The sequence below is a fragment of the Streptomyces fulvoviolaceus genome, assembly GCF_000718165.1.
Taxonomy (GTDB): Bacteria; Actinomycetota; Actinomycetes; order Streptomycetales; family Streptomycetaceae; genus Streptomyces; species Streptomyces fulvoviolaceus.
Genome location: NZ_JOEY01000068.1, coordinates 1 through 41,233 on the forward strand (window position 1 = coordinate 1; position 41,233 = coordinate 41,233).

At 69.8% G+C, this 41,233-nt stretch carries 34 protein-coding genes and 2 pseudogenes; 16 read left to right on the plus strand and 20 right to left on the minus strand.

Features of this window, described 5'->3' with window-relative positions:
• Positions 1-105 precede the first annotated feature (105 nt).
• Complete coding sequence (locus tag IG08_RS0146615) at positions 106-738, minus strand: TetR/AcrR family transcriptional regulator (protein ID WP_030618678.1); 633 nt, start codon at positions 736-738, stop codon at positions 106-108.
• Positions 739-941: 203 nt separating this feature from the next.
• On the opposite strand from IG08_RS0146615, the gene IG08_RS0146620 reads away from it, so the two are divergent.
• The 4 genes from IG08_RS0146620 (at position 942) to IG08_RS0146635 (ending at position 5,187) form a co-directional block, all read left to right on the plus strand.
• Complete coding sequence (locus IG08_RS0146620) at positions 942-1,922, plus strand: tetratricopeptide repeat protein (protein ID WP_030618682.1); 981 nt, start codon at positions 942-944, stop codon at positions 1,920-1,922.
• A 663-nt stretch (positions 1,923-2,585) separates the two neighbouring features.
• The gene (locus IG08_RS0146625; RefSeq protein ID WP_030618684.1) at positions 2,586-3,218 is read left to right on the plus strand and encodes a DUF6230 family protein; all 633 of its coding nucleotides are present in this window, start codon (positions 2,586-2,588) and stop codon (positions 3,216-3,218) included.
• Positions 3,219-3,335: 117 nt separating this feature from the next.
• Positions 3,336-3,893 carry a DUF6114 domain-containing protein gene (locus IG08_RS0146630; RefSeq protein WP_030618687.1) on the plus strand — a complete coding sequence of 186 codons (558 nt, stop codon included), beginning with the start codon at positions 3,336-3,338 and terminating at the stop codon, positions 3,891-3,893.
• Positions 3,883-5,187: a hypothetical protein gene (locus IG08_RS0146635; RefSeq protein ID WP_030618690.1), complete on the plus strand. Its 1,305-nt coding sequence runs from the start codon at positions 3,883-3,885 to the stop codon at positions 5,185-5,187. The genes IG08_RS0146630 and IG08_RS0146635 overlap by 11 nt, the downstream gene beginning before the upstream one ends.
• A 120-nt stretch (positions 5,188-5,307) precedes the next feature.
• Here IG08_RS0146635 and pyk read toward each other — a convergent pair whose 3' ends face one another.
• The 3 genes from pyk to pta all read right to left on the minus strand — a co-directional run bounded on the left by pyk (position 5,308) and on the right by pta (position 10,136).
• The gene (gene pyk / locus IG08_RS0146640; protein WP_030618695.1) at positions 5,308-6,741 is read right to left on the minus strand and encodes a pyruvate kinase; all 1,434 of its coding nucleotides are present in this window, start codon (positions 6,739-6,741) and stop codon (positions 5,308-5,310) included.
• A 90-nt stretch (positions 6,742-6,831) separates the two neighbouring features.
• A complete protein-coding gene (locus IG08_RS0146645; RefSeq protein ID WP_030618698.1) occupies positions 6,832-8,049 on the minus strand; it encodes an acetate kinase in 1,218 nt (405 codons plus the stop codon).
• On the minus strand, positions 8,046-10,136 hold the full coding sequence (pta, locus tag IG08_RS0146650; protein WP_030618701.1) for a phosphate acetyltransferase: 2,091 nt from the start codon (positions 10,134-10,136) through the stop codon (positions 8,046-8,048). Before pta ends, IG08_RS0146645 begins: the two co-directional genes overlap by 4 nt.
• A 212-nt stretch (positions 10,137-10,348) precedes the next feature.
• Between pta and IG08_RS0146655 the strand changes: the two genes are divergently transcribed.
• Positions 10,349-11,374 carry an ATP-dependent 6-phosphofructokinase gene (locus IG08_RS0146655; RefSeq protein WP_030618706.1) on the plus strand — a complete coding sequence of 342 codons (1,026 nt, stop codon included), beginning with the start codon at positions 10,349-10,351 and terminating at the stop codon, positions 11,372-11,374.
• Between the two features lie 52 nt (positions 11,375-11,426).
• Here the strand turns inward: IG08_RS0146655 and IG08_RS0146660 are convergent, their stop codons facing one another.
• The gene (locus IG08_RS0146660; protein ID WP_030618709.1) at positions 11,427-12,146 is read right to left on the minus strand and encodes a hypothetical protein; all 720 of its coding nucleotides are present in this window, start codon (positions 12,144-12,146) and stop codon (positions 11,427-11,429) included.
• 187 nt (positions 12,147-12,333) lie between these two features.
• Here IG08_RS0146660 and IG08_RS0146665 point away from each other — a divergent pair, with 187 nt between their 5' ends.
• Complete coding sequence (locus tag IG08_RS0146665; RefSeq protein ID WP_199821074.1) at positions 12,334-12,783, plus strand: PPOX class F420-dependent oxidoreductase; 450 nt, start codon at positions 12,334-12,336, stop codon at positions 12,781-12,783.
• Positions 12,784-12,786: 3 nt separating this feature from the next.
• On the opposite strand, the gene IG08_RS0146670 is transcribed toward IG08_RS0146665, so the two are convergent.
• The 5 genes from IG08_RS0146670 to IG08_RS0146690 all read right to left on the minus strand — a co-directional run bounded on the left by IG08_RS0146670 (position 12,787) and on the right by IG08_RS0146690 (position 18,859).
• A complete protein-coding gene (locus tag IG08_RS0146670) occupies positions 12,787-13,617 on the minus strand; it encodes a carbohydrate ABC transporter permease (RefSeq protein WP_030618714.1) in 831 nt (276 codons plus the stop codon).
• An 8-nt stretch (positions 13,618-13,625) separates the two neighbouring features.
• The gene (locus tag IG08_RS0146675; protein ID WP_052425193.1) at positions 13,626-14,510 is read right to left on the minus strand and encodes a carbohydrate ABC transporter permease; all 885 of its coding nucleotides are present in this window, start codon (positions 14,508-14,510) and stop codon (positions 13,626-13,628) included.
• The gene (locus IG08_RS0146680) at positions 14,507-15,880 is read right to left on the minus strand and encodes an extracellular solute-binding protein (RefSeq protein ID WP_030618720.1); all 1,374 of its coding nucleotides are present in this window, start codon (positions 15,878-15,880) and stop codon (positions 14,507-14,509) included. The genes IG08_RS0146675 and IG08_RS0146680 overlap by 4 nt, the downstream gene beginning before the upstream one ends.
• 68 nt (positions 15,881-15,948) lie before the next feature.
• Positions 15,949-17,871 carry a tetratricopeptide repeat protein gene (locus tag IG08_RS0146685; RefSeq protein ID WP_078656020.1) on the minus strand — a complete coding sequence of 641 codons (1,923 nt, stop codon included), beginning with the start codon at positions 17,869-17,871 and terminating at the stop codon, positions 15,949-15,951.
• 115 nt (positions 17,872-17,986) lie between these two features.
• A complete protein-coding gene (locus tag IG08_RS0146690; RefSeq protein ID WP_043456941.1) occupies positions 17,987-18,859 on the minus strand; it encodes a 5'-methylthioadenosine/S-adenosylhomocysteine nucleosidase in 873 nt (290 codons plus the stop codon).
• A gap of 79 nt (positions 18,860-18,938) precedes the next feature.
• On the opposite strand from IG08_RS0146690, the gene IG08_RS0146695 reads away from it, so the two are divergent.
• Positions 18,939-19,493, plus strand: coding sequence for a hypothetical protein (locus tag IG08_RS0146695; protein ID WP_030618731.1), 555 nt, complete (start codon positions 18,939-18,941; stop codon positions 19,491-19,493).
• Here the strand turns inward: IG08_RS0146695 and IG08_RS0146700 are convergent.
• Together IG08_RS0146700 and IG08_RS0146705 are read right to left on the minus strand one after the other, a co-directional pair.
• The gene (locus tag IG08_RS0146700) at positions 19,480-20,166 is read right to left on the minus strand and encodes a response regulator (protein ID WP_030618734.1); all 687 of its coding nucleotides are present in this window, start codon (positions 20,164-20,166) and stop codon (positions 19,480-19,482) included. The genes IG08_RS0146695 and IG08_RS0146700 overlap by 14 nt on opposite strands.
• The gene (locus IG08_RS0146705; protein ID WP_030618737.1) at positions 20,163-21,821 is read right to left on the minus strand and encodes a sensor histidine kinase; all 1,659 of its coding nucleotides are present in this window, start codon (positions 21,819-21,821) and stop codon (positions 20,163-20,165) included. The genes IG08_RS0146700 and IG08_RS0146705 overlap by 4 nt, the downstream gene beginning before the upstream one ends.
• 150 nt (positions 21,822-21,971) lie before the next feature.
• Between IG08_RS0146705 and IG08_RS0146715 the strand changes: the two genes are divergently transcribed.
• Positions 21,972-23,354, plus strand: a complete 1,383-nt coding sequence (locus IG08_RS0146715; protein ID WP_030618740.1) for a cation:dicarboxylate symporter family transporter — start codon at positions 21,972-21,974, stop codon at positions 23,352-23,354.
• Between the two features lie 101 nt (positions 23,355-23,455).
• On the opposite strand, the gene IG08_RS0146720 is transcribed toward IG08_RS0146715, so the two are convergent.
• Positions 23,456-24,073 (minus strand): TetR/AcrR family transcriptional regulator, encoded by a 618-nt coding sequence (locus IG08_RS0146720; RefSeq protein WP_063757843.1) that lies wholly within the window; start codon positions 24,071-24,073, stop codon positions 23,456-23,458.
• Between the two features lie 109 nt (positions 24,074-24,182).
• Here IG08_RS0146720 and IG08_RS0146725 point away from each other — a divergent pair, with 109 nt between their 5' ends.
• A complete protein-coding gene (locus IG08_RS0146725) occupies positions 24,183-25,859 on the plus strand; it encodes an MFS transporter (RefSeq protein ID WP_030618746.1) in 1,677 nt (558 codons plus the stop codon).
• An 81-nt stretch (positions 25,860-25,940) separates the two neighbouring features.
• A complete protein-coding gene (locus IG08_RS0146730; RefSeq protein ID WP_043456944.1) occupies positions 25,941-26,750 on the plus strand; it encodes a DUF2127 domain-containing protein in 810 nt (269 codons plus the stop codon).
• Between the two features lie 181 nt (positions 26,751-26,931).
• Here the strand turns inward: IG08_RS0146730 and IG08_RS0146735 are convergent, their stop codons facing one another.
• Positions 26,932-27,822: an aldo/keto reductase gene (locus tag IG08_RS0146735; RefSeq protein WP_030618749.1), complete on the minus strand. Its 891-nt coding sequence runs from the start codon at positions 27,820-27,822 to the stop codon at positions 26,932-26,934.
• Between the two features lies 1 nt (position 27,823).
• The gene (locus IG08_RS0146740; protein ID WP_030618751.1) at positions 27,824-28,744 is read right to left on the minus strand and encodes an NAD-dependent epimerase/dehydratase family protein; all 921 of its coding nucleotides are present in this window, start codon (positions 28,742-28,744) and stop codon (positions 27,824-27,826) included.
• Positions 28,745-28,789: 45 nt separating this feature from the next.
• Between IG08_RS0146740 and IG08_RS0146745 the strand changes: the two genes are divergently transcribed.
• The 5 genes from IG08_RS0146745 to IG08_RS0146765 all read left to right on the plus strand — a co-directional run bounded on the left by IG08_RS0146745 (position 28,790) and on the right by IG08_RS0146765 (position 33,948).
• Positions 28,790-29,299 carry an Lrp/AsnC family transcriptional regulator gene (locus IG08_RS0146745; RefSeq protein ID WP_030618754.1) on the plus strand — a complete coding sequence of 170 codons (510 nt, stop codon included), beginning with the start codon at positions 28,790-28,792 and terminating at the stop codon, positions 29,297-29,299.
• A gap of 29 nt (positions 29,300-29,328) precedes the next feature.
• Positions 29,329-29,766 (plus strand): MerR family transcriptional regulator, encoded by a 438-nt coding sequence (locus IG08_RS0146750; RefSeq protein WP_030618757.1) that lies wholly within the window; start codon positions 29,329-29,331, stop codon positions 29,764-29,766.
• A gap of 14 nt (positions 29,767-29,780) precedes the next feature.
• Complete coding sequence (locus IG08_RS0146755; protein WP_043456954.1) at positions 29,781-30,095, plus strand: thioredoxin family protein; 315 nt, start codon at positions 29,781-29,783, stop codon at positions 30,093-30,095.
• Between the two features lie 156 nt (positions 30,096-30,251).
• Positions 30,252-32,474, plus strand: a complete 2,223-nt coding sequence (locus IG08_RS0146760; protein WP_043456956.1) for a HelD family protein — start codon at positions 30,252-30,254, stop codon at positions 32,472-32,474.
• 76 nt (positions 32,475-32,550) lie between these two features.
• Positions 32,551-33,948 carry a cytochrome P450 family protein gene (locus IG08_RS0146765; RefSeq protein WP_030618768.1) on the plus strand — a complete coding sequence of 466 codons (1,398 nt, stop codon included), beginning with the start codon at positions 32,551-32,553 and terminating at the stop codon, positions 33,946-33,948.
• 137 nt (positions 33,949-34,085) lie between these two features.
• On the opposite strand, the gene IG08_RS0146770 is transcribed toward IG08_RS0146765, so the two are convergent.
• Positions 34,086-34,682 (minus strand): NADPH-dependent FMN reductase, encoded by a 597-nt coding sequence (locus IG08_RS0146770; protein WP_030618771.1) that lies wholly within the window; start codon positions 34,680-34,682, stop codon positions 34,086-34,088.
• 112 nt (positions 34,683-34,794) lie between these two features.
• Between IG08_RS0146770 and IG08_RS0146775 the strand changes: the two genes are divergently transcribed.
• The gene (locus IG08_RS0146775; protein ID WP_030618775.1) at positions 34,795-35,631 is read left to right on the plus strand and encodes a helix-turn-helix domain-containing protein; all 837 of its coding nucleotides are present in this window, start codon (positions 34,795-34,797) and stop codon (positions 35,629-35,631) included.
• A 17-nt stretch (positions 35,632-35,648) separates the two neighbouring features.
• Here IG08_RS0146775 and glgB read toward each other — a convergent pair whose 3' ends face one another.
• The 4 genes and pseudogenes from glgB to IG08_RS0146795 all read right to left on the minus strand — a co-directional run.
• The gene (gene glgB, locus IG08_RS0146780; protein WP_078656019.1) at positions 35,649-38,069 is read right to left on the minus strand and encodes a 1,4-alpha-glucan branching enzyme; all 2,421 of its coding nucleotides are present in this window, start codon (positions 38,067-38,069) and stop codon (positions 35,649-35,651) included.
• Positions 38,066-39,457, minus strand: coding sequence for a maltokinase N-terminal cap-like domain-containing protein (locus tag IG08_RS0146785; protein ID WP_030618781.1), 1,392 nt, complete (start codon positions 39,455-39,457; stop codon positions 38,066-38,068). The genes glgB and IG08_RS0146785 overlap by 4 nt, the downstream gene beginning before the upstream one ends.
• A gap of 97 nt (positions 39,458-39,554) precedes the next feature.
• Positions 39,555-40,840 (minus strand): annotated as a pseudogene (locus tag IG08_RS61915) (alpha-amylase family glycosyl hydrolase); the annotation flags it as partial.
• Positions 40,792-41,233, minus strand: a pseudogene (locus IG08_RS0146795) (alpha-1,4-glucan--maltose-1-phosphate maltosyltransferase); the annotation flags it as partial. The pseudogenes IG08_RS0146795 and IG08_RS61915, both read right to left, overlap by 49 nt.

Here is a 41,233-nt window from a genome sequence, read left to right on the forward strand (position 1 = left end):
CGCCGGACGGGCTGAAAAAACTCAGCCCCTCCGGCGTTTGAGGAGCGGGGTCTGGGGCGGAGCCCCAGAAGGATGGGACGGGTAGGGGCGGCGGGGGCGCAAACGTCACGTGCCTGGGCCGGCTGACGAGGTCAGGCCCAGGAGTAGCACCCTTGTGAAGCTGCGTACCCATTCCGCGTCCGCCGGTTCCGCGCTTACCAGGGTGCGGTGGACCACCGCACCCGCTACCACGTCGAAGATCAGGTCCACCGTGCGGGCTGCCTCGGTGGGGTCCGGCTCCGGGGGGAGTTCGCCGCGGGTCTGGGCGCGCTCGCGGCCCTCCAGGACCAGGCGCTTCTGGCGTTCCACGATGGAGGCACGGATGCGTTCGCGCAGGGCGTCGTCGCGCGTCGCCTCCGCGACCACCGCCATCAGGCCGTTCCGCGCCGCCGGGCGGGCCAGGATCGCCGCGAACTGGAGGACCACGCCCTCGATGTCGGCGGCGAGGGTGCCGCGGTCGGGGAGTTCGAGTTCGTCGAAGAGTTCGGCGACCGCGTCGACCACCAGCTCGTTCTTGCCGGCCCAGCGGCGGTAGAGGGTCGTCTTCGCCACCCCCGCCCTGGCGGCCACGTCTCCCAGCGTGAGCTTCGACCAGCCCAGCTCCACCAGCGCCTCCCGCGTGGCCGCCAGGATCGCGGCGTCCGCGGCGGCGCTCCGAGGGCGCCCTGTGGCACGTGGGGCGGGAGTGCGGCTCTGCATCCCACGACCATAACCGGCGGTTCCCGTGAGGCCGTGAGGGAGATCACCGGGGAGTGGTGGCAGGGAGGCACTCGGTGCCATTACGCTACGACCCGTAGCGAAACCACTGGTGCAGGGTGGGGACCCGGCGCCGAACGCATGAGAGCACGACCGGCTTTCACAACGCTTTTCGCAGACGTGGGCGGACGGGGGAGGATAGACGCATGCAGCCACGGAACATGTCCATGAGCGGAGTCGTCGACCTCGCCGCGGTGAAGGCGGCCCAGGAGGCCAAGGCGAAGGCGGAGCAGGCGCGCGCCGACGCGGCCCGGCAGGGCGGCGGCACGGGCGCCGTCTCCCCGGCCGATCTCGTCATCGACGTCGACGAGGCCGGGTTCGAACGCGATGTCCTGCAGCGCTCCACCGAGGTCCCGGTCGTCATCGACTTCTGGGCCGAGTGGTGCGAGCCCTGCAAGCAGTTGAGCCCGGTGCTGGAGCAGCTCGCCGTCGAGTACAACGGACGCTTCCTCCTCGCCAAGATCGACGTCGACGCCAACCAGATGTTGATGCAGCAGTTCGGGGTGCAGGGCATCCCGGCCGTGTTCGCCGTCGTCGCCGGGCAGGCCCTGCCGCTCTTCCAGGGTGCCGCCGGTCTGGAGCAGATCCGGCAGACCCTGGACCAGTTGGTGCAGGTGGCCGAGCAGCGCTTCGGGCTGACCGGTCTGACCGTCGACCCCGACGCCGAGCCGGGTGCCGCGCCGGCCGAGGCTCCCGAGATGCCGGCCGGGCCGTACGACGCGCTCCTCGAAGCCGCCGTACAGGCGTTGGACGCGGGGGACTTCGGCGGTGCCGTCCAGGCGTACAAGAACGTGCTGAGCGACGACCCGGGCAACTCGGAGGCCAAACTGGGCCTCGCCCAGGCCGAGTTGCTCCAGCGGGTGCAGGGCGCGGATCCGCAGCAGGTGCGCAGGGACGCGGCCGACCGGCCGGGCGACGCGCAGGCGCAGATCGCCGCCGCCGACCTGGATCTGGTGGGCGGACACGTGGAGGACGCGTTCGGGCGGCTCATCGACGCCGTGCGGCGTACGGCGGGCGAGGACCGGGACGCCGTACGACTGCGGCTGCTGGAGCTTTTCGAGGTGGTCGGCGCCGACGATCCGCGGGTGACGGCGGCCCGACGGGCGCTTGCCCGCGCCCTGTTCTAGGCAGGAGCCCCGACCGGGGCAGAAGCCCCGTTCTGACCAGTCGCTAAACGCAACGGCATGTGGTGCCGGAGTGAAAGATTTGCCGACGGAGTGTCACTGCGGCCGCGCTTTACCAAATCTTGGTAATCGCGGCCGCTGTTACTGCAAGTAAGTTACGGGCGTTGATCTGTCGGTTTCTGTCCATCGATCAACAGCTTTGTCCGCCCCCCTGGTGACACCCAGCGTTGCCGACCGAGACCAGTGGGTCGTTGTTCGGTTATCCGGCCGTTACTACCCAGTAACGAAGCCCCTTGTGCGGGCGGCGAGAATGCACCACGATCGGCGACGCTCGGTCCATTCCCGCACCCCGACAGCCGGTTGGGTCGCGGGATTCCCTGGGTCCCCACCGAGTAGAGCCGGCGGCAGTGGCGCCGGCTCTTGGGCAGGGGGGTCTTCGCTCATCCGGCGAAGCCTGTCCAGCAAGGTTGTGCGTGATGCGTGTCAGGCGCGACCAGTGGTTGTCGCTCGGGGGTGATCGCCGGTGATTCGGGTGCGGTTCGCGCCACCGAGTACAGGCGCTCTCCTTCCCGAGGACGTAGCACTTCTCCCATCCCTGCCCGGCTGAGCCGTCAAGTACGACAGGGCAGTCAGGGCCAGGAGATGTACGTCCGAGAAGGAGGAAATATGGAGTCCCAGGTGCGTGGCGGGACGAGATGGAAGCGGTTCGCTGTGGTGATGGTGCCCAGCGTCGCCGCCACGGCAGCGATAGGTGTCGCCCTCGCGCAGGGCGCTCTCGCCGCGTCGTTCAGTGTGTCGGGACAGTCGTTCAAGGTCTCGGCGGACAAGCTCGTCGGTACGGGCTTCTCCCAGTACGGGGCCATTGACTCGGGGTACACCCTCGACGGCAAGAAGACGGCGCACCCGGTCGCGGTCTCGGCGTTCAAGAACGCCTCGATCACGAACATGTGCCAGTCCGTGGTCACCCCGAACATCCCGCTCATCGGTTCGGTCAGCCTCATCCTGAAGGCCGGCGGTGGCGGTACGCCGGTCGAGGCCGACAACCTGTACATCGACGTCGAGGACCTCGCGGCCGACGCGACGTTCAAGAACATCGAGATCGGTGTCGCCGGCAAGGACCTCAGCAAGGGTCCCGGCATCAAGAGCGGTGACACGGCGAACCCCTACGGGTTCGCCCAGCAGGCAGACTCGGCCACGCTGACCGACGTGAAGCAGACGGCGTGGGCCACCACTGCCGGAACCTTCAAGCTCAGCGGGCTGAAGATGTCGCTGTCGACGGGTGTCAAGGAGTGCTACTAAGCACTCTCTGACGGGCGGGGGAGCCGTTGGCGCCCCCGCCCGTCCACTTGAGGCCCGGACTTTCACAAGCTGCACAACTCACCACCACAGCAAAGCCGTATCAGGGAGCTGTTTTCCATGAGCGCCGAGACCCCTGCAGTACCCGGCAAGTTCGCCCGCCGGCGGCTGCAGTTCCGTGCCTGGCGGGGCGAGAGGCCGTTCTGGGCAGGTCTGTTCATCCTGCTCGGCGGATTTCCCATCGCCTACTTCCCGTACGCGAACCTCCAGATCGGTCACCTCACGCTGGCGATGGCCACCACCGCCGGTGCCGGGTCGCTGATCATCGGTGTGCTGCTCGGCGTACTGGGTGTCAGCCTCTGGTTCCAGAAGCACGTCCGCACCTTCGCGGGCGTCGCGGCGATCCTGCTGGCGCTGGTGTCCATCCCCGTGTCCAACCTCGGCGGCTTCCTCATCGGCTTCCTGTTCGCGCTCATCGGTGGCGCGATGGCGGTGGCCTGGGCGCCGGGTGCGCCGCCGGAGCCGCAGCCGGCGCGGGAGGCCACGACGGGAACCGGTGACGCGCCCTACAGCACGGACCCGGACACCACGATCCTCAAGCCTGTGGTGGGCGAGCCGAACGATCTGTCAGGAACGAGCCCGGCGAACGGGGCGAACGGGAGGCACAGTGCCGGCTGACGAGGTGACCCACGGGACTGACGTGGACGCGTCCCGTGTGAGATCCGGGCCGCGCCACGCGGCACCCAAGAAGCCGCTGTTCACCAGGTTCCACATGCCGGCCGGCAAGGCGATGGCCCTGGCGGCGATGCCGACCGCCGTCCTCATGGGAATGGGGTTCACGTCGACGTTCGCGAGCGCCGACGAGCAGCCCACGTCGAAGAGCCTGACGGCCGACGAGTACAAGGACTGCGTCACGGCGCTGGAGGGCGACGCCTCGGCGTCGGCCAGCCCGTCGGCGTCCGCCTCGGACGACGCGTCGGAGGACTCCGCCGCGGACGAGTCGGCGACCCCGACCCCGTCGGCCTCCGCGGACGACTCGGACTCGGACTCGGGTGATTCCTCATCGTCGGATTCAGGTTCCGACGACGAGGCCACGCCCACGCCGTCCGCTTCGGCTTCGGCGAGCAAGGAGGAGTCGTCGTCCGACGACACCGCCACGGCGAGCCCCTCGGCGTCCGCGAGCGACGACGGCAACCTGCTGACGGACATCGGCGACGCGCTCACCGGCATCTTCACGGGCGGCAGTACGACCGAGAGCGCGAGCCCCTCGGCGTCCGCGTCCGCCTCGGCGAGCCCGGAGAGCGAGAGCGCGTCCGACACCGTCAAGGACACGACCGAGAAGCTCACCGACACGGTCGACGACACCGTGAAGGACACGACCGACACGGCGTCCAAGGCGGCCGAGGACACCACCAAGGCCGTCGAGGACACGACGAAGGCGGTCGAGGACGCGGCGTCGGCCGCGGCCACCCCGAGCCCGTCGGCGAGCTCCACCACGGACGCGGACGACTGCCCGGTCGCCACGGACGACGTGGGCGACGTGGACAACACGACGCTCGTGGCGGACAACGCCTGGACCCTGGAGGCCAGTTCGCTGCTCCTGAAGGGCGCCGACTACCAGGGCGTCGTCGAGGTCAAGACCGCGAGCGGCAAGACCAAGAAGGTGCTGAAGTACGTCATCTCCGACGGCACCGACATCGGTGACCTGCACCAGATCGTCACCGAGAACGGCAAGACGTACCACGTGCAGGCGGGCAAGGGCACGACGTCCACGATCCGCGACGGCAAGACGACGATGTACACGGAGAGCATCTCCGGCAACCTGCTGGGGCTGATCCCGATCACGTTCAGCCCGGAGAGCCCGCCGCCGCTGAACATCCCGCTGATCTACTTCACCAACGTGACGGTGAAGCAGGCCGCCCAGATGGGCGGAACCCTGCACGTCCCCGAGATGCACCAGTACAGCGACTAGGGCCCTGTAAAGCCCGCACAAGCCCGTTCGGGAGCCGCACACAGCCTGAGGGCGCCCCCTTCTCCAGGGGGCGCCCTCAGCGCCGTACAAGGGCCTTTACAGGCCCGTCAGTTGTTGCCCTCAGCTGTTGCCCTCGGCTCCACCCAGGTGGTGGACCCGGACCATGTTGGTGGTGCCGGGGACGCCGGGGGGCGAGCCGGCGGTGATGATGACGATCTCGCCCGGGTTGAAGCGGTTGAGCTTCGTGATCTCCTGGTCGACCAGGTCGACCATCTCGTCGGTGCTGTTCACGAACGGCACGACGTGGGACTCGACGCCCCAGCTGAGCGCCAGCTGGTTGCGGGTGCTCTCCAGGGTGGTGAAGGCGATGATCGGCTGCGAGGCGCGGTAGCGCGACAGGCGGCGGGCGGTGTCGCCGGACTGGGTGAAGGCCACCAGGCCCCGGCCGCCGAGGAAGTCGGCGATCTCGCACGCGGCACGGGCGACCGAACCACCCTGCGTACGCGGCTTCTTGCCCGGGACGAGGGGCTGCAGGCCCTTCGACATCAGCTCTTCCTCGGCCGCGGTGACGATCTTCGACATCGTCTTCACGGTCTCGATCGGATACGCGCCGACCGAGGACTCCGCCGACAGCATGACCGCGTCCGCGCCGTCCAGGATCGCGTTGGCCACGTCGGAGGCCTCGGCGCGGGTCGGGCGGGAGTTGGTGATCATCGACTCCATCATCTGGGTCGCCACGATCACCGGCTTGGCGTTGCGGCGGCACAGCTCGATGAGGCGCTTCTGCACCATGGGGACCTTCTCGAGCGGGTACTCGACGGCCAGGTCGCCACGGGCCACCATGACGGCGTCGAACGCCATCACGACGTCCTCCATGTTGTCCACCGCCTGCGGCTTCTCCACCTTGGCGATGACGGGGACCCGGCGGCCCTCCTCGTCCATCACCTTGTGGACGTCGGCCACGTCCTTGGCGTCCCGCACGAAGGACAGCGCGACCATGTCGCAGCCCATGCGCAGCGCGAAGCGCAGGTCATCGACGTCCTTCTCGGACAGCGCCGGGACGTTCACGGCCGCGCCGGGCAGGTTGATGCCCTTGTGGTCGGAGACGACACCGCCCTCGATGACGATCGTCTTGACCCGCGGACCCTCGACGTCCAGGACCTTCAGCTCGACGTTGCCGTCGTTGATGAGGATCTGGTCGCCGCGGTCGACGTCACCGGGCAGGCCCTTGTAGGTCGTTCCGCAGATGGTCTTGTCGCCGGGGACGTCCTCGATGGTGATGACGAACTCGTCACCCCGCTCCAGCTCGACCGGACCCTCGGCGAAGGTCTCCAGACGGATCTTCGGGCCCTGCAGGTCGGCGAGGACACCGATGGCCCGGCCGGTCTCCTTGGCGGCGGCCCGGAGCCGGTCGTAGCGGCCCTGGTGCTCGGCGTGGGTGCCGTGGCTGAAGTTGAAGCGGGCCACGTTCATGCCGGCTTCGATCAGGGACACGAGCATCTCGTGGGAGTCGACCGCGGGGCCGAGAGTACAGACGATTTTCGAACGGCGCATGGGGGCGATCCTATCGGTTTGTTTCGCTACGGAATATTCCGTCTGGTGGAAGATACAAATGGGCGGAGCGGTGCTCAGCTGGGTTACCGCTCAGTCGCCCTTTCTGACCAGTCCGTAGGTCTGCGTGGCGATTTCCAGTTCTTCGTCGGTCGGCACCACGGCGACCTTCACCCGCGCGTCCGAGGGCGAGATCAGCCGCGGCTCGTCACTGCGTACGGCGTTCAGGTCGCCGTCCACCGCCAGGCCCAGGGTCTCCAGGCCCGCGACGGCCGCCTCGCGCACCGGCGCCGCGTTCTCGCCGACCCCGGCGGTGAACGCGATCGCGTCCACGGTACCGAGCACGGCGTAATAGGCGCCGATGTACTTCTTCAGTCGGTGAATGTAGATCTCGAACGCGAGCTCCGCCTGCTCGTCACCCTCGTCGACGCGACGCCGTATCTCCCGCATGTCGTTGTCGCCGCACAGACCGATCAATCCACTCTTCTTGTTGAGGAGATTGTCGATTTCATCGATGGACATTCCGCCAACCCGCGCCAAATGGAAGATGACGGCCGGGTCCATGTCACCGGAGCGCGTACCCATCACGAGCCCCTCCAAGGGCGTCAGCCCCATGGAGGTGTCCACGCACTCGCCGCTGCGGACCGCCGAGGCCGAGGCCCCGTTGCCCAGATGCAGCACGATCACATTCGTTTCGGAAGGGTCCTTGCCCAGCAGCTCCGCCGTCGCCCGGGCCACATACGCGTGCGAGGTCCCGTGGAACCCGTACCGCCGGATCCGGTGCTCGTCGGCGGTGGCCACGTCGATCGCGTAGCGCGCCGCGGACTCCGGCATCGTCGTGTGGAACGCGGTGTCGAAGACGGCGACCTGGGGGAGGTCCGGGCGCAGGGCCTGGGCGGTGCGGATGCCGGTGAGGTTGGCCGGGTTGTGCAGCGGGGCGACCGGGATCAGCCGCTCGATCTCGGCGAGCACGGCGTCGTCGACGACGGTCGGCGCGGTGAAGGACTGCCCGCCGTGCACGACCCGGTGGCCGATGGCGGCCAGCTCGGGGGAGTCGAGGCCGAGACCGTCCTTCGCCAGTTCTTCCGATACGGCCTTCAGGGCGGCCTCGTGGTCGGGGATCGGGCCGGTCCACTCGCGGGTGGCGCCGCTGTCGACGTGGGTGTGCTTGAGCCGGGAGGTCTCCTCGCCGATGCGCTCGACGAGGCCCACCGCGAGCCGGCTGCTGTCGCGCATGTCGAGCAGCTGGTACTTCACGGACGAGGAGCCGGAGTTGAGGACTAGAACGCGGGTGCCGCGAGTGGCGCTCACTGCTGGGAAGCCTTCTCGTTCGGGGACTGGGCCTGGATGGCCGTGATGGCGACGGTGTTGACGATGTCCTGGACGAGGGCGCCCCGGGACAGGTCGTTGACCGGCTTGCGCAGACCCTGCAGCACCGGCCCGACGGCGATCGCGCCGGCCGACCGCTGCACGGCCTTGTAGGTGTTGTTGCCGGTGTTGAGGTCGGGGAAGATCAACACGCTTGCCTGACCGGCGACTTCGGACTCGGGCAGCTTGGTCGCGGCGACGGTCGGCTCGACCGCGGCGTCGTACTGGATCGGCCCCTCGATCTTGAGGTCCGGCCGCCGCTCCCGCACCAGCTCGGTCGCCTCGCGCACCTTGTCGACGTCGGCGCCCGAGCCGGACGTACCCGTCGAGTACGACAGCATCGCGATCCGCGGCTCCACGCCGAACTGCGAGGCGGTCGCGGCCGCCTGGACGGCGATGTCGGCGAGCTGCTCGGCGTTCGGGTCGGGGTTGACCGCGCAGTCGCCGTAGACGAGGACCTTGTCGGCGAGGCACATGAAGAAGACGGACGAGACGATGTCGGCGTCCGGCTTGGTCTTGATGATCTCGAAGGCCGGGCGGATGGTCGCGGCCGTGGAGTGCACGGAGCCGGAGACCATGCCGTCCGCCAGCCCCTCCTGGACCATCAGGGTGCCGAAGTAGTTCACGTCGGAGACGACGTCGTAGGCCAGCTCGACCGTGACGCCCTTGTGGGCGCGCAGGGCCGCGTACTTCTCGGCGAAGCCGTCGCGCAGCTCGCTGGTCGCCGGGTCGATCAGCTGGGAGTCGCCCAGGTCGATGCCGAGGTCGGCGGCCTTCTTGCGGATCTGGTCGACGGGGCCGAGGAGGGTGAGGTCGCAGACGCCGCGGCGCAGCAGCACCTCGGCGGCGTGCAGGACGCGGGCCTCCGTGCCCTCGGGGAGGACGACCCGGCGCAGGTCGGAGCGGGCCTGCTCCAGGAGCTTGTGCTCGAACATCATCGGCGTGACGCGGTCGCTGCTCGGCGCGGAGACGCGGCTGAGGAGGTCGCTGGTGTCGGCGTACCGCTCGAAGAGGCCGAGAGCGGTCTCCGCCTTGCGCGGGGTCGCCGCGTTCAACTTCCCCTCCAGGGAGAAGAGTTCGGTGGCGGTGGTGAAGCTGTTGCCGGCGACCGAGAGCACCGGGGTGCCGGGGGCGAGGCGGGCGGCGAGGGTGAGGACCTCGTCGCTCGGCACCTCGTTCAGGGTGAGCAGCACGCCGGCTATCGGGGGGGTGCCGGCGCTGTGCGCGGCCAGCGAGCCGACGACCAGGTCGGCGCGGTCGCCCGGGGTCACGACCAGGCAGCCCGGGGTCAGGGCGTTGAGGAAGTTCGGCAGCATCGCACCGCCGAAGACGAAGTCCAGCGCGTCGCGGGCCAGCCCGGAGTCGTCGCCGAGGAGGGTCCTGGCGCCGAGGGTGTGCGCGATCTGGGCGACCGTGGGCGCGGCGAGGGCGGCGTCGTCGGGGACGACGTAACAGGGCACGGGGAGCCGGTTCGCGAGTCGCTCGGCGATCTCGTCCCGGTCGTCGCGGGCCACCCGGTTGGTGACCATGGCGAGGACGTCGCAGCCCAGGCTGTCGTAGGCGCGGTAGGCGTTACGGGTCTCGGCGAGCACCGACTTGGTGGTCTGCTTGCGGCCGCCCACGACCGGGATCACGGACGCGCCGAACTCGTTGGCGAGCCGGGCGTTGAGCGAGAGCTCGTCCGGGAGCTGGGTGGCGGCGAAGTCCGTGCCGAGGACCAGGACGACGTCGTAGTCCCGGGCCACGAGGTGGAACCGGTCGACGAGCGTCGACACCAGCTCGTCCGTCCCGCGCTCGGCCTGGAGCGCGGACGCCTCCGGGTAGTCCATGCCGTAGACGGTCGCCGGGTCCTGGGAGAGGCGGTAGCGGGAGCGCAGTAGTTCGAACAGGCGGTCGGGTCGGTCGTGGACGAGGGGGCGGAAGACGCCCACCCGGTCGACCTGCCGGGTCAGGAGCTCCATGACTCCCAGCTCGACGACCTGGCGTCCGTCCCCGCGGTCGATCCCGGTCACGTACACGCTGCGCGTCACGCAAGCTCTCCGTTCGTTTCGCCGTTCGGTTCGGTCACAAGAAATCGGTTCGCGTCATAAAAATCGCCCACCGAGGTGAGCAGAACCCTCTTGACAATACCTCTGGCGGTATATAAGGCGCCCGTCAGGAGCGGAGGCGGCAGCGGCCTGGGGGACGTGAAACAATCGGACGTGGCTCACCGGTATCAACAGCGAGCAGGAGACACAGCACGATGCGCATCGGAGTTCTCACCGCAGGCGGCGACTGCCCCGGCCTGAACGCAGTGATCCGGTCGGTCGTGCACCGAGCGGTCGACAATTACGGCGACGAGGTCATCGGCTTCGAGGACGGCTACGCCGGCCTGCTCGACGGTCACTACCGCGCCCTCGACCTCAACGCGGTGAGCGGCATCCTGGCCCGCGGCGGCACGATCCTGGGCTCCTCGCGGCTGGAGCGGGACCGCCTGCGCGAGGCCTGCGAGAACGCGGCCGACATCGTCAGCGACTTCGGCATCGACGCGCTGATCCCGATCGGCGGCGAGGGCACGCTCACCGCGGCCCGCATGCTGTCCGACGCCGGCCTCCCCGTCGTGGGCGTCCCGAAGACGATCGACAACGACATCTCGTCGACGGACCGCACGTTCGGTTTCGACACGGCGGTCGGTGTCGCCACGGAGGCCATGGACCGCCTCAAGACCACTGCCGAGTCCCACCAACGGGTGATGGTCGTCGAGGTCATGGGCCGGCACGCGGGCTGGATCGCCCTCGAGTCCGGCATGGCCGCCGGCGCCCACGGCATCTGCCTGCCCGAGCGCCCCTTCGACCCCGCCGACCTGGTCAAGATGGTCGAGGAGCGCTTCGCCCGCGGCAAGAAGTTCGCGGTGATCTGTGTCGCCGAGGGCGCCCACCCCGCCGAGGGCTCGATGGACTACGGCAAGGGCGACATCGACCAGTTCGGCCACGAGCGCTTCCAGGGCATCGGCACGGCGCTGGCGTACGAACTGGAGCGCCGCCTCGGCAAGGAGGCCAAGCCGGTCATCCTCGGCCACGTCCAGCGCGGCGGCGTACCGACCGCCTACGACCGTGTCCTCGCCACCCGCTTCGGCTGGCACGCGGTGGAGGCCGCGCACCGGGGCGAGTTCGGCCGTATGACCGCGCTGCGCGGCACCGACATCGTGATGGTGCCGCTCGCGGAGGCCGTGACCGAGCTGAAGACGGTGCCGAAGGACCGGATGGACGAGGCGGAGTCGGTGTTCTAGGCGTTCCGGTCGGTGTTCTAGGTGTTCCAGTGGATGTCCTGAGGGGTTTCTTCTAGGGGCTCCGCTCCACGGTCGTCCAGAAGCGGTCGACGATCCGGTCGAGGAAGTCCTGGCCGTCGTCGCCCGCGTCGCCGCTGCCACCGCCCCAGCTCAGCGTGGCCACCATCTGCCCCTGGTACGCCTGGTGCAGCTCCTGGAGGGTGCCCTCCAGGAGTCGCCGGTCCAGGGGCACGATCTTCGACACCGGCTTCACATAGGCCTGCCAACGGGTCGTCACCGCACTGCGCAGCAGCTCCGCGAGCTTCTCGGCGCGTCCCGTGACGGTGACGAAGTCCGGGAGCGAGAGTTCGAGCAGGTCGGCGAGGGCGGACGACTGGCGGTCGGTGCCGTGCCACTCGTCGTGCTCCTCCATGCTGAGGTAGGCGAGGAGTTCCAGCCCGACGGTACGGGCGATGTCCTCCGCCGCGAGACCGCGCGCGATGCGGTGCTCCCGCAAGGTCCGCGGTCTGCCGATCAGTTCACCGGGCGAGCACCACAATACGCCCGCGAGAGCGGTGAGTTCGGGGCCGGTCGGGGCGATGATCCCGCGTTCCCAGGAGATGACGAGATCCGGGGTCGCGTGGGGCATTCCGTACGAGACGCGCAGACCGTAGGCGACGTGCTCGGGGCCCATGTTCAGGGCGGCACGGAGTCTGCGGGCGGCGAGGGAGTCGAACGGCGGGGTCGGCGGCGGGGGGCTGGGCTGGTTCGGCTGGGCTGGCGGTCGGCGCACGGGGCACAAGCTAGGGGCGCCGGGCTGCGATGACTACGGTCTGTTCGGCCAGGATCACAGATTGTAGGAACCTACGGTTTCGGCCCTGACGGGGGTGGCCGAAGATCGTCTGTCGGTGGGGCGGCTGCGGTGGCGAGGATGGCGCCGAGCGGCCCGGGCGGGCGGCGGGAAAGGTGCGTGGGCCATCGTGTACGAGGTGAATGGCAAGGTAGAGGGGCATATTCGCGAGCGCCTGCTGGCGCCGAACTTCTGGCACCTCGCGACGGTCGGCCCTGACGGGACTCCGCAGGTCTCGCCCATGTGGGCGGACCTCGAAGGCGAGTACGTCATGGTCAACACGGCGATCGGGCGCGTGAAGGAGGAGAATCTTCGGCGCAATCCGAACGTTTCGCTGTCCCATCACGACGCGGAGAACCCGTACGACCGCGTGGAGATCCGGGGACGGGTCGTGCGGTTCGTGGAGGGCGAGGAGGCGGAGCGGTCCATGGACCGGCTCACGCAGAAGTACATCGGTGAGGAGCGGTATCCGTGGCTGTTGGCCGGTGAGCGGCGGGTGATGTTGTTGATCGAGCCGGTGCGGGTGCGGAGGGTCGTGGGGGTGGAGCCGTTCCGGCCGGGGGTGCTGCCGGAGGCGTGAGCCCTACCCCTTCACCGCCCCGCCCAGCGCGAAGCCTCCTCCCAGGCGGCGGGCGATGAGCACGTACAGCAGGATCACCGGCGTCGAGTAGACGATCGAGAACGCGGCGAGCTGGCCGTACGCCACCATGCCCCGGTTCCCGAAGAACTCGTTGATGCTCACGGAGGCGGGCATCTGGTCCGGGGTGAGCAGGAGCATGAAGGGGACGAAGAAGTTCCCCCACATCATCACGAAGGAGAAGACGGTCACGACCGACACCCCCGGTCCCATCAGGGGCAGCACGATCCGGACGAGTGACTGGAGCGAGTTCGCGCCGTCGGTCCAGGCCGCCTCCTCCAGTTCCTTCGGCACGCCGTCCATGAAGTTCTTCATCAGCCAGATGGCGAAGGGGAGTTGGGAGGCGGCGAAGAAGAAGATCGTGCCCTGCATGGTGTCGATGAGGTCGACCTGCACGAACAGGGCGTAGACCGGGACCATGATCGCCGTGATCGGCAGGCTCGTCGCGAAGAGGATCGTCAGGAGGAACGGGCGGTTGAGGCGGGAGCGGAAGCGGGACAGCGGGTAGGCGGCGAGGGCCGCGCACACCACCGTCAGCAGGGTCGCGCCACCGCACAGGATCAGGCTGTTGAGCAGCGGCGTGAAGGTGATGTCCTGCGTCAGGATCGCGTCGAAGTTGCCGAAGGTGAGGCCGTCGGGGGCCTTCACCCTGAGGTCCGCCCGCGGGTCCAGCGAGGACAGCACCACCCAGACGAGGGGGAGGGCGAAGGCGGCGGCGGTGGCGAGGAGGCCGGCGTCGGCGGCGAGGCGGCGGGCGTTCTTCCGGGTGCGGGTCATGGGTCGGCTCACGCCTCCGTCCGCAGCAGGCGCATGTACACGACGGAGAAGAGGGAGCCGACGAGCAGCAGCAGGAGGGCCACGGCGGTGCCGTAGCCGATCATGCTGTTCTGGAAGGCCTGTTCGTACATGAAGAGGGGCAGGGTCTGGCTCTTGTCGCCGGGGCCTCCCCTTGTCATCACCCAGATCAGCCCGAAGACCGACAGGGTCTGGAGGGTGTTCAGCATGAGGTTCGTGCCGATGGAACGGCGGATCATCGGCAGGGTGATGTGCCACATACGTCGCCAGCCGCCGGCGCCGTCGACCTCGGCGGCCTCGGTGATCTCCTTGGGAATCTCGTTGAGCGCCGCCGAGTAGACCAGCATCGAGAAGGCGGTGCCCCGCCACACGTTCGCGAAGGACACCGCCAGGATCGGGAGCGTGAACAGCCAGTTCTGGGACGGGAGATGGAGCCAGTCCAGGATGGCGTTCAGGGTGCCCTCCTTGCGGAAGAAGGCGTAGAGCAGGAACCCGGCGACGACCTCCGGGAGCACCCAGGCGGTGATGACGATGCCACCGGTGAGCGTGCGGATGGGCTTCGAGGCGCGCTGCATCAGCGACGCGAGCGCCAGACCGAGGGTGTTCTGCCCGATCAGCGACGAGACGACGGTGAAGACGAGGGTCAGCCATACGGCGTTGAGGAACTCCTCGTCCTGGAAGGCCGTACGGAAGTTGTCGAACCCGACGAAGGACGACTCGGCCTGGCCGGTGAGCTGGAGGTCGGTGAAGGCGATGTAGGCGCAGTAGGCGATGGGGCCGGCGAGGAAGAGGAGCAGGAGGACGAGGGCGGGGGTGACGGGGAGGGCGCGAGTGAGGGAGCGGGTCAGGGGCCGGGCCAGGGGCCGGGAGTTCACTTCTCGACGACCTGGTTGTCGGTGGCTTCCTTGAGTGCTGCGTCGTACTCGCTCGCCGCCTCCGCCACCGACTTGTCGCCCGTCGTCACGCCCTCCATCGCCTCCTGTACGGCGGTGGAGACCTTCGGGTACGCCGGATACGCGGGCCGGTAGTGGGTGCTCGCGACCAGGTCCGTGAAGAACTTGATGCCGGGCTGGGCCTTGACGTACGCGGGGTCTTCGGCGACGTCCTTCCGCACGGCGATACCGGAGTTGGCGACGTACCACTTCTGGGCGTTGGCCTTGGTCTGCATCGTCTCGATGAAGTCGAAGGCCAGGTCGGGGTTGGCCGCCTTGGCCGGGATCGACCAGGTCCAGCCGCCGGACATGCTCACCTTGCCGGGGGCCTGGCCGTGCTGGGTGGGCATGGCGGCGAGCCCCAACTCGCTGGACCACTCCGGCCATTCGTGACCGCTGCCGGGGAGCCAGTCCTGCGGGAGCCAGGAGCCGTCGAGGTTGATGCCGAGCTTGCCCTTGGGCAGCAGGTCGCCGCGGACGATGGTCTGGATGTTGGGGTCGAGGGCGGTGGAGACGTCGGGGCCGAGCTTCTCCTTGTAGACCGTCTCGACGAACGTGAGCGCGTCCTTGAAGCCCTGGCTGCCGGCGATCCACTTCTTCGAGGCCGTGTCGTAAAGGGGGTCGGACCGGCCGTCGGCGGTGCCGTAGAGCAGCATCTCGAAGCCCTGCATGGTGGCGGCCTCGCCCGCGGGTTTGCCGGTGTAGAGGTTGAGGGGCGTGACGTCGGGGACCTTCTGTTTGATGGTCCGGGCCGCGGCGAGGACGTCGTCCCAGGTCTTCGGCTGCCAGTCGGCCGGCAGACCCGCCTTCTCGAAGATGCCCTTGTCGAACCAGAGTCCGCGGGTGTCCGTGCCGTCCGGGACGCCGTACGTCTTCCCGTCCTCGGCCTTGGCCGCGGTCTTCGCGGTGTCGATGAACTGCTGCCAGTCCGCCCACTTGGCGAGGTAGGGGTCCAGGGGCTTCAAGTACCCGCTGGTGATGTCCGAGTTGATGAGGAAGGTGTCCTCGTAGACCAGGTCCGGGGCGGTCTTGGAGGAGCGGAGCATCTGCTGGACCTTGGTGTAGTACTCCGAGTCCGGGGCCTTGATGGGGACGAACTCGACCTTCTTGCCGGGGTACTTCTTCTCGAACTGCTTCTTGATGTCCGCGAGATAGTCGTCCATCACGTGGATCGAGTTGTCCGTGGACTGCTTGAAGGAGACCTTGACTGTGTCCGGGTCGCTGCCGGAGCCGCCGCCGCAGGCGGTGAGGGCGGATGCGGCGAGGGTTGCGGCGATGAGGGAGGGGAGTACGGCGGTGGGGCGCACGGGCATGACCTCCTGCGGGCTCACGTCTTTGTGGCCGGGATGGCTGCCAGGTGAACGTAGGAGTAGTGGTCTAGTCAGGTCAATGCGTCTGCGGCGGATTGGGCGTTGGCGGCTTCGGTGGGGGCGTTGGCTCGGGTGTAGGCGTGGGCGGCTTGGAGGTAGTGGGCGCGGGCTTCGGCGGGGCGGTCGGCGCGCTCGTGGGCGATAGCCAGGTTTTGGAGGGCTATGCCTGCCCGGTATTCGTCCTTGAACTCCTGGAAGATCGCCAGAGCCTTGCCGTACGCCTCGATGGCCTCCTCCACCCGGCCCGCTCTCCGAAAGACGATGCCGAGGTCGCTCCACACCATGGCCTCGCGGTGGCGGTCCCCGGCGTCCTGGTGCAGGTCGCGGGCGCGGGTGTGGGCGTCGATGGCCTCCTCCACCCGGCCCGCCTTCCGCAGGGCGTTGCCGAGGTTGTTCCACGCGACGGCCTCACGGTGGCGGTCCCCGGCGTCCTGATACAGATCGCGGGCGCGGGTGTGGGCGTCGATGGCCTCCCTCCCCCGGTCCACATCCTGCAGGGCGAGTCCGAGGTTGTCCCAAGAGATGGCCACGAAGTCGAGGTACTCGGTGTCCTGATACAGATCGCGGGCGCGGGTGTGGGCGTCGATGGCCTCCTCCGCACGGCCCGTCTCCCGTAGGACGAGTCCGAGGTTGTCCCACGCGACGGCCTCGCTGCGACGGTCCCCGGCGCGATGGGCGGCCTCTTGGGCGGTGCCGGCGACGGTGGCCCAGTCGTCGAAGAACCGCCGCCAGACCAGATACTCCGACAGGCACTCGGACAGCCGTACCGCAGTGTCAGCGAACCGTTCCTCCCGTGCCCACTGCACCGCCGCCACCAGCCCCGCCCGCTCCTCATCCAGCCACGCCAACGCCTGCGCCCAGTCCTCAAACCGCTCCGGCTCCGGCCGCCCCGGCAGCCACCGCAACCGGTCATCGGCCGCATCCGCCCACCGGTAGTAGAACGCCAACACCCGTTCCCGCGCTGCCTCCCCCTCTTCCTGCAACCCCGCGTCCCCCGCCACCACACCCGCCCCGAACTCACGCACCAGGTCATGCAACCGCCACCGCACCTCCCCACCTGGCACCGGCACAGGTGTGACCAAGTGCGCAGCTGCCAGCCCTTCCAGCAAGCTGAAAGTTCGGCCATCGGATAGCCCCGCCACCGCCACCGCCGCCTCGCCACTGACCTCAGCCGTAGGAGCCAGGCACAGCAACCGCAGCAACCTGGCCTGCTCCACCCGGAGTTGACCGTAAGCAGCCTCGAACACAGGCCGTACCCCCAGCGCCCGCGTCCGGTCCCCGTCCCCCCGCAGCTCCTCCACCAGCGAAGCAATGCTCCGGTACCGCCGCTCGCGCAGCATGCCCACCGCCATCCGCAGCGCCAGCGGATGGCGGCCGCACAGCGCCCCGAGCTCGGCAACAGCCTCCGGCTCGCGCAGGAACCGGTCGTCACGTCCGTCGGTGAGTCGAAGGGACCTGGCGACGAGGTCGGCCGCGGCCTCCGGCTTGAGGACGTCGAGGTCGAGCAGCCGGGCGTCCAGGGCAGTAAGCCGGTCCCGGGAAGTGATCAGTACCCGGTGGTGATCGGTCCCGGGGACGAGCGGAGTGAACTGGGCCGGGTCCGAGGCGTTGTCGAAGAGCAGCAGCATCGAGCGGCGTTCCTCGGCGAGCAGGCGCTGGTAGAGGGCGTATTGGCTGGGCGGCGTCTGCGGGAGGTCCGCTCCTCGTACGCCGAGGCCCTCCAGCAGTGCGAGCAGCGCCTGGTCCGCCGTAACCGGGTCATCGTCGTACCCCCGGAAGTCCACGAACAACGTCCCGCCCGGAAACCACCCCTCCCGCACGGCCTGACGCGCCGCGTACGACGCCAGCGACGTCTTCCCGATCCCGCCCAGCCCGGACACCGCGCAGATCAGCACGGGCAGGTCGGACTCGGCGGCCGGATCCAGGACCGGCATCAGCTGGGCCAGGTCGTCCTCCCGCCCCGTGAACCCCGCGGGCACCGCCGGCAGCGCGGCCGTCGCGACCGGCACCGGGCCGTGGACCGAGCCGAGGCTTGCGCCGCGTCCTGAACTACCGTTCCCCGTCCCGCCGTCCCACCTGCTTGGCGACGAACGGCCCGTTGAAGGTGCCGCCCCGAAAGTCGAGGTGGTCTCCTCCGTACGTGGAACCGGAATGGGGCCCCTCCTCAGGGTCCTCGGTGCCCCGCCCATCCGACGACCCACGCCCCCTGAACGGCCGTAGCTCCCGCAGCACCGCCACCACAGCCGTCGCCGCACTCGCCGCGGCCCTCGGCTGCCAACCGTCCCCGTCCGCACGGGACTTGCTGCCGTCGGCCCGGTCGCTGATCCCGCGGATCACCAGCGCGTCCCCACCGGCGAGGTCGACCGCGCTCACGACTCCCGACCCCTCCATCTCGATGGCGGCCGCGTCGTTGTAGTACTTCCGGAGGTGCTCGGCGAGCGCGGACTTCGCCGCCGCCAGCACCACATCCCCCGCCGCGATCGGCTTCAGATGCGCTCGTGGATCGTCCCGCAGCGCATCCCGCGCCGCAGCGGCCAGCCGGTGCGAAGCACGCCATGCCTCCGGCCGTACGAAGAAACCCTCCTCCGTCTCCTTGCCGCCGTGGACCGCGTACACCTTGGTCGCCACCACGACATCCCCCAGCGCGATGTCGCTCTTCAGCCCCCCGGCGACCCCGACGAAGAACACCGCCTCGGGTTCCAGCCACTCCATCACCCGCTCGGTGAGCGCCGCGGCCGTCAGGTTTCCCTCGCCCAGCTCCACGAGCGCGACGGACCAGTCCGTGCCGGGCAGCCGCCCCACCTCGGCCCTGGTGCCACGGCGATGCTCGCGCTTGCGGAGGTCCGTGAGGTGACCCCGTACGGCCCTGTACTCCAACGGCAACGCGGTCAGCACCGCGACAGTGGGTTGCGACTCAGACACTCACCTAAGGTACTTCCAAGTCGCCTGCACACACCGTGTGTTGGCACCGACAAGGCAAAGTCAGGGGAGTCGAGGCGGAGTGCCGGATCAGGACGTCACCGTGGGCCAGCTGCTCCTGGCCGAGTATCAGACCGTCAAGGACGAGCAGAAGACCCGTATCGGCTTCCGCGACAACCTCCTCTACGTCACCCTCACCATCGTCGCCGCCGTCATCGCCGCCACCGCGCAGGCCAAGCAGTCCGCCATGCTGCTCGCCCTCCCGCCCGTGTGTGTCGTCCTCGGCTGGACCTACCTCGTCAACGACGAGAAGATCTCCGCGATCGGCAGACACATACGTGAGGACCTCGGGCCCAGGCTCACCCGACTCGCCCAAGCAGAGCGTGTCTTCACCTGGGAGACCGCCCACCGCTCCGACCCCCGCCGCCGCTCCCGCAAGGCCATCCAGTGCGCGATCGACCTGCTGGCCTTCTGCGTCGTCCCGCTCGCCGGTCTCGTCGTCTACTGGGCGGCGGGCCAGACCAGCCCCGGTCTGCTCGTCCTCTCCGTCTTCGAGGCGCTGGCCGTGAGTGGTCTGGCAACTCAAGTCGTCCTCTATGCACGGCCGTTCGGCCAGGACACCTCTACTGCTGTTTGACCCACCGATACTGCAACTCAGGCCGCCCCACAGCCCCGTACTGCGGACTCCGAGCCGCCCTCCCCGCATCCACAAGATGCTCCAGATACCGCCGAGCGGTGATGCGAGAAATCCCCACCACTTCGGCCAGCCCTGTAGCGGTGAGCCCCTCCGAACAATCCCGCAGCGCCACAGTCACCCGCTCCAAGGTCGGCGCACTCAGCCCTTTGGGCAGCGCCGCAGGCCCCGGCGCCCGCAAAGTGGCCAACGCCCGGTCCACCTCGTCCTGCCCGCTCGCCTCACCCGCCGCCGCGTGGAACTCGGCGTACCGCACCAGCCGATCCCGCAACGTGGCGAAGGTGAACGGCTTCAGCACGTACTGGACGACCCCCAGCGAGACCCCCTCCCGCACGACCGTGAGGTCCCGTGCCGAAGTCACCGCGATGACGTCCGCCTGAAGCCCCGCCGCCCGCAGGGAACGTGCCAGCTGCAGGCCGTGCACGTCCGGCAGGTGCAGGTCCAGCAGCAGCAGGTCCACCGCCGTGCGCTCCAGCACGCGCCGCGCCTCCGCCCCGCTGTGCGCCTTGCCCACGGCCGTGAAGCCCTGGACGCGGTTGACGTACATGACGTGTGCGTCGGCGGCGACGGGGTCGTCCTCGACGACCAGGACACGGATGGGCTGCTCACTCGTCATGCGTCGCCTCCAGGGACCGTACTGCCGGAGACGGCGGCACGTTCGGACGAACGGTCTTCGCCCCCCAACGGCAACCGCACCTCGAACTCTGCCCCACCGCCGTCCGCCTCCGAGACCGACAGCGTCCCCTCACGCCGATTGACGGCCTGCCGCACCAACGCCAGCCCCAGCCCCCGCCCGCCCGGCCCCGCCGGCTTCGTCGAGAACCCCCGCTGGAACACCGCCTCGGCGTGGGCCGGGTCCACCCCCGCCCCCGTGTCCGACACCCGCAGCACCAGCTCACCACCGTCGGTGTAGGCGGTCACCGTCACCTGCCCCCGCAGACTCCCCTGCGCCGCGTCCACCGCGTTGTCGATCAGGTTGCCGAGGATGGTGACCAGATCCCGCGCGGGCAGCGACGGCGGCAGCAGCCCGTCGTCCAGGCGGCTGTCCTCCGACACCACCAGCTCCACGCCCCGCTCGTTCGCCTGCGCGGTCTTGCCGAGCAGCAGCGCCGCGAGCACCGGTTCGCTCACCGCCGCCACCACCTGGTCGGTCAACGCCTGCGCGAGTTCCAACTCGGCCGTCGCGAAGTCCACGGCCTGTTCCGCCCGCCCCAGCTCGATCAGCGAGACGACCGTATGGAGCCGGTTCGCCGCCTCGTGGGCCTGCGAGCGGAGTGCCTGGGTGAAGCCGCGCTCCGAGTCCAACTCGCCCATCAGGGACTGGAGTTCGGTCACGTCGCGCAACGTCACCACCGTGCCTCGGCGTTCACCGCCCGACACCGGTGACGTGTTCACCACCAGCACCCGGTCCGCCGTCAGATGCACCTCGTCCACCCGCGGCTCCGACGCGAGCAGTGCACCCGTCAGCGGGGCGGGCAGCCCGAGGTCCGCGACCGACCTGCCCACCACCTCGTCCTCGGAGGACACACCCAGCAGCTCCTGTGCGCCGTCGTTGATCAGCGCCACACGGTACTGCCCGTCGAGCATCAGCAGCCCCTCGCGTACGGCGTGCAGCGCGGCCTGGTGGTAGTCGTGCATGTGGCTGAGCTCGGCCGCGTTCAGGCCGCGGGTGTGGCGGCGCAGGCGGGCGTTGATGACGTACGTCCCCACCGCGCCCAGCGCCAGCGCGCCCGCCGCGACGCCGAGCAGGGCCGTGAGCTGGCTCTCCACCCGCTTGCTGACCGCCTCGACCGTGATGCCGGCGCTGACCAGGCCGACGATCCGGCCGTCCGACTTGATCGGGGTGACCGCGCGGACCGAGGCGCCCAGGGTGCCCGTGTAGGTCTCGGTGAAGGTGTCGCCCGCCAGGGCGGGGGCGATGTTGCCCTTGAACTTCTTGCCGATCTGCTTCTTGTCCGGGTGGGTCCAGCGGATCCCCTCGGGATTCATGATCGTGACGAAGTCGACCTCGGAGTCCCGCATCACCCGCAGCGCGTACGGCTGGAGCTCGACCGTGGGGTGGGAGGTGCGGATCTCCTCCCACACGAAGGGGGAGTCCGCCACCGAGCGGGCCACCGCCTTCGCCTGGCGGGCCGCGGCGTCCTCGGCCTGGCTGCGGTCGCTGACGTAGGTGAACAGTGCGTAACCCACCACGACCACCGCTATCAGCACGGCCTGCATGGCGAACAGCTGCCCGGCCAGGCTGCGGGGTCTCGGTACGGGGATGCGCATGTCGACAGTGTGCCTCCGACGTTAAGTGTGAACTAAATGAACGGAAGGGTGACCGCCCTCACAGGGCAGGAGATAGTCACCACATTCCTCAAAAGCCCGGACGTGAGCCGCACTCCGGTCATGCCGACGAAGACGTCAAGGAGGGCAGCCGTGGCCGCCAGCACCCCCGATACGGCACCTGCCGCACCCGCAGCAAAGCGGGACCGCACCCACTATCTCTACATCGCGGTGATCGTCGCGGTCGCCATCGGCATCGCCGTCGGTCTGATCGCGCCGGACTTCGCGGTGGAGCTGAAGCCCATCGGTACCGGGTTCGTGAACCTGATCAAGATGATGATCTCGCCGATCATCTTCTGCACCATCGTGCTGGGCATCGGCTCGGTCCGGAAGGCCGCCAAGGTCGGTGCGGTCGGCGGTATCGCGCTGGCCTACTTCACGGTCATGTCGATGGTCGCGCTGGGCATCGGCCTGGTCGTCGGCAACATCCTGGAGCCGGGCACCGGCCTCGCCGTGACCGACGCGGTCAAGGACGCCGGTCACGCCCAGATCGACGCGGAGGCCAAGGACACCACGGAGTTCCTGCTCGGCATCATCCCGAAGACGTTCGTCTCCGCCTTCACCGAGGGCGAGGTGCTGCAGACCCTGCTGATCGCTCTGCTCGTCGGCTTCGCGCTGCAGGCCATGGGCTCCGTCGGGCAGCCGATCCTGCGGGGTGTCGAGCACATCCAGCGGCTCGTCTTCCGCGTCCTCGCCATGGTGATGTGGGCCGCCCCGGTCGGCGCCTTCGGCGCGATGGCCGCCGTCGTCGGCTCCGCGGGCGTCGACGCCCTCAAGAGCCTCGCCGTCCTGATGCTCGGCTTCTACGTCACCTGCTTCCTGTTCGTCTTCATCGTGCTCGGCACGCTGCTGCGGGTCGTCGCCGGCCTGAACATCCTCACGCTCTTCAGGTACCTGAGCCGTGAGTTCCTGCTGATCCTGTCGACCTCCTCCTCCGAGTCCGCGCTGCCGCGGGTCATCGCCAAGATGGAGCACCTGGGCGTCAGCAAGCCGGTGGTCGGCATCACCATCCCGACCGGCTACTCCTTCAACCTCGACGGCACCATGATCTACATGACCATGGCCTCGCTGTTCGTCGCCGACGCCATGGGCACGCCGATGGCGGTCAGTGAGCAGATCCCGCTGCTGCTGTTCCTGTTCGTCGCCTCGAAGGGCGCGGCGGGCGTGACCGGTGCGGGTCTCGCCACCCTGGCGGGTGGCCTCCAGTCCCACAAGCCCGCCCTGGTGGACGGCATCGGCCTGATCGTCGGCATCGACCGCTTCATGAGCGAGGCCCGCGCCCTGACCAACTTCGCGGGCAACTCCGTCGCCACCGTCCTGATCGGCACCTGGACCAAGGAGATCGACCGCGAGCGCGTCGACCAGGTCCTCGCCGGACACATCCCCTTCGACGAGAAGACGCTCCTCGACACCGGTGACGACGTCCCGGTGGACGTCCCCGAGCAGGGCGGCGAGAAGGAGCTGGCCAAGGCCTGACGGGCCGCGATGAGCCGGGCCGGGCCCGGCCTGAACCCGGGCCCGCCCCACCACTCCGGGCGGCCGAGTACTCCCCCGTAGCTCGGCCGCCCGGTCACAACTCAATCGCTCAGCTTCGCCACCAGCGCGGTGGCACGAGAGGCGGGTACGCCCGACGCGGTCAGAACGGTGACCGCGGCGGAGCGGCCCGCCTCTTCCGCTGCCAGCAGCCCGTCGTTCACCGCCTCCATCAGCGCGAACACCATCTGCTCGTGGACGTACGCCAGGGCCGGCGCGGGCAGTGGGGAGACCAGGACGCCCTCGTCCAGACCGCGCCGCAGCAGCCCGGCGCAGGACTCGCGCACGGGGGCGAGGCGCTCACGGATGCCCTGCACGGTCACGCTGCGCTGCGCGAGCGCGACCAGGATGCGATAGCGGTCGGCGACCTTCCAGACCGCGAGGATGGAGCCGGCCAGGGCCTCGGGCAGGTCCTCGCCCCCCTCGCGACCCGCCGCGTGCGCGGCGGCCACCGCTTCGACGGCACCGTCGACGAGCGTGCCGATCAGCGCCTCACGGCTGGGGAAGTGCCCGTACACCGTCCGCCGTACGACGCCGGCGGCGCGCGCGATCTGGTCCATGGACGCGTCGGGGTCGCGCAGCAGCTCGGCGAGCGCGACGTCGAGGATGCGGCGGCGGTTGGCGTCGGCGCGGCTGGTGTTGCCCGTGGTCATGGACGCCATTGTGCCCTTCCTTCATCGACTTGCACAGCGCTGTGCAACAACGTAGATTGCACATCGTTGTGCAAGTGCACACTACTGTGCAAGTCTGCTGAGGAAGGCCACCCCTGCCATGCGACTCGTCATGACCGAACCGGTCGAGAGGATGGACCGCCCCTACGCCCGGCGCTGGTGGGCGCTTCTCGTCCTCTGCCTGAGCCTGCTGATCATCGTGATGGCGAACACCGCCCTCACGGTCGCGGCCCCCGCCATGACCGAGGACCTCGGCCTGTCCAGCGCCGACCTGCAGTGGGTCATCGACGGCTACACCGTCCCGTACGCCGCGCTGATGCTGCTGCTCGGCGCGATCGGCGACAAGTACAGCCGTCGTGGCGCGCTCCTGCTCGGCCTCGTCCTCTTCGGCGGCGGCGCCGTCTTCGGCTCCTTCGCCGACAGTTCCACGACGGTCATCGCGGCCCGCGCGGTGATGGGCGCCGGCGCCGCGATGATCATGCCCGCGACGCTCTCCCTGCTCGCCGCCACCTTCCCGCGCGCCGAACGCGCCAAGGCGATCACGGTGTGGGCCGCCACCTCCGGCGTGGCCATCGCGGCGGGTCCGCTGGTCGCGGGCGCGCTCCTGGAGAACCACAGCTGGTCGTCGACCTTCCTGATCAACGTCCCCGTCGCCGCCGTCGCGATCGTCGGCGCCCTCGTCCTCGTACCGCCGTCCAAGGCCGCGCGGCAGGGGCGGATCGACTACGTCGGCGGACTGCTGTCGGTCGTGTGGATCGGCGCGCTGATCTACATGATCATCGAAGGTCCGCACTTCGGCTGGGGCGTCAAGGCGGTCACCGCCGCGGTGATCTCGGGCGTGGGCCTCGTCGCCTTCGTCGTCTGGGAGCTGCGCCACCCGCGCCCCCTCGTCGACGTCCGCCGCTTCGCCGACCGCGGCTTCTCCGGCGCCAACCTCGCCGTCGCCCTGTTCTTCCTGGCCGTCTTCGGCGCCTTCTACTACCTCACCCAGCACCTGCAGTTCGTCCTCGGCTACAGCGCCCTGGACACCGGCCTGCGCCTGCTGCCCCTCGCCGGCGCCGTCTTCGTCGGCTCGGCCCTGACCGGCTATCTGACGCCGCGGCTCGGCATGAAGTGGACGGTCACCGCGGGCATGGTCGGCGGCACCGTCGCGATGGCCCTGCTCGCGCAGGTCGACTCGAGTTCGTCGTACGGCGATTTCGTCGCCCCCCTCATCGCCCTGGGCCTGGCGATAGGCCTCGCCGCCTCGCCCTGCGCGGACGCGATCATGGGCAAGTTCCCCGAGTCCGAACTGGGCGTCGGCGGCGCGGTGAACGACACCTCGACGGAGCTCGGCGGCTCGCTCGGCATCGCGATCCTCGGCTCGCTGCTGGCGACCTCGTACTCCGACCACCTCTCCGACGCCACCGCCGGCAGCAAGCTCTCCGCCGCCACCCTGTCCTCGGCCCAGGACTCGGTGGGCGCCGGATACACGGTCGCCCAGGGCATCGGCGAGAAGGCCCAGCAGGTCGCCGCGCAGGCGGCGAAGGCGACCGACCCCCAGCAGGCGGCCCAGTTGAAGGCGCAGGCCGAGCAACTCGCCGCCAGTGCCAAGCAGATGAGCGAGGCGGTCGGCTCCTCCTTCTCCGACGCGGTCGCCCACACCAGCCTGATCGGCGCGGTGATCCTGGGCGTCGGCACGGTGCTGGTCGCGCTGCTGCTGCCGGGCAAGGGGAAGGACGCAGAGCCGGCCGAACAGCCGGAGGAGTCGGAAAGGGAACTGGTCGGCAGCAGCTGACTCACCGAACTCTTACCCCGCCCCACTAGCCTGCCGTGCCGGACGACCGGCACGGCAGGCTCATGCGGAGGCACACGGGGGATGAAGATCGACTGGGACCGGCGGACGTGTGCGCGCCGAGGGCACGCGACGTACGCGCCGGACGAAACCCGCCTGCGTGAACGGCTGCACGCCGAGACCGCCCTCGGCGCGGCCTGGCGCTGTCTGCGCTGCGGCGACTTCGCCCTCGGCGACCCGCACGGCTCGGGGCCCGCGGAGAACGCACCCCTCGTCCCGCGCGGCAAGGTCCTGCGCGACCTGTTCATCCTCCGCTTCCTCGCGATCGAGCGGGCGGTGCGCGGGGTGTTCATCGTGCTGGTGGCGCTGGCCGTGTGGAAGTTCAGCAACAGCCAGGACGCGGTGCGCCGGCTCTTCGACGAGTATCTCGACGTCTTCCGCCCCGTCTTCAAGCACTTCCACTACGACCTCGACCACTCACCGGTCGTCGGCACCATCCAGAAGACCTTCGGCTACCGGCACAACACGCTGCTGCTGGTCGCCGTACTGCTCCTGGCGTACGCCCTGATCGAACTCGTCGAGGCCGTCGGCCTCTGGTACGCCAAACGCTGGGCGGAGTATCTGACGGTGGTCGCCACCGCCGCCTTCCTCCCCCTGGAGATCTACGAACTCACCGAGCACATCAGCTGGTTGAAGATCGCCACGCTGGTGCTCAACGTCCTCGCCGTGGTCTACATCCTGGTGGCCAAGCGCCTGTTCGGCCTGCGGGGCGGACACCGGGCCTTCGAGGAGGAGCGGCAGACCGCCTCGTTCCTCGAAGTCGAGGAAGCCGCCAAGGTCCCTGTCCAGGCCCACGGGTCGGCGACGGTGCGCTCCGCCGGGCTGGGCGGTTGAGGGGTGCGGCTTGCGGCTCGTTCTCGGGCTGCGGGTCCGTCGTGGCTGGTCGCGCCGTTCCCCGCGCCCAGCGTCCTGCACCCCGCGCGCCTGTCTTCGCTCCCAGCGCTGCCCGCAACCGCCCCCCGAGTCCGGCTGACCCGCCGCCTGCTGGGAGTGCGGGGCGGTACTGATGTCGACGCTAGTCCTGGGCAGCCGCATCGAGCCGCGCCAGCTCCTCCTCGCCCAGCATCAGATCCGCCGCCCCCGCCGAGTCCCGGATCGTCTCGGGGCGGGTCGCTCCCGGGATGGGGATCACGGTCGGAGACCTCGCCAACAGCCAGGCGAGGCAGACCTGTTGGGGGCTGACCCCGCGCTCGGTCGCGACCTCGTGGAAGGCGCCGTAGCGCGACAGGCCCTCGATGCCCGACGGCCCGTCCAGCGAGCTGCGCGAGATGCCGCCCAGCGGGCTCCACGGCAGGAAGGCCAGTCCGAGCTCCGCGCACAGCCGCAGCTCGGCCTCGCTGTCCCGCACCTCCGGCGAGTACTGGTTCTGCACCGACACCAGGCGGTCGCCGAGGATCCCGCGGGCCACGCGGATCTGCTCCACATCGGTGTTGGAGGCGCCGGCCAGCCGGATCTTGCCCTCGTCCAGCAGCTCCCGCAGCGCGCCGACCGACTCCTCGAAGGGCACCGCCGGGTCGGGCTTGTGCAGCTGGTAGAGGCCGATGGCCTCGACCCCGAGCCGCTTCAGCGATCCTTCGGCGGCCGCCTTCAGATGCCGGGGCGTGCCGGTCACCGTCCAGCTGCCGTCGGCCGGTCTGCCTTGGCCGCCCTTCGTCGCGACCAGCACGTCGGAGGTGTCACCGCCGTAGGCGGCGAGGGCGCGGGCCACCAGGAGTTCGTTGTGACCGGGTGCGCCGCCCGGCAGGTGGTAGGAGTCGGCCGTGTCCAGGAGGGTCACGCCGGCGTCGAGCGCGGCGTGCACGGTGGCCAGGGCGCGGGCCTCGTCCGGGTGTCCCTCGATCGACAGGGGCATCGCGCCCAGTCCTACGGCGCTCACGTGCAGGTCACCAAGGGTGCGGTACCGCATGTCAGTTGCCGCCCTTTCCGAGCGTCTCCGCCACGGCCCTCGGCAGCCACCGCCGTACGTCGCCGAAGGTGAAACCGAGCCTCGTGGCCCGGGAGTTGTCCATGCCGTAGGAACGGAAGAAGGAGAACGGCGAGACCTCGCCGACCTCGACGGACCGGAGCACGACCTTGTCCTCGGGGAGGTGCCCGGCCACCGCCTCGCACAGCTCCTCGGTGGTCAGCACCCCGTGGGAGGCGGCGTTGACCGGCCCCGTGAAGTTCTCGCCGGCCGCCCAGGCCAGGAAGTCGGCGACCTCCTCGACGTGGATGTAGGTGGCGGGCCGGTTCGCCACCGGGACCGCGATCGGCTCGCCCGTGCGGATCCGGTCGGCGTAGTGCTGGAGCCGTTCCGTGAAGTCGTCCTCCCCGCCCAGCACATGGGCCACGCGGACGGCCGTATGAGCGAACTCCGGACCGCCGGCCGCCGCGAACACCGCCTCCGCCTGCCGTTTGCCCTCGCCGTAGTGGCTGTCGAGGAACTCCGGGTCGTCCCAGGGGAGTTCGAGGTCGACGGTCACGCCCAGGGGATCGACGGCCTCCTCCCGTACGAGCGTGAGCGAGTCCTCGTACTCGTACACCTCTACCGTCGAGGTCATCACGTAGCGGTGGGTGCGTCCGGCGAGGACCCGGCGGGCGATCGCCGCCTGGCGCGGGGTGTAGCAGACCTGGTCGACGACGACGTCGAAAGCGAGTGAACCGAGCGCGTCATGGAGAGACTTCTCGTCATTTCGGTCGGCGACGAGATGAATGGTGCCGGCGGGCGGCGGGGACGAGCCGCGATTCAGGACCGTCACCCGGTCCCCGGCAGCCAGCAACCGTGCGATCAGTCGTTTGCCGAAATAGCGGTTGCCGCCGATGACCAGTATCTCTCGCGCCTTCTTCATGACCATAATTATCCCGGCGTACACACCCGTTCTGAAGGGGGAACCATGGGAGTTCAGGCCGCCGCACCAAAAGAACCACGGCATCTGCGCGCCACCGCCAGCGAAACGTCGGTGGCCTTCGACGCCCTGGACCGGCAGATCCTGGAGCTGCTCCAGACCGACGGCCGGATCAAGCTCAGCGAGCTGGGCCGCAGGGTCCGGCTCAGCCCGGCGGCGGTCACCGAGCGGGTGCGGCGGCTGGAGGCGGCGGGCGTGATCAGCGGCTACGGCGCCCAGGTCGTCCCGGCCCGCCTCGGGTACGGCATCCAGGCGTTCATCCGGGTCAACCCGCACGGCGGCTACAACCTGAAGCACCCCAGGACCCTGGAACTGATGGAGCGCCCCGAGATCACCGAGGTGCACCACGTGGTCGGCGAGGACTGCTGGATCCTCAAGGTCGCCGTCCGGGACACCGTCCATCTGGAGGAGGTCCTGGAGGAGGTCTCCGTGCTGGGGCGCACGACGACCTCGATCGTGCTGACGTCCCCCGTGGAGCGGAAGCCGCTGTTGCCTTGACGTCGGCGTCAAGGATTACGGTCGTGGACATGCGCATCGGCGAGCTGGCCGCTCGGGCCGGGACCACTACCCGGACGCTGCGGTACTACGAGTCACGGGGCCTGCTGCCCGCCCGGCGGAACGGCAACGGATACCGGACGTACGACGAGGGCGATCTGAAGCTGCTCCGGCAGATCAGGACGCTCCAGGACTTCGGGTTCGACCTGGAGGAGACGCGGCCCTTCGTCGAGTGTCTGCGGGCCGGCCATCCGGAGGGCGACTCGTGTCCCGCGTCGCTCGCGGTCTACCGGCGGAAGCTGGGCGAACTGGACGCGCTGATCGGCGAGTTGCAGGCCGTGCGCGCCCAGGTCGGCGAGCAGCTGGACAGGGCCGAGCGGGCGCGGGACGAGCTGGCGGCCGAGGCGATGTTGTCGGGGGGTCCGGGGGGTCCGGATCCGGAGTGCGAACTGGGAGGGCGGACACGGTGATCAAGGCGGCGGGTGTGGCCGAGGTGACGGACGCGGACTTCGCGGCGGAGGTGATCGGGGCGGAGCTGCCGGTGCTGGTGGAGTTCACCGCCGACTGGTGCCCGCCGTGCCGGCAGATGGGGCCGGTGCTCACCGCCCTGGCCGCGGAGGAGGGCGAGCGGCTGAAGGTGGTCCAGCTGGACGTGGACACCAACCCGGAGACGACGAACGCGTACAAGGTGCTGTCGATGCCGACGTTCATGGTCTTCCGGGGCGGTGAGCCGGTGAAGGCGATGGTGGGGGCGCGGCCGAAGCGGCGGCTCCTGGAGGAGCTGGCTGACGTGCTGTAACTCCGCCCATTCACGAAAAAATCCCCTGAGCAATTGCGCTCGGGGGATTTCTTTGCGTATATTCAATGGTTCGTGACTTCAAGGGAATTGGGTCACGAAGAAGTTCAGTGAGCACAGCATATCTGCCCGGGAGTGGAATTGTCAAACAGCGATGAAATTCGTGGTGAGCAAGAATTCATCGACGGGCTGTACGCGCGCGTGGACGCCCTGCGCGGGGACACCGAGGCGGGCGTCACGGACGCGCTCGCCCAGGGCAACACGCCCATGCAGGCCCGCCTGGAACGGGACATCCTGGTCGCCGAGCGCTCGGGGTTGCTGACCGCGCTGAACGCCGTGGACGGCTCGCTCTGCTTCGGTCGGATCGACTTCACCTCGGGCACCAGCCACCACATCGGCCGTATCGGCCTGCGCACGGAGGATGCCGAGCGCACGCCGATCCTGATCGACTGGCGGGCCGGCGTAGCCCGCCCCTTCTACCTGGCCACCGGCCACACCCCGATGGGCCTGCGCCGGCGCCGGCACCTCACCACCGAGGGCCGCCAGGTCACCGCCCTCCACGACGAGATCCTCGACCTGGGGGACCAGGAGAGGACCGGCCACGAGGACCCGACCGGCGACGCCGTCCTGCTCGCCGCGCTCAACTCCGCGCGCACCGGCCGGATGAGCGACATCGTGCAGACCATCCAGGCCGAGCAGGACGAGATCATCCGGGCGCCGTACCGCGGAGTGCTGGTGGTCGAGGGCGGCCCGGGCACGGGCAAGACGGCCGTCGCCCTCCACCGGGCCGCGTACCTGCTGTACGAACACCGGGAGTTGCTCGCCAAGCGGGCCGTCCTCATCGTCGGCCCCAACCCCGCCTTCCTCGGCTACATCGCCGAGGTGCTGCCCTCGCTCGGTGAGACGGGCGTGCTGCTCGCGACGGTCGGCGAGCTGTTCCCCGGTGTGAAGGCCAAGGCGAGCGACACCCGTGAGGCGGCCGCGGTGAAGGGCCGCGCCGACATGGCGGACGTGCTCGCCGAGGTCGTCCGCGACTGGCAGGCGCTGCCCGACCCGGTGATCGCGATCGAGCACGACCGCGAGATCCTGATGCTCGACGACGGCCTGGTGGCGATGGCCCGCGAGCGCACCCGCGCCGCCGACCTGCCGCACAACGCCGCCCGCGAGCACTTCGAGGGCCACATCCTCAACACGCTCACCGACATGGTCGCCGAACGCATCGGCACGGACCCCTTCGACGGTACGAATCTGCTGGACCCGAGCGACATCACGCAGATCCGCGAGGAGCTCGCCGAGAACCCCGAAGTCTGGGCCGCCATCGACCAGTTGTGGCCGCGCCTGACCCCGCAGCGCCTGGTCGCGGACTTCCTCGCCGACCCCGTGGGCTACGTGTCCGACGACGACGCGGCCGTCATCCGCCGCCCGGTGACCCGGACGTGGACGGTGGCGGACGTACCGCTGCTCGACGAGGCGGCCGAACTGCTCGGTGTCGACGACCGGCTGCGGCAGGCGCGGGCGGAACGGGAGCGGGAGACGCAGGTCGCCTACGCGCAGGGCGTCCTCGACGTCTCGTACGCCTCGCGCACCTACGAGTTCGAGGACAAGGACGAGGAGGACTCCGAGGTCCTGTCCGCGCACGACATCATCGACGCCGAGCGGTTCGCCGAGCGGCACGAGGAGGACGACCACCGCAGCGCCGCCGAGCGTGCGGCGGCCGACCGGACCTGGGCGTTCGGGCACATCATCGTCGACGAGGCGCAGGAGCTGTCGCCGATGGCGTGGCGGCTGCTCATGCGGCGCAGCCCGACCCGCTCGATGACGCTCGTCGGCGATCCGGCGCAGACCGCGGAGGCGGCGGGCGTCGGCTCGTGGGCGGGGATCCTTGAGCCGTATGTCGAGGACCGCTACGAGCACACCCGTCTCGGCGTCAACTACCGCACCCCGGCCGAGATCATGGAGGTCGCGGCGGCGGTGGTCCGCGCCGAGCACCCGGACTTCGAACCGCCGAGTTCGGTCCGTTCGACCGGCGTACGGCCGTGGGCGCGCGCGACCGACGACCTGCCCGGCGCGGTGGCCAAGGCGGTCGAGGAGCTGACGCCCGCCGAGGGCCGGCTCGCGGTCATCGCCCCGCGCGGCCTGCACCGGAAACTGGCGGCACAGCTGGACGGGGTGACGGCGGGCGCGGAACCCGACCTGACGCAGTCCGTCGTCCTGCTCGACCCCCGCCAGTCGAAGGGGCTGGAGTTCGACTCCGTGCTCGTGGTGGAGCCGGGCCGGTACGGCACCAGTGACCTGTACGTGGCGCTGACGCGGGCGACACAGCGGCTGGGGGTGCTGCACAGCCGTCCGCTGCCGAAGGCGCTGGCCGACGCGTTCGCGTAACCGGGCATCACCAAGGCGTAACAGTTCATGCCGTGGTCACCGCTTGTGTACGGCCGGTGCGGTAAGCGTGTGCGGTATGGAAGCCCACCGCCACGCGACCCCACCGGCCGACGGCCCCTCGCTCGGGTCGCTGCCCGTGGAGCCGCTGCTCACCTCCGAGTTCGACAGCGACCCGGGCGCGGTGTACGAGCGGCTGCGGCGCACGTACGGTCCCGTCGCGCCGGTCGGCCTGATGGGCGTACCGGTCTGGCTGGTGCTCGGGTACACCGAGGTCACGGAGGTGCTGCGGAACGAGGGCCAGTGGCGGCGGGACATCCGGTACTGGCGGGCGCGCGCCGAGGGGCGGCTGCCGCGGGACTGGCCGCTGCTCGCCGGTTACGAGGTACGGCAGATGATGTTCATGGACGAGGAGGAGCACCGGGCGGCCCGCCGCACCCACCACTCGGCGCTCAGCCCCTTCCAGGAGGCGCGCAGCCCCGAGGGCTGGGAACTGCGGGCCGCCGTCGCCCGGTACGCGGACGAACTCGTGGCCATGCTCGCGGCGGAGTCGGGTTCCGTCGGTTTCGCCGACCTGGGCGCGCAGTACACGCGCCCGCTGCTGCTCATGGTGACGACGAAGCTGTTCGGCTGTCCCGTCGAGCTGGGTGACGAACTGGTCATGGACCTGTGGCGGATGCTGGACGGGGGGCCGGACTCGGGGGCGGCCACGGGGCGTGCGCTGGCCGCGTTCACCCGGCTCGCCGCGCACCGGCGGGCCCGGCCGGGAGACGATCTGACGTCCTACATGATGCTGGCCGACCCGGATCTGACCGACGAACAGCTCGGGCGGGAGCTGTTCATGAACGCCGTCTATCTCAACGACATCACCGGCAACATGGTCCTCAACACGTTGCTGGAGGTGCTCCGGGGCAACGCCACCGTGCGGCGCAGCCTGTCCGCAGGGCAACTCGGCGAAACGGTCAACCGGGCCGCGCTCGCCAACCCGCCCGTCGCCAACATGTGCTTCCGGTTCGCGGCGCGGGACGTGCAGTTGGGGAAGGTGTGGGTGCGGGCCGGGGACGCGGTCTCGCCGTCCGCCGCGGCCGCGCACCGGGATCTGTTGGCGATCAGCTCCTCCCATCTGGTGGGTTCCACGGTCTCGACCCGGGCGCATCTGGGGTGGGGCGCGGGCCCGCACCAGTGCCCCAGCGCTGCGCGCGAGCTGGGCGGGATGATCGTCTCGACGGCTGTAGGGCGGGTCCTCGACCACTTCGCCCGTGCGGAACTGACCCTGCCGCCGGACCAGTTGCCCTGGCGGTCGGGGCCGGTGGTGCGGGGGTTGCGGGTGCTGCCGGTGCGGTACGAGCTGGCGCGGGGTGCGGGTGCCGCGCGGCGGGCGGAGCCGTCGACGTCGGACGCGGGGGGCTCCGACAGCCAGGCTCGGGGGTTGTTGGCCGCCCTGCGCAAGCTCATGTTCGGCGGCAAGAAGGTCTGAGCTGCTGCTGGTTGCGTGGTTCGTTGGCTGCGGGCCGGTGGGGGCTGGTCGCGCCCACGCGGCGGAGCCGCATATCGATACAGCCCCGCGCCCCTTCGGGGCGCTGCCGTACCGCACCTGACTTTCGCCAGGTCTGCTCAGGCCGGGTACGGCGCCGTCTCGCGCGCCGTGCGAAGCGCCCCCGCCCACCAGGACAGCTGCTCCAGCAGGGTCTTGGCGTACCCCGGAGCCTCCGGGTCGAGCGGGCGGCCGTCCTGCCATGCGGTGAAGTAGTTCGGGAAGGCGAGGCCGTCGCGGACGGTCACCGCGTGCAGTTCGGTGAGCACGTTCTCCAGGTGCAGCACCGCGTGCCGGCCGCCCGCCGCACCGCCGTAGCTGACGAAGGCGACGGGCTTGGCCGTCCACTGGGTGAAGTGCCAGTCGATGGCGGCCTTGAGAGAGGCCGGGTAGCTGTGGTTGTACTCCGGGGTGACCACGATGAAGGCGTCCGCGCTCTCCAGCGCCGACGTCAGCGCTGCCATCCCGGCCGGGCGGGGGTAGTCGTCGCCGGCGTACTTCGGCGAGGCGGCGGGAAGCGACAGCGGGACGTCGATCCCGGCCAGGTCGACGACCTCCACGTCGAAACCACCGTGGGCGTCGGCCTGTTCGGCGACCCAGGAGGCCACGACCGGGCCGAACCGCCCTTCCCGGACGCTTCCGACGACGATCGCGAGCCTGTGCTTGTTGGTGTCCATGCCCACCACGATCGGACCGCGTCGGGACGGTAGCCAGACCGTGCTCAGGCTGGCCCCCGCAGGGCCACCCTGAACCCTCCGCGGTCAGCGGGCGGCGCCCTATGCTCGGGGCATGGGGACGCCATTGGGGGATTTCGTCCGGGCCAAGCGCGACAGCATCCAGCCGGAATCGCTGGGACTGCCGGACCGCGGCCGGCGCCGGTCACCGGGTCTGCGGCGCTCGGACCTCGCGACGCGGGCCGGCATCAGCGTCGAGTACCTGACCCGCATCGAGCAGGGCCGGGACCGCAATCCCTCGGTGGCCGTGGTCAACGCCCTCGCGGACGGGCTCAGCCTGGACCCCGCGGAGCGCGACCATCTGCGCTACCTGGCGAAGATCACCGGCGGCGAATGCGTCGCGCACGCCCGGCCCACGGCACCGTCCCGACAGGTGCGGCCGTCCGTCCTGCGGACGCTCCGCCTCCTCGAGCCGGGCATCGCCCTGGTGACCAACCGGCTGGGCGACGTCCTCGCGTACACCGCCGCGTACGAGTCGGTGACGAGCGGAACCGGGCTGCTCGACGCCGAGGCCCCGAACCTCACCCGCTATGTCTTCACCGACCCCCGCGCCCGGACGTTCTTCGCCGACTGGGACGAGGTCGCGGACGAGCAGGCCTTCGACCTGTGGCTCGGACCATCCGCCGAGAACTCCGAGTGGTTCACCGCCGAGCTCGCGCCCGTCGCCGGCCCCGACTTCACCCGCCGGTACAACCGCCACGTGGTCCCGCCGCGCGGGGTCCTGCGGCTGCGCCATCCCTCCGGGCGCGAGCTCAGCCTGATCCGGGAGACACTCGAACTCACCGCGGACGCACAGCAGTTGGTCGTCCTCCTGCCCGCGGACGAGAGTACGGCACGGGCGGTGGAGGAACTCCGCGACCGACCCCATGGCCGGCTCCGGGCCATCTCGTAACCGTCACAGCCCTCCGGTCACGCCGGCCGCAGCCACACCGTCGCCAGCGGAGGCAGCGTCAGCAGGACGCTAGCCGGGCGGCCGTGCCAGCTCTGGGGCTCCGGCTTGATGACGTCAGGATTCGTCACGTCGCCGCCGCCGTACTTGGCGAGGTCGGTGTTGAGGGACTCGTGCCAGGCCGGGATGTCCTCGGGGGCGCCCAGGCGGTAGTCGTGGCGGACGACCGGGGAGAAGTTGGAGACCGCGAGCAACGGGGTGCCGTCCGCGTCGTAGCGCAGAAAGGCGAAGACGTTGTCCTCCACCGCGTCCCCGACCACCCACTGGAAGCCGGCGGGGTCCGTGTCGCGCTGCCAGAGTGCCGGGGTGTGGCGGTAGACGATGTTGAGGTCCCGGACCAGGTCCCGTACCCCTCGGTGGTCCGCCTCCGCCCCGTAGGCCGGGTCCAGCAGCCACCAGTCCGGGCCGTGCGCCTCCGACCACTCGGCGCCCTGCGCGAACTCCTGGCCCATGAAGAGGAGTTGCTTGCCGGGGTGCGCCCACATGAAGCCCAGATACGCGCGGGTGGTGGCGCGCTGCTGCCACCAGTCGCCCGGCATCTTCGACACCAGCGACCGCTTGCCGTGGACGACCTCGTCGTGCGAGATCGGCAGCACGTAGTTCTCGCTGTACGCGTACACCATCGAGAAGGTCATCTCATGGTGGTGGTACTTGCGGTGGACCGGTTCGTGCTGGGCGTAGTCCAGCGAGTCGTGCATCCATCCCATGTTCCACTTCAGGCCGAAGCCGAGGCCCCCGAACCCGCCCGGGCCGATGTGGTGGGTGGCGCGCGTGACGCCGTCCCAGGCCGTGGACTCCTCCGCGATCGTCACCACGCCCGGCACCCGCCGGTACACCGTGGCGTTCATCTCCTGGAGGAAGTCGACCGCGTCCAGGTTCTCCCGGCCGCCGTGCTCGTTCGGGAGCCACTGGCCGGGCTCGCGGGAGTAGTCGAGGTAGAGCATGGAGGCGACGGCGTCCACGCGCAGCCCGTCGATGTGGAACTCCTCGCACCAGTAAATGGCGTTGGCGACAAGGAAGTTGCGCACCTCGCGGCGGCCGTAGTCGAACTCCAGCGTGCCCCAGTCGGGGTGTGCGGCCCGGAGCGGGTCCTCGTGCTCGTACAGGGTCCGGCCGTCGAACTCGGCCAACGCCCAGTCGTCGCGCGGGAAGTGCGCCGGCACCCAGTCCATCAGGACGCCGATCCCGGCCTGGTGCAGGGCGTCGACCAGGTACTTGAAGTCGTCGGGGGTGCCGAGGCGTGCGGTGGGCGCGTAGAAGCCGGTGACCTGGTAGCCCCAGGAGCCGCCGAAGGGGTGCTCGGCGACCGGCATCAGCTCGACGTGGGTGAAGCCCAGGTCCTTGACGTAGGCAGGCAGCTGGTCAGCGAGTTGACGGTACGTCAGCCCCGGGCGCCAGGAGGCCAGATGGACCTCGTACACCGAGAACGGCGCCTCGTGCGCGGGCGCGCCCCCGCGCTGCTCCAGCCACGCCCCGTCGTGCCACTCGTGGTGCGAGGCGTGGATGATCGAGGAGGTGTTCGGCGGGACCTCCGTGCGGCGGGCCAGCGGGTCGGCGCGCAGGGTCTTCGAACCGTCGGGCCGGGTGATCTCGAACTTGTACAGCTCGCCCTCGCCGATGCCGGGCACGAACAGCTCCCAGACCCCGGTGGAACCGAGCGAGCGCATCGCGAACGCCGAGCCGTCCCAGAAGTTGAAGGTGCCGGCCACCCGCACACCACGCGCGTTCGGCGCCCACACCGTGAACCGGGTGCCGGTCACGCCCCCGTGGATCATCGGCTCCGCACCCAGCGCCGTCCACAGCTGCTCGTGCCGGCCCTCGCCGATCAGATGCAGGTCGAGGTCGCCCAGCGCGGGCAGGAAACCGTACGCGTCCTCGACGTCCTGGACCGTCCCCTCGTACGCCACGAGCAGCCGGTAGGAAGGGACCTCCCGCAGTGGCAGCAGGCCCGAGAAGAAGCCGTCCCCGTCGTCGTGGAGTTCGGCCCGCAGGTCACCGGCGACGACGGTGACGGACAGCGCGTACGGCCGGAAGGCGCGGAACGCGATCCCGCCGGGGACCGCGTGGGCGCCGAGCACTCCGTGCGGGTCGTGGTGGGTGCCGGCGAGGAGGCGCTCGCGGTCATGGGCGTCGACGGCGGGGGAGACGACGGTCTCGGCCTCGAGAGGCTGCGGTGCCGGCGGGGTCTGCTTCGCGGGAGCCTTCTTCGCCGTCTTCTTCACAGCGGCTGCCTTCTTGGCCGTGGCCTTCTTCTCCGCCGCCTTCTTGGGCGCGGCCGCCTTCCCCGAGGTCTTCTTCTCCACGGCCTTCTTCGCGCTTTTCGCCGCTTGCGCGGCCTTCTTCTTCGGATCCGAACCGCTGGACGGGGGGCGGGGGGTCACGAGTGGAGCCTCCTCGGCGAAAGTCGGTCGATCGCGGCCATCGGCACGGGCAGCCAGTCGGGGCGGTGGCGGGCCTCGTAGACGACCTCGTAGATCGCCTTGTCCGTCTCGTGGGCGCGCAGCAGCACCGGGTCGGTCCGCGGGTCGACGCCGCTGACCTCGGCGTATCCGGAGCAGTACGCGGCCCGGCAGGCCTCGGCCCAGCCCGGTACCGGCGGGTCGGCCGAGTGGGCCGCGTAGTCGAAGGAGCGGAGCATCCCCGCGATGTCGCGGGCGGGCGGTTGCGGCAGCCGCCGTTCGGACAGCGGCTTGGACGGCTCGCCCTCGAAGTCGATCAGCGTCCACTCACCGGCGGGCGAGCGCAGACACTGGCCGAGGTGCAGATCGCCGTGGATGCGCTGCGCGGTCCAGGTGCCGCCCTCGGCGGCCAGATCGGCCAGCGCGGTGAACGCGGAGTGCAGCCCGGGCGCGTACGGCCGCAGCGCCGGCACCGCCTGCACGGCGGCCTCCAGCCGCTCGATCATGCCGTCGACCAGCAGCTGCAGCTGCTGATGGCCGAGGGTCACCGTGGGCAGCGCCCGGGCGAGCGCCGTGTGCACCTCGGCCGTGGCCCGCCCCAGCGACCGCGCCTCGGCACTGAAGTCCTCGCCCTTGGCCAGCTCGCGCAGCGCCAGCTCCCAGCCGTCGGACGCGCCCTGCACGAACGGCTGCAGCACGCCGAGGACGTACGGCTCACCGGCCAGCTCCGCCCGCAGCCACCCCGTCGGCGCGGGGACCCGGGGGCAGCCCTCCCGGGCCAGCGCCAGCGGCAGCTCCAGGTCGGGGTTGACGCCGGGCACGATCCGGCGCAACAGCTTCAGAATGAACGTATCTCCGTAGACGATCGACGAGTTGGACTGCTCGGCGGTCATCACCCGGGCCACCAGCCCGTCCCGGATCTCCTGGTCCGGGTCCCGCTCGAAACGCAGCCCGCCGATGCGGGCGCGGGTACGGATCGCCTCCAGGAGCAGCTCGGCGGGCAGTGGGTCGTAGAGGGCCTCGTAGACCGTGTGTCCGGCGAGCGGTCCCTCGTCGAGGTGTCCGATCAGCGCGGGCGCCAGCCGGGGCGGCAGCGCCTCGCGCACGCCTATGAGGAGCTGGTAGCAGTCTCCCGGGTGGGCCGGGCTGCCCAGCGTGAGCGGCTGGTGGGCGCGCACCAGCAGGTGGTGGAGACTCGACTTCGCGGTGGGCGGCAGCAGTTCGGTGGCCGCGACCAGCGAGAACCCGGTGATCGGACGCCCCTTGCCCGCGAACCAGCGCTGTCGTGGCAGCCACTCCCGCAGGAGTGGGTCCAGTGACGCGAGGAGGCTGGGACTGGTCTGGCCGGAAAGTGTGACAGTTTCCGCCATGGCGTCACATTCCTTTCCCCGGGGGTGGTCGGGGTGTTACTGATGCGTGCCCCGGGCGGGACGGTGGAAACCGCCCCGTCCCGGGGTTCTGGATGCGCTACGCGACTTCCTTGCGGAGCCGGAACCAGTAGAAGCCGTGCCCGCCGAGCGTCAGCAAGTACGGCAGTTCACCGACGGCCGGAAACCGCACCCCGCCGAACAGCTCGACCGGGTGCCGCCCGTTGAACGCGCTCAGGTCCAGCTCCGTCGGCTGCGCGAACCGGGAGAAGTTGTGCACGCACAGGACGAGATCGTCCTCGTACTCCCTCAGGAACGCGATGACCGCCGGGTTGGAGGACGGGAGCTCGGTGTAGGAGCCGAGGCCGAAGGCGGGGTTCTGCTTGCGGATCTCGATCATGCGGCGGGTCCAGTGCAGCAGCGAGGAGGGCGACGACATCGACGCCTCGACGTTGGTGACCTGGTAGCCGTAGACCGGATCCATGATGGTCGGCAGATACAGCCGGCCGGGGTCGCAGGACGAAAAACCTGCGTTGCGATCCGGTGTCCACTGCATCGGCGTGCGGACGGCGTCGCGGTCGCCGAGCCAGATGTTGTCGCCCATGCCGATCTCGTCGCCGTAGTAGAGGATCGGCGAGCCGGGGAGGGACAGCAGCGCGGGGGTCTTTGGCGTATTCCGCCCACATGTAGTCGCGTTCCTCGTCGGTGACCATTTCGAGGGTCCACCGTGTCCGGGTAGTGGGCGTCGATCTCCTTCCGGACCCGCTTGAGGAACTCGTGGGTCGCCGGAAGGTTTTCGCAGTTGGTGCCCTCCTGCTGGTACAGGTAGGGCACGGCGTCGAGGCGGAAGCCGTCGATGCCGAGGTCCAGCCAGAACCGCAGCGCGGAGGTGATCTCCTCCTGCACGGCCGGGTTCTCGTAGTTGAGATCCGGCTGGTGGGAGAAGAAGCGGTGCCAGTAGTACTGCTTGCGGATCGGGTCGAAGGTCCAGTTGGAGGCCTCGGTGTCGACGAAGATGATCCGGGCGTCCTGGTACTGCTTGTCGTCGTCGGCCCAGACGTAGTAGTCGCCGTACGGCCCGTCGGGGTCCTTCCTCGACTCCTGGAACCACGGGTGCTGGTCGCTGGTGTGGTTCATGACGAAGTCGATGATGACGCGCATCCCGCGCTGGTGGGCGGAGTCGACGAACTCCACGAAGTCGGCCAGGTCACCGAACTCGGGCAGCACGGCGGTGTAGTCCGAGACGTCGTAACCGCCGTCCCGTAGCGGTGACTTGAAGAACGGCGGCAGCCAGAGGCAGTCGACGCCGAGCCACTGCAGATAGTCGAGCTTGGCGGTCAGGCCCTTGAGGTCGCCGACGCCGTCGCCGTTGCTCTGCCCCAGTGATAGGTCTCGCCGGTGAGCTCGTCGCGCACCGGCACCGACTCGTGCCATTCCAGGCCGAGTTGCGGCATGTCCAACGAGACCGTGGCCTCCTGGGTGTGGTGGGGATCGAGGTTCGCGACCACCAGAACCGTGTTCGATCCCCGCCGCTTCGAATACGCGATCACCTCCTCCTTGTCCGTCTGGTGGAAGTGGAGATCGCGCAACTGCCGCAGGGCCGGATTCTCGCGCCTGATGGTGTTGAGGCGGGTGATGAGGGGGGCGATGGTGTCGCCGGTCTCCCAGTTGCGGTGTTTGATCTGGTATTTCTCCGAGTCGAGGTATTCCTCGCTGCCGTCCCGCAGCGGGGTGTTCTCGCAGAGTTCGTAGCCGGAGTAGATGCCCCAGGTGGGGGAG

Excerpts from the sequence above, each read along its gene's own strand:
- IG08_RS0146735 (WP_030618749.1), bottom strand. The coding sequence starts at position 27,822 with ATGCGGTACCGCACCCTTGGTGACCTGCACGTGAGCGCCGTAGGACTG.
- IG08_RS0146725 (WP_030618746.1), top strand. The coding sequence starts at position 24,183 with ATGCGACTCGTCATGACCGAACCGGTCGAGAGGATGGACCGCCCCTAC.
- IG08_RS0146765 (WP_030618768.1), top strand. The coding sequence starts at position 32,551 with ATGGAAGCCCACCGCCACGCGACCCCACCGGCCGACGGCCCCTCGCTC.
- IG08_RS0146680 (WP_030618720.1), bottom strand. The coding sequence starts at position 15,880 with ATGCCCGTGCGCCCCACCGCCGTACTCCCCTCCCTCATCGCCGCAACC.
- IG08_RS0146620 (WP_030618682.1), top strand. The coding sequence starts at position 942 with ATGCAGCCACGGAACATGTCCATGAGCGGAGTCGTCGACCTCGCCGCG.
- IG08_RS0146785 (WP_030618781.1), bottom strand. The coding sequence starts at position 39,457 with ATGGCGGAAACTGTCACACTTTCCGGCCAGACCAGTCCCAGCCTCCTC.
- IG08_RS0146775 (WP_030618775.1), top strand. The coding sequence starts at position 34,795 with ATGGGGACGCCATTGGGGGATTTCGTCCGGGCCAAGCGCGACAGCATC.
- IG08_RS0146740 (WP_030618751.1), bottom strand. The coding sequence starts at position 28,744 with ATGAAGAAGGCGCGAGAGATACTGGTCATCGGCGGCAACCGCTATTTC.
- IG08_RS0146745 (WP_030618754.1), top strand. The coding sequence starts at position 28,790 with ATGGGAGTTCAGGCCGCCGCACCAAAAGAACCACGGCATCTGCGCGCC.
- IG08_RS0146750 (WP_030618757.1), top strand. The coding sequence starts at position 29,329 with ATGCGCATCGGCGAGCTGGCCGCTCGGGCCGGGACCACTACCCGGACG.
- IG08_RS0146630 (WP_030618687.1), top strand. The coding sequence starts at position 3,336 with ATGAGCGCCGAGACCCCTGCAGTACCCGGCAAGTTCGCCCGCCGGCGG.
- IG08_RS0146700 (WP_030618734.1), bottom strand. The coding sequence starts at position 20,166 with ATGACGAGTGAGCAGCCCATCCGTGTCCTGGTCGTCGAGGACGACCCC.
- IG08_RS0146730 (WP_043456944.1), top strand. The coding sequence starts at position 25,941 with ATGAAGATCGACTGGGACCGGCGGACGTGTGCGCGCCGAGGGCACGCG.
- IG08_RS0146685 (WP_078656020.1), bottom strand. The coding sequence starts at position 17,871 with ATGCCGGTCCTGGATCCGGCCGCCGAGTCCGACCTGCCCGTGCTGATC.
- pyk (WP_030618695.1), bottom strand. The coding sequence starts at position 6,741 with ATGCGCCGTTCGAAAATCGTCTGTACTCTCGGCCCCGCGGTCGACTCC.
- IG08_RS0146720 (WP_063757843.1), bottom strand. The coding sequence starts at position 24,073 with ATGGCGTCCATGACCACGGGCAACACCAGCCGCGCCGACGCCAACCGC.
- IG08_RS0146705 (WP_030618737.1), bottom strand. The coding sequence starts at position 21,821 with ATGCGCATCCCCGTACCGAGACCCCGCAGCCTGGCCGGGCAGCTGTTC.
- IG08_RS0146655 (WP_030618706.1), top strand. The coding sequence starts at position 10,349 with ATGCGCATCGGAGTTCTCACCGCAGGCGGCGACTGCCCCGGCCTGAAC.
- IG08_RS0146770 (WP_030618771.1), bottom strand. The coding sequence starts at position 34,682 with ATGGACACCAACAAGCACAGGCTCGCGATCGTCGTCGGAAGCGTCCGG.
- IG08_RS0146615 (WP_030618678.1), bottom strand. The coding sequence starts at position 738 with ATGCAGAGCCGCACTCCCGCCCCACGTGCCACAGGGCGCCCTCGGAGC.
- IG08_RS0146670 (WP_030618714.1), bottom strand. The coding sequence starts at position 13,617 with ATGACCCGCACCCGGAAGAACGCCCGCCGCCTCGCCGCCGACGCCGGC.
- IG08_RS0146625 (WP_030618684.1), top strand. The coding sequence starts at position 2,586 with ATGGAGTCCCAGGTGCGTGGCGGGACGAGATGGAAGCGGTTCGCTGTG.